The 52,885-nt window shown below is 61.6% G+C and carries 61 protein-coding genes and 4 pseudogenes; 34 read left to right on the forward strand and 31 right to left on the reverse strand.

The genetic code is table 11. The features are described 5' to 3' along the window. On the reverse strand, window positions 1-1,292 hold a 1,292-nt coding region (locus tag AB4Y87_RS10830), incomplete at its 3' end, for a DUF222 domain-containing protein (protein ID WP_442004350.1). Window positions 1,293-1,480: 188 nt separating this feature from the next. Between AB4Y87_RS10830 and AB4Y87_RS10835 the strand changes: the two are divergent. Next, window positions 1,481-2,290 (forward strand): annotated as a pseudogene (locus AB4Y87_RS10835) (polyprenol monophosphomannose synthase). A gap of 281 nt (window positions 2,291-2,571) precedes the next feature. On the opposite strand, the gene AB4Y87_RS10840 reads toward AB4Y87_RS10835, so the two are convergent. From AB4Y87_RS10840 to AB4Y87_RS10850, 3 genes are all read right to left on the reverse strand, one after another. Continuing rightward, window positions 2,572-3,078 (reverse strand): hypothetical protein, encoded by a 507-nt coding sequence (locus AB4Y87_RS10840; RefSeq protein WP_442004351.1) that lies wholly within the window; start codon window positions 3,076-3,078, stop codon window positions 2,572-2,574. Window positions 3,079-3,080: 2 nt separating this feature from the next. Next, window positions 3,081-3,641: a hypothetical protein gene (locus AB4Y87_RS10845; RefSeq protein WP_442004352.1), complete on the reverse strand. Its 561-nt coding sequence runs from the start codon at window positions 3,639-3,641 to the stop codon at window positions 3,081-3,083. Between the two features lie 124 nt (window positions 3,642-3,765). Further along, a complete protein-coding gene (locus tag AB4Y87_RS10850; protein ID WP_442004353.1) occupies window positions 3,766-4,230 on the reverse strand; it encodes a phage tail protein in 465 nt (154 codons plus the stop codon). A gap of 183 nt (window positions 4,231-4,413) precedes the next feature. Here AB4Y87_RS10850 and AB4Y87_RS10855 point away from each other — a divergent pair, with 183 nt between their 5' ends. After that, a complete protein-coding gene (locus AB4Y87_RS10855) occupies window positions 4,414-5,310 on the forward strand; it encodes a helix-turn-helix transcriptional regulator (RefSeq protein ID WP_442004354.1) in 897 nt (298 codons plus the stop codon). Here the strand turns inward: AB4Y87_RS10855 and AB4Y87_RS10860 are convergent. Both AB4Y87_RS10860 and AB4Y87_RS10865 read right to left on the reverse strand, forming a co-directional pair. Then, a complete protein-coding gene (locus AB4Y87_RS10860; protein ID WP_442004355.1) occupies window positions 5,274-6,494 on the reverse strand; it encodes an MFS transporter in 1,221 nt (406 codons plus the stop codon). The two genes, AB4Y87_RS10855 and AB4Y87_RS10860, sit on opposite strands and share 37 nt — an antisense overlap. 92 nt (window positions 6,495-6,586) lie before the next feature. After that, the gene (locus AB4Y87_RS10865) at window positions 6,587-7,024 is read right to left on the reverse strand and encodes a hypothetical protein (RefSeq protein WP_442004356.1); all 438 of its coding nucleotides are present in this window, start codon (window positions 7,022-7,024) and stop codon (window positions 6,587-6,589) included. Between AB4Y87_RS10865 and AB4Y87_RS10870 the strand changes: the two genes are divergently transcribed. Both AB4Y87_RS10870 and AB4Y87_RS10875 read left to right on the forward strand, forming a co-directional pair. Further along, window positions 7,023-7,226: a PH domain-containing protein gene (locus AB4Y87_RS10870; protein WP_442004357.1), complete on the forward strand. Its 204-nt coding sequence runs from the start codon at window positions 7,023-7,025 to the stop codon at window positions 7,224-7,226. The genes AB4Y87_RS10865 and AB4Y87_RS10870 overlap by 2 nt on opposite strands. Continuing rightward, window positions 7,216-7,437, forward strand: a complete 222-nt coding sequence (locus AB4Y87_RS10875) for a hypothetical protein (RefSeq protein WP_442004358.1) — start codon at window positions 7,216-7,218, stop codon at window positions 7,435-7,437. Before AB4Y87_RS10870 ends, AB4Y87_RS10875 begins: the two co-directional genes overlap by 11 nt. A gap of 12 nt (window positions 7,438-7,449) precedes the next feature. On the opposite strand, the gene AB4Y87_RS10880 is transcribed toward AB4Y87_RS10875, so the two are convergent. Both AB4Y87_RS10880 and AB4Y87_RS10885 read right to left on the reverse strand, forming a co-directional pair. Then, window positions 7,450-9,366 carry a glycoside hydrolase family 15 protein gene (locus AB4Y87_RS10880; protein ID WP_442004359.1) on the reverse strand — a complete coding sequence of 639 codons (1,917 nt, stop codon included), beginning with the start codon at window positions 9,364-9,366 and terminating at the stop codon, window positions 7,450-7,452. Between the two features lie 84 nt (window positions 9,367-9,450). Then, window positions 9,451-10,128 carry a TetR/AcrR family transcriptional regulator C-terminal domain-containing protein gene (locus tag AB4Y87_RS10885; protein ID WP_442004360.1) on the reverse strand — a complete coding sequence of 226 codons (678 nt, stop codon included), beginning with the start codon at window positions 10,126-10,128 and terminating at the stop codon, window positions 9,451-9,453. A 94-nt stretch (window positions 10,129-10,222) separates the two neighbouring features. On the opposite strand from AB4Y87_RS10885, the gene AB4Y87_RS10890 reads away from it, so the two are divergent. The 3 genes from AB4Y87_RS10890 to AB4Y87_RS10900 all read left to right on the forward strand — a co-directional run bounded on the left by AB4Y87_RS10890 (window position 10,223) and on the right by AB4Y87_RS10900 (window position 12,742). Further along, complete coding sequence (locus tag AB4Y87_RS10890; protein ID WP_442004361.1) at window positions 10,223-11,293, forward strand: NAD(P)-dependent alcohol dehydrogenase; 1,071 nt, start codon at window positions 10,223-10,225, stop codon at window positions 11,291-11,293. Window positions 11,294-11,447: 154 nt separating this feature from the next. After that, on the forward strand, window positions 11,448-12,353 hold the full coding sequence (locus AB4Y87_RS10895) for an SDR family oxidoreductase (RefSeq protein ID WP_442004362.1): 906 nt from the start codon (window positions 11,448-11,450) through the stop codon (window positions 12,351-12,353). Window positions 12,354-12,499: 146 nt separating this feature from the next. Then, window positions 12,500-12,742 carry a DUF6458 family protein gene (locus AB4Y87_RS10900; protein ID WP_431117140.1) on the forward strand — a complete coding sequence of 81 codons (243 nt, stop codon included), beginning with the start codon at window positions 12,500-12,502 and terminating at the stop codon, window positions 12,740-12,742. 109 nt (window positions 12,743-12,851) lie between these two features. Here AB4Y87_RS10900 and AB4Y87_RS10905 read toward each other — a convergent pair whose 3' ends face one another. Continuing rightward, on the reverse strand, window positions 12,852-13,463 hold the full coding sequence (locus AB4Y87_RS10905; protein ID WP_442004363.1) for a glyoxalase: 612 nt from the start codon (window positions 13,461-13,463) through the stop codon (window positions 12,852-12,854). 58 nt (window positions 13,464-13,521) lie between these two features. On the opposite strand from AB4Y87_RS10905, the gene AB4Y87_RS10910 reads away from it, so the two are divergent. Continuing rightward, complete coding sequence (locus AB4Y87_RS10910; RefSeq protein WP_442004364.1) at window positions 13,522-13,806, forward strand: hypothetical protein; 285 nt, start codon at window positions 13,522-13,524, stop codon at window positions 13,804-13,806. A 1-nt stretch (window position 13,807) separates the two neighbouring features. On the opposite strand, the gene AB4Y87_RS10915 is transcribed toward AB4Y87_RS10910, so the two are convergent. The 5 genes and pseudogenes from AB4Y87_RS10915 to AB4Y87_RS10935 form a co-directional block, all read right to left on the reverse strand. Further along, complete coding sequence (locus AB4Y87_RS10915) at window positions 13,808-13,999, reverse strand: hypothetical protein (protein WP_442004524.1); 192 nt, start codon at window positions 13,997-13,999, stop codon at window positions 13,808-13,810. 3 nt (window positions 14,000-14,002) lie between these two features. Further along, window positions 14,003-14,245, reverse strand: a pseudogene (locus AB4Y87_RS10920) (hypothetical protein); the annotation flags it as partial. Next, window positions 14,223-14,513 (reverse strand): hypothetical protein, encoded by a 291-nt coding sequence (locus tag AB4Y87_RS10925; protein WP_442004365.1) that lies wholly within the window; start codon window positions 14,511-14,513, stop codon window positions 14,223-14,225. The pseudogene AB4Y87_RS10920 and the gene AB4Y87_RS10925, both read right to left, overlap by 23 nt. A gap of 61 nt (window positions 14,514-14,574) precedes the next feature. Next, a complete protein-coding gene (locus tag AB4Y87_RS10930) occupies window positions 14,575-15,168 on the reverse strand; it encodes a histidine phosphatase family protein (protein ID WP_442004366.1) in 594 nt (197 codons plus the stop codon). Window positions 15,169-15,264: 96 nt separating this feature from the next. Then, window positions 15,265-15,633: a VOC family protein gene (locus AB4Y87_RS10935; RefSeq protein ID WP_442004367.1), complete on the reverse strand. Its 369-nt coding sequence runs from the start codon at window positions 15,631-15,633 to the stop codon at window positions 15,265-15,267. Window positions 15,634-15,692: 59 nt separating this feature from the next. On the opposite strand from AB4Y87_RS10935, the gene AB4Y87_RS10940 reads away from it, so the two are divergent. Both AB4Y87_RS10940 and AB4Y87_RS10945 read left to right on the forward strand, forming a co-directional pair. Continuing rightward, the gene (locus tag AB4Y87_RS10940) at window positions 15,693-16,139 is read left to right on the forward strand and encodes a MarR family winged helix-turn-helix transcriptional regulator (protein WP_442004368.1); all 447 of its coding nucleotides are present in this window, start codon (window positions 15,693-15,695) and stop codon (window positions 16,137-16,139) included. 237 nt (window positions 16,140-16,376) lie between these two features. Continuing rightward, window positions 16,377-17,780 (forward strand): protein kinase domain-containing protein, encoded by a 1,404-nt coding sequence (locus AB4Y87_RS10945; protein WP_442004369.1) that lies wholly within the window; start codon window positions 16,377-16,379, stop codon window positions 17,778-17,780. A 66-nt stretch (window positions 17,781-17,846) separates the two neighbouring features. Here AB4Y87_RS10945 and AB4Y87_RS10950 read toward each other — a convergent pair whose 3' ends face one another. After that, window positions 17,847-19,073, reverse strand: coding sequence for a GAF domain-containing sensor histidine kinase (locus AB4Y87_RS10950; RefSeq protein ID WP_442004370.1), 1,227 nt, complete (start codon window positions 19,071-19,073; stop codon window positions 17,847-17,849). A gap of 132 nt (window positions 19,074-19,205) precedes the next feature. On the opposite strand from AB4Y87_RS10950, the pseudogene AB4Y87_RS10955 reads away from it, so the two are divergent. Further along, window positions 19,206-20,583, forward strand: a pseudogene (locus tag AB4Y87_RS10955) (MFS transporter). On the opposite strand, the gene AB4Y87_RS10960 reads toward AB4Y87_RS10955, so the two are convergent. Further along, window positions 20,532-21,788 (reverse strand): FAD-dependent oxidoreductase, encoded by a 1,257-nt coding sequence (locus AB4Y87_RS10960; RefSeq protein ID WP_442004371.1) that lies wholly within the window; start codon window positions 21,786-21,788, stop codon window positions 20,532-20,534. The pseudogene AB4Y87_RS10955 and the gene AB4Y87_RS10960 sit on opposite strands and share 52 nt — an antisense overlap. A 106-nt stretch (window positions 21,789-21,894) precedes the next feature. Between AB4Y87_RS10960 and AB4Y87_RS10965 the strand changes: the two genes are divergently transcribed. Both AB4Y87_RS10965 and AB4Y87_RS10970 read left to right on the forward strand, forming a co-directional pair. Then, on the forward strand, window positions 21,895-22,359 hold the full coding sequence (locus AB4Y87_RS10965; RefSeq protein WP_442004372.1) for a MarR family transcriptional regulator: 465 nt from the start codon (window positions 21,895-21,897) through the stop codon (window positions 22,357-22,359). A gap of 148 nt (window positions 22,360-22,507) precedes the next feature. Then, the gene (locus AB4Y87_RS10970; protein ID WP_442004373.1) at window positions 22,508-23,023 is read left to right on the forward strand and encodes a cyclophilin-like fold protein; all 516 of its coding nucleotides are present in this window, start codon (window positions 22,508-22,510) and stop codon (window positions 23,021-23,023) included. Between the two features lie 76 nt (window positions 23,024-23,099). Here AB4Y87_RS10970 and AB4Y87_RS10975 read toward each other — a convergent pair whose 3' ends face one another. Together AB4Y87_RS10975 and AB4Y87_RS10980 are read right to left on the reverse strand one after the other, a co-directional pair. Then, window positions 23,100-23,600, reverse strand: coding sequence for a methyltransferase family protein (locus tag AB4Y87_RS10975; RefSeq protein WP_442004374.1), 501 nt, complete (start codon window positions 23,598-23,600; stop codon window positions 23,100-23,102). A gap of 56 nt (window positions 23,601-23,656) precedes the next feature. Beyond that, on the reverse strand, window positions 23,657-23,992 hold the full coding sequence (locus AB4Y87_RS10980; protein ID WP_442004375.1) for a hypothetical protein: 336 nt from the start codon (window positions 23,990-23,992) through the stop codon (window positions 23,657-23,659). 263 nt (window positions 23,993-24,255) lie between these two features. Between AB4Y87_RS10980 and AB4Y87_RS10985 the strand changes: the two genes are divergently transcribed. The 4 genes from AB4Y87_RS10985 (at window position 24,256) to AB4Y87_RS11000 (ending at window position 26,985) form a co-directional block, all read left to right on the forward strand. Further along, entirely contained in the window at window positions 24,256-24,459 is a 204-nt protein-coding gene (locus tag AB4Y87_RS10985; RefSeq protein ID WP_442004376.1) for a hypothetical protein, read from the forward strand. Between the two features lie 119 nt (window positions 24,460-24,578). Next, window positions 24,579-25,382 (forward strand): DUF1206 domain-containing protein, encoded by an 804-nt coding sequence (locus AB4Y87_RS10990; RefSeq protein ID WP_442004377.1) that lies wholly within the window; start codon window positions 24,579-24,581, stop codon window positions 25,380-25,382. A 92-nt stretch (window positions 25,383-25,474) separates the two neighbouring features. After that, complete coding sequence (locus tag AB4Y87_RS10995; RefSeq protein ID WP_442004378.1) at window positions 25,475-26,404, forward strand: SDR family oxidoreductase; 930 nt, start codon at window positions 25,475-25,477, stop codon at window positions 26,402-26,404. A gap of 26 nt (window positions 26,405-26,430) precedes the next feature. Further along, on the forward strand, window positions 26,431-26,985 hold the full coding sequence (locus tag AB4Y87_RS11000; protein ID WP_442004379.1) for a cysteine hydrolase family protein: 555 nt from the start codon (window positions 26,431-26,433) through the stop codon (window positions 26,983-26,985). On the opposite strand, the gene AB4Y87_RS11005 is transcribed toward AB4Y87_RS11000, so the two are convergent. From AB4Y87_RS11005 to AB4Y87_RS11020, 4 genes are all read right to left on the reverse strand, one after another. Further along, on the reverse strand, window positions 26,934-27,836 hold the full coding sequence (locus AB4Y87_RS11005) for an AraC family transcriptional regulator (protein ID WP_442004380.1): 903 nt from the start codon (window positions 27,834-27,836) through the stop codon (window positions 26,934-26,936). The genes AB4Y87_RS11000 and AB4Y87_RS11005 overlap by 52 nt on opposite strands. 218 nt (window positions 27,837-28,054) lie before the next feature. Next, entirely contained in the window at window positions 28,055-28,315 is a 261-nt protein-coding gene (locus AB4Y87_RS11010; RefSeq protein ID WP_442004381.1) for a hypothetical protein, read from the reverse strand. Next, entirely contained in the window at window positions 28,308-28,580 is a 273-nt protein-coding gene (locus tag AB4Y87_RS11015; RefSeq protein WP_442004382.1) for a GlsB/YeaQ/YmgE family stress response membrane protein, read from the reverse strand. The genes AB4Y87_RS11010 and AB4Y87_RS11015 overlap by 8 nt, the downstream gene beginning before the upstream one ends. A gap of 328 nt (window positions 28,581-28,908) precedes the next feature. Then, entirely contained in the window at window positions 28,909-29,097 is a 189-nt protein-coding gene (locus tag AB4Y87_RS11020) for a CsbD family protein (RefSeq protein ID WP_442004383.1), read from the reverse strand. Window positions 29,098-29,282: 185 nt separating this feature from the next. Between AB4Y87_RS11020 and AB4Y87_RS11025 the strand changes: the two genes are divergently transcribed. Further along, window positions 29,283-29,732: a hypothetical protein gene (locus tag AB4Y87_RS11025; RefSeq protein ID WP_442004384.1), complete on the forward strand. Its 450-nt coding sequence runs from the start codon at window positions 29,283-29,285 to the stop codon at window positions 29,730-29,732. Between the two features lie 97 nt (window positions 29,733-29,829). Here AB4Y87_RS11025 and AB4Y87_RS11030 read toward each other — a convergent pair. Next, window positions 29,830-30,534, reverse strand: a pseudogene (locus tag AB4Y87_RS11030) (alpha/beta fold hydrolase). Between the two features lie 72 nt (window positions 30,535-30,606). Further along, window positions 30,607-31,176 carry a YdeI/OmpD-associated family protein gene (locus AB4Y87_RS11035; protein WP_442004385.1) on the reverse strand — a complete coding sequence of 190 codons (570 nt, stop codon included), beginning with the start codon at window positions 31,174-31,176 and terminating at the stop codon, window positions 30,607-30,609. Window positions 31,177-31,325: 149 nt separating this feature from the next. On the opposite strand from AB4Y87_RS11035, the gene AB4Y87_RS11040 reads away from it, so the two are divergent. The 7 genes from AB4Y87_RS11040 (at window position 31,326) to AB4Y87_RS11070 (ending at window position 38,315) form a co-directional block, all read left to right on the forward strand. Continuing rightward, the gene (locus AB4Y87_RS11040; protein ID WP_442004386.1) at window positions 31,326-32,822 is read left to right on the forward strand and encodes a fumarylacetoacetate hydrolase family protein; all 1,497 of its coding nucleotides are present in this window, start codon (window positions 31,326-31,328) and stop codon (window positions 32,820-32,822) included. Continuing rightward, window positions 32,815-33,483: a GntR family transcriptional regulator gene (locus AB4Y87_RS11045; RefSeq protein ID WP_442004387.1), complete on the forward strand. Its 669-nt coding sequence runs from the start codon at window positions 32,815-32,817 to the stop codon at window positions 33,481-33,483. Before AB4Y87_RS11040 ends, AB4Y87_RS11045 begins: the two co-directional genes overlap by 8 nt. A gap of 85 nt (window positions 33,484-33,568) precedes the next feature. Next, window positions 33,569-35,113 carry a 5-carboxymethyl-2-hydroxymuconate semialdehyde dehydrogenase gene (hpaE, locus tag AB4Y87_RS11050; protein ID WP_442004388.1) on the forward strand — a complete coding sequence of 515 codons (1,545 nt, stop codon included), beginning with the start codon at window positions 33,569-33,571 and terminating at the stop codon, window positions 35,111-35,113. 30 nt (window positions 35,114-35,143) lie between these two features. Beyond that, complete coding sequence (hpaD, locus tag AB4Y87_RS11055; RefSeq protein WP_442004389.1) at window positions 35,144-36,241, forward strand: 3,4-dihydroxyphenylacetate 2,3-dioxygenase; 1,098 nt, start codon at window positions 35,144-35,146, stop codon at window positions 36,239-36,241. Window positions 36,242-36,244: 3 nt separating this feature from the next. After that, window positions 36,245-37,030, forward strand: a complete 786-nt coding sequence (hpaH, locus tag AB4Y87_RS11060; protein ID WP_442004390.1) for a 2-oxo-hept-4-ene-1,7-dioate hydratase — start codon at window positions 36,245-36,247, stop codon at window positions 37,028-37,030. Then, window positions 37,015-37,818: an HpcH/HpaI aldolase family protein gene (locus tag AB4Y87_RS11065; RefSeq protein WP_442004391.1), complete on the forward strand. Its 804-nt coding sequence runs from the start codon at window positions 37,015-37,017 to the stop codon at window positions 37,816-37,818. Before hpaH ends, AB4Y87_RS11065 begins: the two co-directional genes overlap by 16 nt. A gap of 50 nt (window positions 37,819-37,868) precedes the next feature. Continuing rightward, window positions 37,869-38,315, forward strand: coding sequence for a hypothetical protein (locus tag AB4Y87_RS11070; protein ID WP_442004392.1), 447 nt, complete (start codon window positions 37,869-37,871; stop codon window positions 38,313-38,315). A gap of 54 nt (window positions 38,316-38,369) precedes the next feature. Here AB4Y87_RS11070 and AB4Y87_RS11075 read toward each other — a convergent pair whose 3' ends face one another. Then, window positions 38,370-38,744: a nuclear transport factor 2 family protein gene (locus tag AB4Y87_RS11075; RefSeq protein WP_442004393.1), complete on the reverse strand. Its 375-nt coding sequence runs from the start codon at window positions 38,742-38,744 to the stop codon at window positions 38,370-38,372. Between the two features lie 200 nt (window positions 38,745-38,944). On the opposite strand from AB4Y87_RS11075, the gene AB4Y87_RS11080 reads away from it, so the two are divergent. After that, window positions 38,945-40,153, forward strand: a complete 1,209-nt coding sequence (locus tag AB4Y87_RS11080) for an aspartate transaminase (protein WP_442004394.1) — start codon at window positions 38,945-38,947, stop codon at window positions 40,151-40,153. Between the two features lie 21 nt (window positions 40,154-40,174). Then, the gene (locus tag AB4Y87_RS11085; protein ID WP_442004395.1) at window positions 40,175-40,849 is read left to right on the forward strand and encodes a 4-carboxy-4-hydroxy-2-oxoadipate aldolase/oxaloacetate decarboxylase; all 675 of its coding nucleotides are present in this window, start codon (window positions 40,175-40,177) and stop codon (window positions 40,847-40,849) included. 194 nt (window positions 40,850-41,043) lie between these two features. Here the strand turns inward: AB4Y87_RS11085 and AB4Y87_RS11090 are convergent, their stop codons facing one another. Both AB4Y87_RS11090 and AB4Y87_RS11095 read right to left on the reverse strand, forming a co-directional pair. Then, complete coding sequence (locus tag AB4Y87_RS11090; protein ID WP_442004396.1) at window positions 41,044-41,214, reverse strand: hypothetical protein; 171 nt, start codon at window positions 41,212-41,214, stop codon at window positions 41,044-41,046. A gap of 174 nt (window positions 41,215-41,388) precedes the next feature. Continuing rightward, window positions 41,389-42,333, reverse strand: a complete 945-nt coding sequence (locus AB4Y87_RS11095; protein WP_442004397.1) for a LysR substrate-binding domain-containing protein — start codon at window positions 42,331-42,333, stop codon at window positions 41,389-41,391. A gap of 297 nt (window positions 42,334-42,630) precedes the next feature. Here AB4Y87_RS11095 and AB4Y87_RS11100 point away from each other — a divergent pair, with 297 nt between their 5' ends. The 5 genes from AB4Y87_RS11100 (at window position 42,631) to AB4Y87_RS11120 (ending at window position 47,424) form a co-directional block, all read left to right on the forward strand. Next, window positions 42,631-43,419: a LamB/YcsF family protein gene (locus AB4Y87_RS11100; RefSeq protein WP_442004398.1), complete on the forward strand. Its 789-nt coding sequence runs from the start codon at window positions 42,631-42,633 to the stop codon at window positions 43,417-43,419. A gap of 1 nt (window position 43,420) precedes the next feature. Further along, window positions 43,421-44,188, forward strand: coding sequence for a 5-oxoprolinase subunit B family protein (locus AB4Y87_RS11105; protein ID WP_442004399.1), 768 nt, complete (start codon window positions 43,421-43,423; stop codon window positions 44,186-44,188). Further along, window positions 44,185-45,198, forward strand: a complete 1,014-nt coding sequence (locus AB4Y87_RS11110) for a biotin-dependent carboxyltransferase family protein (RefSeq protein WP_442004400.1) — start codon at window positions 44,185-44,187, stop codon at window positions 45,196-45,198. The genes AB4Y87_RS11105 and AB4Y87_RS11110 overlap by 4 nt, the downstream gene beginning before the upstream one ends. 55 nt (window positions 45,199-45,253) lie before the next feature. Then, the gene (locus AB4Y87_RS11115; protein WP_442004401.1) at window positions 45,254-46,594 is read left to right on the forward strand and encodes an MFS transporter; all 1,341 of its coding nucleotides are present in this window, start codon (window positions 45,254-45,256) and stop codon (window positions 46,592-46,594) included. Between the two features lie 80 nt (window positions 46,595-46,674). Next, window positions 46,675-47,424 carry an SDR family oxidoreductase gene (locus AB4Y87_RS11120; RefSeq protein WP_442004402.1) on the forward strand — a complete coding sequence of 250 codons (750 nt, stop codon included), beginning with the start codon at window positions 46,675-46,677 and terminating at the stop codon, window positions 47,422-47,424. Between the two features lie 126 nt (window positions 47,425-47,550). On the opposite strand, the gene AB4Y87_RS11125 is transcribed toward AB4Y87_RS11120, so the two are convergent. The 4 genes from AB4Y87_RS11125 to purB form a co-directional block, all read right to left on the reverse strand. After that, window positions 47,551-47,985, reverse strand: a complete 435-nt coding sequence (locus AB4Y87_RS11125) for an acyl-CoA thioesterase (protein ID WP_224093181.1) — start codon at window positions 47,983-47,985, stop codon at window positions 47,551-47,553. Between the two features lie 84 nt (window positions 47,986-48,069). Then, window positions 48,070-48,573: a GNAT family N-acetyltransferase gene (locus AB4Y87_RS11130; protein WP_442004403.1), complete on the reverse strand. Its 504-nt coding sequence runs from the start codon at window positions 48,571-48,573 to the stop codon at window positions 48,070-48,072. 170 nt (window positions 48,574-48,743) lie between these two features. Continuing rightward, a complete protein-coding gene (locus tag AB4Y87_RS11135; RefSeq protein ID WP_442004404.1) occupies window positions 48,744-49,400 on the reverse strand; it encodes a histidine phosphatase family protein in 657 nt (218 codons plus the stop codon). A gap of 236 nt (window positions 49,401-49,636) precedes the next feature. Beyond that, window positions 49,637-51,043, reverse strand: coding sequence for an adenylosuccinate lyase (purB, locus tag AB4Y87_RS11140; protein WP_442004405.1), 1,407 nt, complete (start codon window positions 51,041-51,043; stop codon window positions 49,637-49,639). 165 nt (window positions 51,044-51,208) lie between these two features. On the opposite strand from purB, the gene AB4Y87_RS11145 reads away from it, so the two are divergent. Both AB4Y87_RS11145 and AB4Y87_RS11150 read left to right on the forward strand, forming a co-directional pair. Beyond that, window positions 51,209-51,520, forward strand: coding sequence for a hypothetical protein (locus tag AB4Y87_RS11145; RefSeq protein ID WP_431117094.1), 312 nt, complete (start codon window positions 51,209-51,211; stop codon window positions 51,518-51,520). Beyond that, window positions 51,520-52,860 carry a hypothetical protein gene (locus AB4Y87_RS11150; RefSeq protein ID WP_442004406.1) on the forward strand — a complete coding sequence of 447 codons (1,341 nt, stop codon included), beginning with the start codon at window positions 51,520-51,522 and terminating at the stop codon, window positions 52,858-52,860. The genes AB4Y87_RS11145 and AB4Y87_RS11150 overlap by 1 nt, the downstream gene beginning before the upstream one ends. Window positions 52,861-52,885 lie beyond the last annotated feature (25 nt).

Below are 52,885 nucleotides of genomic sequence, written 5' to 3' on the forward strand. Positions count from 1 at the left end.
AGATCCGGTCCGGTGGGATTACTATCCGTGGTGAGTCGGGGGTTGGTGGCGACGTTCATGGCGGTGGTGAGGGTTTCGTATTGTTCGGCGGTGGCGAAGATTTCGATGTGGTGGAGCCCGTGGCGGCGTCGGCGACGGAAGAACGCGCCTTGGAGTTGGCGGAGAACTTCCTCGGACGGTTCGGGACCGTCTTGGTCGATCGAATCGACCCAGCGTTTGGCCATTTTGGTGACGAAGTCCGGGTCGGTTTCCACTGCTGTTGCGGTGAGGGCGTGTTCCATCCGGGTGAGGATGTCGTCGTCGGCGAGGAGGCGGACATTTTCCAGTGCGCTGCTGATGATGGTCGCGGACCGGGTGGGTATCTGTGTGGTTTCGAGGGCCTGGGCCAGGATTTCGCGGCGGGGCGGGATGTGTTGCCCGGCGATTCCGGTCCGCGGGAGGACCTCGCCGGCCAGGGCGAGCCGGCGGTTGGCTTCGCTTTTGCTGATCCGCAGGCTCGCGCGCAGGAATTCCGCGGCGTTCCGGTAGCCATCATCCGCCACCGCAGCAGCGTCTGCCGCAGTAACAACTACTGCCGAAGCCACAACACCTGGCCCCGCAGTAGTAGCGGATCCATCAGGAGCATCGGATCCAGCAACAGCCCCGGCTGAGTCCGAGCCGGTGGTTCCGGGGTTGGTCCAGCCTGTCTGCCATCCCGTGCCCGCCGCGGAGGAGGGCCGCGACTGCTGGGCTTGAGTGCGGGTCCGCTCCACGGCGTGTGCCGCGACAACCTGCAGGTACTCCACGGTCCGGGCAATCTCCTCCACCCGCCCGGCGAATCCCGCAGCCTCGGTAAACCCGAATGTCAGGGCACCGCCTACGGTGAAGGAACGCAGGGATTCCAACGCCTCAACGCTGTCAGCCAGCGCACCCTCAAGTCCCAGCGCACCGTCAAGCCCGTGGGAAACGCTAAACCTAGGGAAATCGTCAGTTCCCGGGGAAACAGAGGCGACTTCAGGAGCGATTTCAGGGTCCACTTCACCAATGGGGGCGAAGGATTGCGGTTCAACGCCGCGAACCAGCTCGACTTCACGGTCCACTTCATCAGGCTCAGAGACGGGCCCTGGTTCAATGCCGCGAAGCAGCCAAATGCCCCTGGGGTTGTCCGAATCGGTGACTACCGCTGTCGGGCTTTCATGGGCCGCCAGCTCGCTGGCAGGAACGGTGTGGCTTGCTCGGGGAACTCTTCGGGGGCGCAACGCGGCGCCAGGCATCGCTGCCCGACGCGCCAGAATCTCCCCAATGCTTGCCATGAATAAACCCTCTCATCAGGGTCTGACATTTTTAGGGCCCAGCGCCGCTGGCCCCGGTGCGCAAGATTTCCAACCGTCTCGATGGATCAACCATGTGTCCAGAGCCAGACATTTTTGCTCCACGGATTGGCGTGGGCCCGGTTTCAGATTGCCCCTGAGATATCAATAGACTGACGCGGCCCGGACATGTGCAGTTCAGCACGGACCGGGCGCTTTCTGAAACCGAATTGGGGACCCATATTTTGACCACTACAGCACCAAAAGTCACCGTTGTCGTACCGACTTACAATGAACGGGAGAATCTTCCGCTACTGACGTCCCAGCTTGATTCACTGGGCATTCCGAATCTCCACGTGCTCATTGTCGATGACAGTTCCCCAGATGGGACAGGGGAGGTCGCAGACAGGTTGGCAAAGTAATCGAACGGCGCCGTTTCCGTGCTGCATCGGGCTGAAAAGGATGGTTTGGGCCGAGCGTACGTGGCTGGGATGACCCGGGCGTTGGCACAAGATGCAGAAATTGTCATCCAAATGGACGCTGATTTATCCCATCCGGTGGCAGCAATCCCAGCCATGATTGACAAGATTCTGAAGGAGAATGCCGACGTTGTTATCGGCTCGCGTTATATTGCCGGGGGCTCTACGGCGTCGGAATGGCCCTGGCACCGAAAGGCCCTCTCCGCTTGGGCCAACTTCTACGTGAGTGTGATCCTGGGGTTGAAAGTGAAGGACTGCACGGCTGGGTATAAAGCCTGGAGCGCTTTAGCCCTCGGCCTTATTGACGTCTCAACGATCAAGAGCGATGGCTATTCCTTCCAAGTCGAGATGTACTACAGGGCCGCTCAGCGGGCCCTCGAGATCACCGAGGTGCCCATTCATTTTGAAGAACGCGTGGAGGGGGCTTCCAAAATGAATCTCCGGGAGCAGCTCGAATCTGCGCTGACACCATGGAAGCTTCGCCTGAAACGTGATAGTCGCGTTCTAGTGCCCAAGGGCTAGGAGACTGCTGAATAAGGTGGTTGGGGCGGGCGGAACGCCACCAATGGCCGTCTAGCGAAGTGTTCTGGTCAGCACCCTTGGGTGCGACAACGGGGTCGTTCCGCCCGCTTACACTTATTCTGCCTCAGATCCGGGGCGTCATCCAGCGATTTTTTGTCGATGGCCCATCGGACGGTGCCTGCGGTTGGATAGGAACAGTCATAGCAACCAGCCCCACGAGTCCAGCCGACGCACCCCACGGCGCGACTAATTCAGCAGCCTCCTGGCGGCCAGCTCCCGCGCTACTGTCCTCCGTACAACGCCGCCTCGAGCAGCCGGTCAAAGCTGGCGGTTCCACTGCTCACCGGAGCAACCGTGATGACTGCGAGGAGTTTCTCGGAGCCGTCTTCCTTGGCACTGGCGACCCTCTTCACGTGCAGCCGCAAACCGGGAACCCCGTTGATGAGCAGTGGAAGCTGTTCGCCGCTCTTGATCAATTTGCGTAGCTGCTTTGTGGAGACCTTGTCGTCGGAGCTTCCGGTTAGCTCCGCGAGGGTGTCGTTGATCCGTTTTGCCAAGCCGCGCATCAGGCTCCTCTGGGCGGCGATGGTCGGAATGGTAAGGATCGCAGCGAACACGGCTGTGAATATCGCCGCGGGGATGAAGCTTCTCAGGGCAGCCATGAAGATCATCAGGACCAGCCACAGGATCACAGCAAGGATGCTGAAAGTGACAAATTTGATGATGGGTTTGTCGCCGGGTTTCCTCATCCAGCGCACGATTTCAACAGCGTCGGGCGTGTTCTCCATCGTCAGGATTCCTTCACTTCCAGGAGTGCCTCGGCCAGAATTACTGCCTCGCGTGCTTCCTTAAGATCATTCCGCAATCCCAGATCGGGGACCTTCGCGGCGCCACCGCCGGTACCAGCAAGTTCATAGAGGGCCTTGCTCAGGTTTTCGCGGTCCTGTGACAACCTACGGGACGTATCCAGTTTGGCTCTGCTGACTTCAAGCTCCCGGACCGACCGGCCGATGGCGTCGAGTCGTCCTTGCATGAGTGACAGTTTCTCTGTGAGCCGCAGAACCTGTGCACTGTGCATTGACTCCATCTGAACAGCAGTTCGTTGGAGCTCATTGAGGGCCGCCGACGTCTGCGGCTCGCTGGAATGACGGGCTAGTTCCTCATTGACGCGGACCAATCTCCGTTCCCAACCACGAAGGGCCCGTTGATATCGTCCCAAGAGCAGCGAGACCGCAGTCAACGCCTTGTCCAAGGCCCTCGCCCGGGTGCTCAGGCTTGTGGTCGCCGCATCCAGCCGAGCAAGGAACGCGGCGTAATTGTCCGGGGGAGGGACCTTGTTGTGGGGATCCATGAGTCACCTGCGCCCGATGCCGTTGCAACCAGGTTTGGTTCGGTTCAACGCTCCCCAAACGCCCATGTCAAGAGAATAGAGGGTCCCCGCCCGTTGGCATAGGGCCCGTATTCACAGCCAGCGGTCAGTATTGACCCTTGATCACGAAGTACGAACCCCGGATCACCCCTGCCAGCTTGGATTTCTGGCGGGCGAACTTGAAGCGCGATTCCAGTTCTTCCGGAATGTCCATGCCGTCGGTGAGTTTGAAACCGACCGCCCGCTTCCCGCCGTCCTCGATGCTGTACATGACGTTGATGGACAGCCCTGACTCGTAGAACACGTAATCCATGCGCAAACCGTCCACTTCGAAGGCCGTCGCCTCCAAGGGGCGGGACTCGATGACGATGTCCCGCTCTTCCTTCAGGATCCGGCTTACCCGATCTACTACTTCAGGGACTTCACTGGCGGGGCTCACGGTGAAGTCGTGGTCGTATTTGTTCTTGTAGTAACGGGCCTCGTTGGCGCGCAACCCTGCGAGCGCCTCGGCAACCGGAGAAGACTCCAGGCCCTCGGTGGAAACGTTCTTGAAGTCAACGATGTACGGCAATTGCTCTCCTCGTCAGATGTCTTGGGACCAACCCTAACGTCCCACACTGACACCGCGCCGTACTTGGGCAAGGAATTTGGGTGAGGGAAACGCACGACGGCGGGAGGTCGCCGTCGTGCGTTTGTCGAAGCAGGTATCGGGAGGGACTCCCTCCTGATACCCCTTTGGCCTAGCGTGGAGCCTATGGATAATCGAGCGGAGGTCCGCGAATTTCTGATCTCTCGGCGTGCCCAGGTGGCCCCTCAGCAGGTTGGACTGCCCGCCGGCACGAACCGGCGTGTGAAGGGTTTGCGGCGAAGTGAAGTAGCCACACTTGCCGGTTTGAGCGTGGAGTATTACACGCGCCTCGAGCGGGGCGCGATCAGCGGAGCTTCCCCGCAGGTGCTTGAGAGCATCGCCAGGGCGTTGTGCCTGGACGACGCCGAGCGGGCCCACTTATTCGACCTCGCCCACGCGGCCAGTCCGGTGGCAAGGCCGCCACGGCGGCGCAACTCCAGGTCCTATGTTCCGCATCAGAGCCTGCAATGGGCGCTGGATGCTGTCACCGCTGGTCCGGCGTTCGTTCGCAATGGCCGGATGGATCTGCTGGCGGTCAATCCTTTGGCGCGGGCCTTCTATAAGGACTGCTATGACATGCCAGGCCAACCACCGAACATCGCGCGCTTCACGTTCTTGGATGAACGCGCTCATGATTTCTATCCTGATTGGGATGCGTTCGCCGAGGTGACCGTGTCAATCCTGCGGACCGAAGCCGGTCGCGATCCCCACAACAAGGAACTTCATGACCTCATCGGTGAGTTGGGTACTCGCAGCGATGAGTTCCGGAAACGCTGGGGTGCGCACAACGTCCGCCATCATGGGACGGGTTTCAAGACGTTCAATCACCCCGTTGTGGGCGAGCTGACGCTTGCTTTTGAAGGGTTGGAGATGGCCGCTGAGCCCGGCCTGACCCTCACGATCTACAGTGCGGAACCGGGGTCGCCTTCCGCGGAGCGCCTGCAGTTGCTCGCCTCGTGGGCTGCCAGCGAGTACGGCACCACAGCTCAAGCTGAGCCTGAGAGGGCTGCCTCGGACGGCTGAGGTGACCGTTCTTTCCGCCACAGAATGGTGAGCGGGAGAAAATACAGTGCCGCTATGCAGGTACCCACCAGCACCGGACCCGTGGCGCCGAGCGCCGACTCAAGTGCGAAGCCTGCGATCCACGATCCCACTGCGGTGCCGAGGTTGAACGAGGACGTGCTGAGGGCCGAGGCGAGCGTGGGCGCGTGGTGCGCATAACCGACGGCTTTGCCTATGAGGATGGGGTTGGTTGCCATGCCGAACAGGCCCAGCAAGAAGATCAGGATCACCGTCAGCACGGCGTTGCGAGAGAGCAAGCAGAGAGCGCCGAGCACTAGAAACGTCATCGCTGCCGATACAAACAGCGCCGTGAATGGGCGGTGCGCGCCAAAATGGCCACCGAGGTTGGAACCGACGAACGCTCCGACGCCGTAGCCCACGAGAACCAGCGGAACCGCTGCTGCCCCCATCCCCGTGTTCTGTGTCAGGAGCGGAGAGATGAAGCTGTATGCCGCAAGGGATGATCCACACACGATTGCGCAACCTGCAAGAACAAGCCAAATCCTGGCATCCCGCATGCTCGCGATCTCCGCCCGAACTGAGGGGACGGGACCGGAGGGAGGCTCGACGCCGACCAAACGGTAAACAACAATTGCCGCCGTGAGTGCCAGGACGGTGAGGATCCAGAATGGACCCCGCCAACCGATCGACTGGCCGGCAAACGCCCCCAACGGAACACCGATCACGTTGGCCAGCATGCCGCCGCTCAAAACCACGCCCAGGGCGCGGGAGGCTGAAGCGGCACCGGCCGCCTTCGCACCCACGACGGCGGCGACGGCCCAGAACGCGCCAGTGGCCAGAGCCGTCAGGAACCGGGCACCGAGTATCACTGCGAAGTCGGTGGTGAGCGCGACGATGACGTGCCCGACGGCGAAAACCACTAACGCGAGACTGAGCGTGACGCGTCGCGGCATCTTGAGGGTGAGGATCGACATGGTGGGCGTTCCAACGATCATGCCAACCGCGAAGACGGTAATCATCAGCCCGGCATTTCCTACCGTGATACCCAGATCCAGGGCGATCTCTGGAAGGATCCCTGCCACCACGAATTCTGTGGTGCCCATGAGGAACACGCCCGCAGCCAGCACGTAGGTAACAAGCGGCAGGCGACGGGTTCTTTGTGCGCCCCAAGTATCAGTGGTCATGGTTCCAGACCATCACAGGCGCCGGGCCTGAGGGAGTCCCGGTTGTTGGGGGTTCTCGGAGGGACTCTTTTCGGCAGCCAGGAAAATGTGCGCTAGTCCGGTATCTCCATCTGGAACCCACACTCATCGCAATGCAGCACCCGGGTATTCAAGTAGGTCTCAAGCTCCGGATCTGCCCGGCCTGTGGCGCCTGAGGAAATCAGGTGGAGTTTCCCGGGGCCCGTGTGCATAGGCACCCCACAGTGGAGACGGTGGCGTCCGAATTGCAGAACGCCCAGGGGTTCATCCGAGCGGATCAGGACATCGGCGACGTCGGCCACTTCCGCTGCGTGGGACCGCGAGAATCCGCAAGCTTGGCATCGGTACTCCACATGGATCAACCCTGCGGCAGATCCGGGGGCTTTACCGCCGGTTTGGATGAGTTCGATGGTTTCGATGAGGAGGTGCTCATCCGTTCCGCACTGATCGCAGAAGGGCTCGGAAGGCAAGGGGAAGAGGGGAAAAGGAGGGTGGGCTGACTGCGCAGGCATGATCAATCCTGTGACAAGAGGAGACCGGATACCTTGGGCACAAGTACGATTTCTCCGCTTTGAGCCTAGACGCCGCGGGCTCTGGATGACAAGGGTTCGGGTGAAAACGCCCGACGGCGGGAGGTCGCCGTCGGGCGTTTATCCAGCCACTGGTCCTACCGCAGAAGCCCACGCGATGGGACGATTTCCTTATGGGCGATGAAGAGAAGAAGAGCCCCGGCGTGCCCGAGGGCGCAGGGTCAGAGGAACGCGATCAGTGGCAGGATACCGACGCTGGATCTCCGACCACACAACAGATGAGGACTATCGGCCAGCGTCGGCGGGAGGCCGAGCGCAAGCTGGATCAACATTTGGAGGAAGCCAAGCACAAGGCTGAAGCCGCGGATCCGGACGATCAAAAGACGGAATCGTAACTGCAGCCTTTTTCAGCGGCTGGTTTCGGGGCGCTTTCTTGGCGCTGGATGATCAGTGCCCGGGCCGCTTTCGGAGATGGCCTGTTGTGGGAGCTGGTCGGTACCTTGTTCCGGGTGTTTCGGGCTGCGCAACGGCGTGTCACTGCCGTGGGCTTCGCCGTGATGGAGTTGCAGGGCGCAGTGGATCAGCGGAAAGTGGCTGAACGCCTGGGGAGTATTGCCGAGTTGGCGCTGGGTTCTGGGATCCCATTCCTCGCTGAGCAGCCCGACATCGTTGCGGAGCGTAAGCAGCCGCTCGAACAACGCCGTTGCCTGGCCGGTATGGCCAATGCCCAGTAGCGCATCCACCAGCCAGAACGAGCACGCAAGGAAGACTCCCTCTTCGCCGGGCAGGCCGTCGTGGCCTGACTCGGTTCGGTAGCGCAGTACCAGGCCGTCCTCGGTCAGGCCTTCCTGAATGGCTTTGACCGTTCCCGCGACGCGTGGGTGGCGGTGCCCCAGGAAGCCAACGCGGGGGATCAAGAGCAGGCTGGCGTCCAGTTCCTTGCTGCCGTAGGACTGTACAAAGCTGTTGAGCTCTTGATCGAAACCGCGGGTCATAACCTCCGAGTGGATTTGCCTGCGAAGCGCCGCCCAGCGGTCCGCGGGACCGGGCAACCCCGAGGTTCTTACGGCCTTGACCATGCGATCTGCAGCTACCCATGCCATGACTTTGGAATGCGTGAAATGCCTGCGGGGGCCTCGCATCTCCCACAGCCCGTTGTCCGGCTGGTCCCAAGCCCCTTCCAGGTACTCCATCAACGCCACTTGGATGTCCCAGGACGTGTCAACGGTGCCCGGCGGGGAAGCTGCCCTGGTCAGCGAGAGCCCGTCCAACACCTCACCCCAAACGTCTAATTGCAGCTGGGGAGCCGCAGCGTTGCCGGTGCGGACCGGCATGGAATTTTCGTAGCCCGAAAGCCACGGGATCTCGGCCTCCGGCAGTCTGCGGGCGCCGTCCAGGCCGTAAACGATCTGCAGCTCGGAAGGATCGCCCGCCACAGCACGGAGCAGCCATTCCCGCCAAGCTGCCGCTTCTTCCGTGTATCCGGCGGCAAGCAACGACTGCAGGGTCAGTGTTGCATCCCGTAGCCAGCAATAGCGGTAGTCCCAATTACGGGAACCGCCCAGTTGCTCGGGGAGGGACGTTGTAGCAGCCGCAACGATGCCTCCCGTCGGGGCATATGTCAGGGCCTTGAGGGTGATGAGGGATCGCTCCACCGGATCCTTGTACTTGCCCTCCATCTCGCTTCGGTCAATCCACTCGCGCCAGAAGGACTCCGTGGCGTGAAATGCTTTGGCGGCGTCGATACGCCGGGGCTCCGGCTCGTGGCTTGGTGCCCAGCGAAGCACGAACGGGATGCGTTCCCCGGCCCGCACTGTGAACTCACTGATCGTGCGCCTGTCCTGGCCCTTGAGCGGAGCGGGCGTGGTGAGATACGCGGAGTCGGGCCCCGCCACGGCGCTGATTCCGTGCTTGTTGCGCCGTACCCACGGCACCACGCGACCGTAGTCGAAACGGAGAATCAATTCCCCGCGCATGGCCACCTCGCCGGACAGGCCTTCCACGATCCGAACGAGATCTACAGCGTCATCCCGGACGGGCATGAAGTCGGTGACACGGACTGCGCCGCCGTCCACTTCCCATTCCGTTTCCAGGATCAGGGTGTCCGGACGGTAGCGGCGCCGGGTGCAGTTTCCACTGTTCCGGGCCCCTGCATCTGCCGGCGCGAGGAGCCATCGACCAGCTTCAGGGGTGTGCAACAAGGCGGCGAAACACGCGGGGGAGTCAAAACGGGGCAGGCACATCCAGTCGATGGATCCATCGCGGGCCACCAAGGCGGCCGTGTTCAAGTCCCCGATGATTGCATAGTCCTCAATTCTGGCCATGGCATCAGATCCTTAAATCGGACGGCGTCTCGAGTATGCCCTGACCGTACCCTTTTGCCTTACGCACCTCAACGGCTGCGGAGGTCATTCGCCTGCTGCGCCGGCATCGTCCATCAATCGGCCGAGGCCGTCAAGAATCAGGTTCAGTCCAAAGTCGAATTCGTCGCCGAAGTCGTAGCCGGGTTGGAGGACATGCTCGACGGCGATCTCCACCATCCGCGGGTACTCCCCGGTTGAGAATCGCTCCATGATGGGGGCGGTGATTTCGGCTGCGGTATCCCGGCCTTCAAACGGCAAGGCTGCCTCCTGGAGGGCGAAACCGTAGATGTAACTGTCCAGCGCTGCGTACGCGTGGGCGGTCAGTTGGATGGAGAATCCTGCTTCCCGCAAGGTGGCCAGCGTCGCTTCGTGGTGTCGGAGTGTTGCGGGGCCAGGGGAGGAGCGGCTTTCCAGCAGACCCACCGCCCACGGATGCCGGGTAAGGGCGCCGCGCATGGCGTGTGCCCGGTCGTGCATTTCCTCCCGCCAGTTACCGGACGGGGAGGGCAACTCAACTTCGCTGAACACCATGTCCACGATGCCGTCCAGGATCTCGTCCTTGTTGGCCACGTAGTAGTACAGGGACATCGGCTTGGTGCCCATGCTTTGCGCGAGTGAGCGGATGGTCAGCGCCGATATCCCCGACTCGTCCGCGAGTTCCACGGCGCATGCGAGAACCCTTTCGCGGCTGAGCGGAAGGCGCTCCGGGCTTGCGGTGGGCACTGGATCTCCTCTGGGTGTTCCGTTTTAGTACATTGTACGGTAGCGTTATTAGTACAGCGTACGAAAAGTAGCTGAAGCCCTGAAAGGAACGGCCATGACCACTGGTCAGCAAGCCAAGGAAACGCCAGCATCCAACGTAGCGCCCACTTCGGAAGACACCATGCAGGCCGTAGTGCAGGATGCCTACGGATCCGCCGACGTCCTTCGTTTGACGCGGATCCCCAAGCCGGAGATTGCGGGCAATGAGGTGCTGGTGCGTGTCCATTCTGCGGGTCTGGACCGTGGGACCTGGCACGTCATGCATGGGAAGCCTTACGCCCTGCGTCTGGCCTTTGGGTTCCGAGGACCCAAGAATCCGGTACCTGGGCTCGATCTCGCCGGGACGGTCGAGGCCGTGGGACCGGAGGTAACCCGCTACGCCGTTGGCAACCACGTCTTCGGCGTGGGCAAGGGTTCCTTCGCTCAGTACGCCGTAGCCGGGGAAGACCACCTCGCCCTCAAGCCTGCCGGCATCAGCTTCGAACAAGCAGCAGTGGTTCCCGTTTCAGCCTGTACCGCCCTCCAGGCGCTTCGTGCAGGTGGTATTGCAGGTGGGGTAGAAATGGGGACACCAGCAGGGCAAACCGCGACGGGCCTCAAAGTGCTGATCACCGGTGCGTCCGGCGGAGTTGGCGGATACGCGGTGCAGTTCGCCAAAGCCGCGGGTGCTGAAGTTACCGGGGTCTGCAGTGACGGCAAGATGGACCATGTGCTGTCCCTCGGTGCCGACCACGTGATCGATTACGCCAAACAGAACTTCGCCGACGGGTCTAGGCGTTATGACGTGATCATCGATCTCGCGGGAAACCCCAGCCTGAAACGCCTTCGCCGCGCGCTCACCCACAGCGGAACGGCAGTTCTTACTGGTGGTGAGGAGGGTGGACCGCTAACTGGTGGCATGGACAGGCAGTTCCGGGCATTGGCACTGTCCCCCTTCATCAGTCAAAAGCTGACCATGATTGTTGGCGCGGAGCGTTCGGAGGACCTTGAGTCCCTCGCCGAGCTCCTCCAGGCCGGAACCATCGTCCCGGCCATCGATCGAAGCTATCCCCTTCATCAGGTTCCCGAAGCCATGCGGTACTTCGACGCTGGTAAAACCCGCGGAAAGATTGCCATCACCATGTGACTTTCCGGTCAGCAACGAACGTTGTCCGTGAGCCGGTCACAACGCACGACGGCGGCAGGTCGACGTCGTGCGTTTGCGTGAAGTCTGGAATCAACGCGGCCCGCATGCTACGACTGTTCCGGGGAGCGAACCCGGCGAGCCCAAGGAGCAAATCATGGCTGAAGAAAAGCCTGTCCTCGTGGTCGGTGCCACCGGCTACCTTGGCAGTCAGGTGGTTGATGCACTGCTCAAACGCGGCAAGAGCGTCCGGGCGCTTGTCCGGGTAAAATCCAACGCGGGCAAGCTCGAAGCCAAGGGTGTCGAAATTGTCCGGGGCGACATGCTTGACGTTGCGTCCTTGATCCATGCGATGACAGGTGTAGCCGGCGTCATTTCGACGGCCGCCGGATATACGCGGAACGACAAGAACGCCAACGCGATCGATACCTTTGGGTACAGCAACCTGGCCGTCGCCGCCCAACAAACGGGCGTTCCCAGGTTCGTTCTCATCAGCATCCTCACCTGTCACCTGACACCCCAGGTGCCGCACTTTTGGCACAAGAAACAGGCCGAGGACACGTTCGAACAGCTGGGCGTTCCTTTCGTGGCGCTTCGTCCGGGTGCGTTCTTCGACCAGACCGCAGGGATGGGCGGTGATCCTCTGGCGAAGGGGCGCGTCATGTGGATCGGTTCGAAGGACACCCCGCTGACCTTCGTCCTCACGAGCGACCTCGCGGGTTACCTGGCGGATGCCGTGGATGTGGAGATAGTTAATGGCGAACGCATCGACATCGGCTGGACCCGGCCCGTCAGCATGTCAGAAGCGGCGGGTCTCCTGTCCAAGCATGGCGAGGCGGACGGCAAGGACATCAAGATCATGGCCGTTCCGACGCCGGTGCTCAAGGGCTTGGGCAAAGTCACCTCGCGCTTTGCCCCACTGGTAAGCGATATGGCCAGCATGTCGGCGTGGTTCGAGACGGGCCGATACGTTGCCAACACCAGCCGGCAAGCTGAAGTTTTTGGTCCGCCGCCCACTCCCGAGGACGCCATCGCGCGGTTCGCAGCGGGCTTCGGGCACTGACCAGCGGCCACTCCGAGCACGCGTGGTAGGCGAACAATGACGGGCACAATCTTTCGCGCCCCGCAAATTGGGAAGTATGCTTACGATATCGACGCAGTTCCGTGATCACCCGTTCGCGGCCCGGTCGGAAGTGAGAGGAGCACGACATGAGAATAGGTTCTTCCATAGCACTGATCGCCATTGGAGCGATTCTGGCCTTTGCGCTTGCCCCCGGACTCATCCCCTTCGTGGACCAAGTCCTGATCGGCTACATCCTCATGGCTGTAGGCGTATTGGGCCTGATTATTTCCATCATCATGGCAGGCCGCACGCGGCGTACTGACCATGTCGTGGAGCGGCGTGATGCTCCAGAGACCATCATCGACCGGCGCCCGCGTCCCGAAGTTTAGCTCTCTCTAAAGCAAGAAAAACGCACGACGGCGGGAGGTCGCCGTCGTGCGTTTTTCTTGCGTCCAGTCCGGGCCGAAAAGCTCTGACGGAGGGCCGCCGTCGTTCCCCTCAGGTCAGTGGTGTTTCCCAGGCGAATCCGTCAGGATCGGTAAAGGTGCCTGCATCACCGCTGATGAGGAGCCGGTGAGAGCCGGTGCCGTCAGGTGACACGCCGGCGGTCTTGGCCAGCGCCCCGCGTTTGTTGAGCGTCAGCTTGACGGGACCGGTATCAAACTCCACGTACCGGCTGCCGAAACTCTTGGCCATGGTGAGGCCTCGGTCGAGATAGAACTGTTTGCTGGCAGCCACATCCGCGACTCCCAGTTGGAGCACTATCGCATCGATCTGCAGATCGGCCGGGCCAGTGTCTTTCTTTGACGAGGATGCGACTGTCCAGATCGTGCCGTCCGGAGCTTGGACTGCTCCGCCGTACCCCCACAGGGATTTGGCGGCTGGCTTGATGACAGTCGCGCCGGCGTCGCGGGCGTTGCCGATAAGACTGTTTACGGTGGCCGGCTGGGAGACGACAAGCGACATCGTAAATCCGCGAAAGCCCGTGGTCGGCGCCTCGGATGAACGTACCTGAACCCTGCTGCCCATGCTGAAAACATCATTGTAGAAGGCCTCCGCCACCTGAATGGCGGGAGCGACCTCGATAATTACAGATTCGATGGCTGCCATGTCAGTCATCCTAGTGAAGAACCAGTGGTCACGGCTGAACACCACGTAGGCTGCTGACATGGAGAAGTCATTCGACGTAGAACTCGTAAATCAGGATGAGTACTTGGTGCGCTGGGCATCCGAAGGGCAGACCGGGGAATCCGTCTTCCGGATCACCCCTGAATTCCTGTCCGAGGCCGGGCTGGACGGCCAGGACGGGCAGTTCATTACTGAAGAGACGGCCAACTTTCTGGCCGAGCACCAACCCGTGATCGACTTCCCCCAGACCATGGACCTGGAGGAGATTGCCGCAGCTTACCCCGACTTCGCACAACAACTGCGGAGCCGGCTTGAGGCACGCTGACCTAACCCACTGACTCGTCCACGGGGAGGTCGTACTGCAGATGCCCGCGGTGCACCCTCACTCCGGCCGTAGGGACGTGGGGGACCAGCTTGGCTCCTGGCATGAGATGACTGACGGGCAGTGAGTCCAGCAGAACGCAATGATCTGCGATGAGACGGCGATGGCAGCGCCACCAGAGCGTTTCGCTGCACATGATGGCGGTCTTTTGGTCAGCCGCATCCGCCAAAAGCTGACTCAGGGCTGCGGTGAACTCAGCTGTGTTCTTCCGAAGTGAGGGTATTTCCGTCTTCCCGGGCCAATCCGAACGTCCACTAACGACGCCACGCCAGCCGCCTGCAAAAGGTCCACAAAGTCGGCCTGGGGTGTGGCGCCGTGCCCAACAGTCAGCAGTTTCTGCTCGTTCGGCATCGGCTTGCTCAGCATTGGAACTGGACGTCAAACTCTTCCGGCTTCCGTCCGCTCGAGGCCGTTGCGGCGTCGAGCACGGCCTGGGCCGCCTTTTCCAGCCGGGAAACGTGAAGCACCAGCCCGGGGATTTGCACCACGCGAAGTTCAAACCAGCCGTCCGTGGCCAGCGTTACTCTCGCGGTCAGGGTGATTGCGTTGGCCCGGCAGGCTTCGGTCGTCACTAGTCGGGAGCCAACAAGTGTGAGAGCCAAGCTGACCTCCAGGGCAGCGGAGCGAAAGGCGCCAGCTGCTTGACTCACTTGAGCATACAGAAACTGGCATGTGGAATATCAATAACATTCGCGGAGTTTCCGGGTTGTGTCAGCTGTCCACGTCGGCCGTCAGAAGCTCACCATTGAAGTACTCCAGCTTCCAGCCATCGGAGGCGTGGTGATGCGCGAGATTCAGTACGGCATTGTGGACGCTGTCCAGCGTGCGTCCAATCGCGCGGCTCAGTGACAGTCGGATCAACGTACCGTGGGTTACCACCAGGACGCGCTGCCCCGAAAATTCCTGTGCCAATTGTTCCAGGGCATCCATGCCGCGGCTGGCTGCGTCATCATCGCTCTCGCCCCCGCGGAAACCGCCTGGGATGCGAAGTGCCTCGAGTTCAGGCCCGGCTTGCAGCCCTTCTGCCGGTCCGAAGCTTCGCTCAATAAGCTCCGGAACCCGCCGGGCGACCCGAAGGCCCAGGCCTTCTGCAATCAGGTCGGCGGTTTCTGCGGCACGGCTCAAAGGTGAGGAAACGATTGCGTCCCATTGGTAATTGGCCAAAGTGGCAACGGCGTCACGCGCCTGTTGGCGTCCGACGTCGTTCAGAGGAATGTCAGTGGCCCCCTGCAGCCGACGCTCCGCGTTCCAGTTGGTCTGGCCATGGCGGACGAGGGCGAAGGTAGTAAGGGTCATGCCTTCCATTGTGCCTTCCGGCCGTCCAGGCCGCAGTTCCGTGCGTCACGTAAGGAAAACGTCCGACGGCGGGAGGTCGCCGTCGGACGCTTGTTGCCGTTGGTGTCAGGCGGCGTCGTGGATAGTGATCCGGTAGCCGTCCGGATCTGCAAAGGTGAAGGTGCGCCCGAATGGCCCATCGATGGGTGCTGCCGTGATCTGCGTGCCATGGGCGGAGAGCGCGTCGTGGAGTTCCTGGGCGTCCGTTGCCCGCAGCCACAAGGCAATTCCTTCGCCGGGTTGCGGGAGCGAATCCAGCTCGGTTTCCGGCAGTGGCTCCCGCACCGCAAAGGCGACCGGCTTGGTATCGAAAACAACTGCATGCGGCGGACCGGCCACCGAGCGCGTCAGCCCGAGTTGCTGCTCGTAGAACAGTGCCGAACGTTCAAGGTCGCGGACCTGCAGCGAAATGAAATCTGGACCGATTGTTGCCATGCTTGCTCTCCTAGTTATGTCAGTATGTTGACATGAACAAGCTATGTCAGAATATTGACATGAGTCAAGACGGCAGTGGCGTGGACCTGGACACCTCCCTGGGCTATCTCCTGAAGCAAGTGCACAGCGCTTTGCGGAGCGCAATGGACACTGCCCTCCGGCCCCTCGGGATGACAGTGGCGCAGTACGCATGCCTTGAACTCCTGGCGCAACGGCCCGGCCTCTCCAATTCCGAGCTTGCCCGCGGCGCCTTCGTGTCGCGGCAGTCAATGAACGTGCTTCTCCAGGCGCTCGAGCGGGACGGGTTGGTTTCCCGGTCGGAGCAGCCTGTTGCCGGGCGGGCACTCCCCGTGAAGCTAACTCCGCTCGGAAGCAAGCGATTGAAGGCAGCCAGTGCGGCCGCGAATGAAGTGGAGGGCCGATTGCGGCAGGGCCTGACGGCGGACGAGCAGCAGCATTTGCGGGCCCTGCTCGGCTCGCGGCTGGCGGAACTCGGAGGAGACTGAGCGAGGTCCTCATGGATGGCCCGTTTCCCTTCCGAGCCAATACTAAGTATCCTGATGACTTATCTGGTGAATCCCGGATGATGCTGTTTGACGCAGGACTGCTCAAGCCGTAGCGGTTACGCCGAACAGGGCGGCCGCGCGGCTCTCGTGAAAGTTTGATCGGCGGCGTTGCCTGGTAGCAACGGACACTGTTAGGGTCCGATGCACACAAGGTGGGCCTGAAGGGCGTGACAATTCGTGGGCAACAATGACGAGGCCGTGGAGTTCCACGTGACCGATTCCAGTGCGGCTGCCACCATCATCGATGGCCGCTACCAGCTGGGACCTGTTTTGGGCCGGGGAGCCATGTCCACGGTGTACCGCGCCGCGGACTTGCTCCTTGGCCGGGACGTAGCAATCAAGATCTTTCTGCCTGGCTCTGGCGACGACTCGTTCAGGGCCCGTCAGGAAACCGAGATGCGGCTGCTCGCCGGCTTTGACCATCCTGGCCTGGTGGCCGCCTTCGATGCGGGCGTTGATACCCGCAATGACGAAGAGCGCGCCTACCTCGTCATGGAACTCGCAGGGGGCCGTGACCTGAAGGCCGTATTGTCCGACGGGCCCCTGACGCATCCCGAAACCACGCGCATTGGCGAGCGACTGGCTGGCGCCCTTGCCCAGGTGCATGCCCAAGGAGTTATTCACCGCGACATCAAGCCGGCAAACATCCTGGTTTCCGAGGGGCCCGATGGCACCGAATCTGTGAAACTGGCTGATTTCGGAGTCGCCTTGGTCATGGAGGACAACCGCCTCACCGCCACTGGGTTCACTGTCGGCACAGCCCAGTACCTCAGCCCGGAGCAGGCACAAGGCCTGCACCTGACGCCGGCCAGCGACATCTACTCTTTGGGTTTGGTGCTCCTGGAGTGCCTCACAGGCAAGCCCGAATACCCTGGAACTCCGGTAGAGACGGCCTCGGCCCGCCTTCACCGGGCACCCGAGATCCCGGAAGACCTCCCCAACGGGCTGCGCGGACTCCTCCAGGCGATGACGGACATGGACCCTGAACGACGCCCGACGGCCTCGGAGGTCGAGGAAGTCTTGGCAGGCCGACGTCGGAAGCTGCCGCCTATGGCAACGGCAATCTTGCCGTCGGTGCCAGCAGCCCCATCGCTGGCACCGGTGCCGGCTGTGCCGTCACGGCCGCCGCATGTCCAGGTTTCGAGTCGCGGTCCGGCAGCTACGGCACCGGGAAGGCGTGCTTCCGCTACTGGTTCAAAGACTCTCGGAAAGAGGCCGAAGATCCTCGCCGGGCTGGTTGCGGCGGCCCTCGCCGTTCCTGTCGGGCTCGCGTTGGTCACTAATGGCGTCTTTTCGGCAGAGACTTCAGCCGAGCCCACACGACAGGTGGATCCTGGTGTCTCCGTCATTGAGTCCCAGCCGAGTGGGCCGGCTCCCGTGGAGACTGCACCGCCAGCGGTTGCACCTGCCGTCGAAGTCGTGGATGTTCCAGATCAGCCAGCGGTTCCGGTGCCAGCCGTTAAAGCCCCTGAGCCTGCCCAAGATGGTGCAAATACCGAGCCCCAAGACGTCGCGGATGCCAAGAGCGGCGGAAAGAGCGGCGCCAGGTCCGAAAAGGGCAAGGGGAACGGTCGGGGGTAACGCCTTTGGTGGGAAACGCGCGACGGCGGCAGGTCGCCGTCGTACGTTTTCTTGCGTTGCGTGCCGCTATAGTTCGGCTGGGAAGCTCACTGCCACCGTGGTTCCGCCGCCGGCTGTCTCGGAGAGTGTGAGTTCGCCGCCGTGGGCCTTGGCGATGCTGCTGCAGGTGGCGAGTCCCAGGCCGGAGCCAGGTCCGTCACCTTCGCGGCGCAGGCGCACCAATGGTTCCAGGACCTTGGCCCGGTCCGCCGCGTGGATGCCCTTTCCGTTGTCGGCCACGAAGATGGTGGCGCCATGGTAATTGGAGACGCCGCTGATCCGGACGTGCAAATCCCTTTCGGGGCTGCGATAGTTCATGGCGTTGGACAGCAGATTCTGTAGCAATGTGCGCAGTTGGCCCTTGTCTGCCTGGAGATTCAGGTCCCGCACTTCAAGGATGTCGTCCTCGATGCCCAGGTCCCGGGCCACCTCGCCTGCTGCCTCTTTAAGTGAGACCCGCTGTGGCTGGATGCCGCCGCCCACCCTCGAATAACTCAGGACGTCTTCCAGCATCCCCAGCATTCGGCGGCCACTCGCCCCGATCCGGCTCAGGTATTTAGCTGCCACGCTGTCTGCTTGGACGTCGGGATCATCCTCCACCAACTCCACGTAACCCAGGATGGTGGTGAGCGGAATGCGAAGATCATGGCTGACACGGCCCGCGAACCCAGCCAACTTGGCATTGCTCTCCCGCAGCTCGGCATAGGTGCGATCCAGCTGGATGGTGCGGTGCTGCAGCTCCAACAGTTCCACCACCTGCTTGGCGAGGACCTCCAGCATGCTGACTTGCTCGGGTCGTATCTCCATGGCCTTATCGGAAAAGACGCACAAGGTACCGGGAACGAATCCTGATTCTGTTTGCAGTGGAACCGAAGCGTAGAACCGAACCCTGCCCAATTCACCGGTGACGAATGGGTTGTCGGCGGATCGTGGATCCAGCGAAGCGTCGGGGATAACGGTGATCTCGCGGGAGAGAAACACCTTGGCACACATGGAATCTTCTCGTGAGCACATGCCCGGTTCCACGCCCCACGCACCAATTTGGTATTGGTACTCGGCGCTGATGATGTTGACTACCCCGAAAGGGGCGCCGCAAAGCTCAGTGGCAAGGCGCACGAGGTTCTGCAGCGCGCTCATTATGGCGGCGTTGGGAAGCAGGGTGGAATCCTCGCCGGGGTCCAGGCCGTACTCCCGCAACTCCAGATCCCGGCTAAAGTCTCCGGTGAAGGCCAGTTGGCCTTTTACACCTTTCATCAAGAATTTCCCCCAGGCTTCTTTAGGATTCCTTGCCGATCCTACCGGGAGGTTAGTGCGGTTGGATTGTCACACGGTTTGGGTCGGCGCCGGCCCTTATCTGCGGCAATTGGTGTAAGTACACTGGAACGCATGACCGAGCAGGAACCGGCTGGGGTTACTGAAGTTATCGACCTCTCCCTGCGCACTCCGGCCCAGCGATCCCGTACTTTCATGGGGATCCTGGTGAACACCGCCCTGGCAAATATCACCACAAGCTATCTCTGGTTCGCCCTGACGTTCTGGGTTTATCTGGAAACGCGCAATGTGATTGCCACGGGGGTAGTCGGAGGAGCCTACATGCTGCTGATTGCGCTCTCCAGCATCAGCTTCGGGACGTTCGTGGACAGGTATCGCAAGCTTGCCATAATGCGCTTCGCCGCGGGGTTCACCCTGGTGATGTTCGTGCTGTCAGGAGTGTTGTTTCTCCTCATCCCCACGAGTCTTCTGCTGGACCTGACACAGCCGTGGTTCTGGGTCTTCACTCTGATCACCCTCGTGGGTGCCGTCGTGGAAAACCTTCGCAACATTGCCCTCTCCACCACCGTCACCATCCTTATCGAGCCTGATCGCCGGGCCAATGCCAATGGCATGGTGGGGATGGTGCAAGGGCTTATGTTCATTGTTACTTCGGTCCTGTCCGGATTGTCAGTGGGCCTGCTGGGCATGGGCTGGACCATTGTGGCTTCACTGGTTTTCACCGCGTTGGCGTTCGCACACCTACTCACTTTGCGAATGCCCGAAGAGGTGCAAGCGGCAGCCACTGACGCAAAGGGCGGTTTCGACTTCCGGGGGGTCGCTTGCCGCTGTGCTGGCTATCTCCGGGCTGTTTGCATTGATCATATTTTCCACGTTCAACAACTTCGTGGGCGGTGTGTACATGGCTTTGATGGATCCGTACGGATTGGAAATGTTCTCCGTTGAGATGTGGGGAACGTTCTTCGCCGTCGGCTCCACCGGATTCCTGGTGGGCGGTGCACTGGTAGGAAAGTTTGGGCTGGGCTCCAATCCCTTGCGGACCATGCTCATCGTTGTCGCCGCCATGGGGTTCCTTGGTGCAGTGTTCACCCTGCGCGAATGGGCGTGGCTCTACGTGGCTGGCATCTGGCTGTATCTGACCTTGGTTCCCATCGTGGAAGCCGCCGAGCAGACGGTCATCCAACAGGTGGTTCCCCTCAACCGGCAGGGCAGGGTATTCGGATTTGCCATGGCCTTCGAGTCCGCCGCAGCGCCGATCACAGCGTTCCTCATCGCCCCGCTCGCCCAGTTCTGGATCATCCCGTACGCCCGCTCCGCAGAGGGCGCCGCGCAACTGGAACCGCTGCTGGGTCAAGGTACGTCGCGCGGGATCGCCCTCGTGTTCCTGGTCTCCGGCATCATTCTCATTCTCGCGGCACTGATCGCGTTCCTGACGCCTGTTTACCGCAAGGTCTCGGCGTCATACGTGGAGACGGCATCCCAGTCGATGTGATGGCCGTAGAGCCAATCGAAGTTGTCGGCCGCCTTCCGGGCAAGTCCCCGGAAAATAGCGCGCATGGCCAGGTCCTGAAATACCCGGGTGAACTGATTCCTGACCTTGGGTTCTGAATTCCGGCGGCCCCATGCCACCACCGTCTCGGCACGCGGCCGGCGCTCCGCTTCGTACGCCGCAAACCTGGCAGGGAGGCTTCCCTCTGTGTCGTCCCTTGTGGCTCCCCGGAGGGCCCGACCAAGCGTAACGGCGTCCTCGATTGCCATGGACGCGCCCTGCCCCGAGGACGGGGAGGCGGCGTGAGCGGCATCGCCGACCAAGACCATCCTGCCGCGGTGCCAGCGGGGGACGCTGGGGAAGTCGAAGGTTGAATAGGGCTTGATGATGTCTTCCGTGGCGCGAATGAGGGCCGCCATCGGTGTCCGATCTCCGGCCACCAGCCCGGTCAGCCAATCCCTGAGTTCTTCCTGGCCCAGCAATGACGGATCGGAGCTGGAGCGCTGCAGAGGATTTGCGAACCACCAGATCCGGCCGTCCGGGCTGGGCATGTAACAGTAGAAGCAGCGCTTGCCGAACACCATCTTCATGCGCCCCGGAGGCACGCCCAGATCCACATCCTTGAGCGACAAGGCGGCAGTGTTGGCAGGAATGATGCCGCCCGTGTTGAGCAGCGGGATGGTGCGGGGTGCGGGCGAGGCGGGGTCGATCAGCGGCCGCACCGCCGAGCGCAGCCCGTCAGCCCCCACCAGCAGTTCGCCGCGCGCGGAGGTGCCGTCGTCGAAAACGGCCGTGACGCCGTCGGGCAGTTCCTCCACCGCTGTCAGCCGTCTGCCGTGCTCGATCCGGATCCCGCGGCGGACTGCCTCCTCGTGCAAGAGGGCGTATAGCTCCGAGCGGGTCATGGTCCGGGCCGTGGTGCCATCCGGGAGGGTGCCGCCGAAATCGAAATCGATCAGGTGGCGGCCCGTGCTGCCCAGGTACATGGACATGAGCGGGGTGCTGAAGCCCAGTTGCGAAGCTTCCTCCTTGAGGCCCAGAGTGTCCAGGGCGTCGAAACCGTTGACGGCGAGGGTGAGGAAGGCGCCGACACCCTCAGAAGGCCCCCTGTGCGCTTCAAAAACGGTGGCGGAGTGGCCGGCTTTCTGGAGTGACAGAGCGGTAGAAAGGCCGGCTACGCCGGATCCGATGACAAGACAATTCAACATGGGAGCTCCTGGGTAATTTATTTCGTTCGGTTAAAAGAAATATAATCCTGAGTGGTGGGCAGGTCAATCGTTTCGGTCAAGCGAAAGACTTTGCTAGCCTCGGAGGATGACGAATCAGGGGCAACGCGAAGCTCTGCTGGAAGCTGTTTATGCCTCGGGCAGGGAGCTGTCCACGGCCGCCATCATGTTCCACACCACACTGTCTGAACTGCGGGGCCTGTCGGCGACTGAGGGCAAGGCGATCGACATCCTGCTGCGCCACGGCCCAATGACGGCGGGTGAATTCGGTGAACACTCCGGGCTGGCCCCAGCATCGGTCACCGGACTCATGCAGCGACTCGAAAGCAAAGGCGTGGCCCGGCGAGTCAAGCACGGCGAGGACAAGCGGAAGGTCCTGATCGAGCTCGTCGGTGACCAGGTTGCCGCCGCTGCACCCTACTTCACCGATTTCATGGCCGGGATGGCCGCGCTGCTGGAAGGCTACAGCGACGACGAACTCCGGATCATCGCCGACTACTCAAGCAAGGCTGCCCGCGTCCAGCAGGAGGCGGCCGTTCGGCTGAGCCAGTGAGTTGGCCGGGGGACTTCCCCACCATGACCGTCGCCTTCTCAGAGGGTCCCTTTCAGTACCTGTAACGGCAGGGGCTCCCGCTCGCCGTCGTCAGCTGTTTTGCTGGAATGAATCGAACTTTGCCGCCGAGGAGACATTCTGCATGCGAATGAGGACGCAAACTCTGGTCGTGATCACGGCGCTGACCCTCGCCCTTACCGGGTGCACGACGGCTTCGGGCAGTCCAGCCACGACAAACACAGCGACGACGCCGCAGGAAACTGCCCGCACGGAGGAAACCCAAACGATGACAGCCAAAGAGACCCCCGAAGACACTCCAATCACCATCCAGATTGACGGACGGACCGTGAACGGAAGTCTGTCAGGGAACGCGACCGCCCGCTCACTGATTGACCAGTTTCCCCTGACGCTGTCCTTCACTGACTTTGGCGGGCAGGAGAAGCATGCTGAACTACCGGCGCCCTTGTCCCTCGACGGCGTTCCGGCCGGCGATGACGCTGATCCGCTGACGATCGGTTACTACGCGCCGGGCCAGACCCTGGTCCTCTACTACGAACCTGTGGGGCATTTCACCGGAATTGTACGGATTGGACACTTCGAGGACCTTGCGGCAATCCGTGATCGCAGCGGACGTTTCGAAGCCACCCTGAGCCTGAGGGACTGAACGCCAGCCGCCTATGGGACTGGCTCATGGCATCCGTGGAGGGGCGAAGCACAGAAGCCCGATGCCCGTCCCGCCGTTATCCGCGCCAAGGCGTCAGCCGCGGCCACCACCCCGGAACGTTGCGCCGGTACTCGAGGTACTGCTCGCCGTACGTCTCAGTGAGGGTGGGTTCCTCGTAACCCTTCACGAAAGTGACGACGGCGATGAGAAGCACCCCGGCGTAGACCACCAGCCACCAACTGCCGAAGAGCAGGGCTTGTCCGAGGATAATTGAGAGCACCGCGAGGTACATGGGATTGCGCACGAATCGATAAACCCCGGTCACGACCAGCGTCTGGGTCGGCGCAACCGGTGCGGGTGTTCCCCGGTGAAGGGCGAACAGCACGAAGGCGTGAAGCAGGAAAGCCACACCTAGGGTGATCGCGATCCAGGCGACGGGCACCACCAGCCACGCCACGCCGTCCCAGTCGTAAAGCCGCCATCCAGAGATGAGCCACGGGATGAGACCTGCCACGATGCCGGGCGCGAGGAAAAGGAAGACGATGGTCCCAATCCAGGCGCGCGTTGACTGACTCATGGCAGTCAGGTTAGTCCTCGGCTTGAGGGCCGGCGCAAGTTGCACCCCAGCGCAAGTCACGCCGCCAGCCAAGCCCCCGCCATTTTCGATCCTGCCAGGGCCGGCAGGGCGGGCAGGGACACCAGATCCGGATCCGCTGGGCCGGGATCAACACGAACCGGCAACTCGTGGAGCATCGCGTAGCCCTGGAGTTGTTCAAGTGCATCCGGCTCAATCATGGCCCCGGTAAGGTCCATCTCGACGTCCCTGCCGTCTGCCAGGCTGTTGGTGCGTTGGACGATTGGATAAAGCGCGTGGAGATTGGACGTGGTCACGTGACCGGTTGCTGCGATCTGGATCTGTGCTCCGTCAAGGTCGACTCGAACAACTACAGAGAGCTTCTCGCTGGTCAATATGCTGCCTTTCATCCGTTCGCTGCCACGCTGCAGCCACCCCAGCGTAGGCAGCAAATGTGATCTGCGCAACATCACGACGTGACCTTCCTCCCGAGCAGGCAGCAACTCCAGGTCATTTTCGCCTTCTGAACGTGCTTTCCCTGCGCTGTGGAATCTTGACTGAATCTTGAGATGACCCGGCGTCCTTCTTGAGGGCCCCGTCCCATGGTTGAACTATCAGCCAATGGAGTTGATGGGAACTTTCAGGAAGGACCACCGAAATGCCTGACCAGATCGCAGCCACGTCCCTGAATACCGGAGCTGCCCACGTGACGTCCGACCCCTTCCCGCACACAGCAGAGGCTGGCGGCCATGGCGGCGAAGTCCCCGGCCAGGCCCGTGCGGTCACGTCCATCCGCGAGCACTTCAACCCTCTGGGTATGGGGCTTCGGAGCATCTGGCCGCAGTCGGTGTGTGGTTTCTAGGAACATTTGAACTTTGACGGGTGGGCACCAAAGGTGCCCGCCCGTGGTCTTGTACTCATTCGAGTGGCACCATGGTGACAAGTCACAAAATAATAAGGAGGCTTGTCATCAAAGAGGAGATGAAGAAGGCCGCTGATGCGGCCGAGGAAGCCTCAAACTCACGTGGCCTGGAGACTGTTGCCAGGGCTGGTTATGCCGTCAGCGGACTCCTGCACTTACTCATAGGAGTTATTGCGTTTCAGCTCGCCTTTGGGCGCGGCGGTGAAGCGGACGTCAGTGGCGCCGTTGCCCAACTGGCCGCGCAACCGGTGGGTCCCATCCTGCTCTGGGCGTGCTTCGGCGCCTGCGCTGCCTTGGCCTTGTGGCAATTGGGCAACGCAACCCTCGGCTACCGCAGGAAGTCAGACAACAAGCCTTCCAAGCGGCTTTCCGCAGTTGGCCAGGCGATAGTCTTTGCGGGACTGGCGGCCACTATCCTCTCGTTCACCATGGGCAAGGGAAAAAACAGTCGGGAGTCGGCCAGCGATGTGACTGTGACCCTCATGAAAGCGCCATTCGGGATAGTCCTGCTTGTCGCAATTGGCGCCGGGATCATGATCACCGGCATCGTGTTCGCAGTGCGCGGCTTCATGAGGACTTTCGAGAAGGACCTGGCGCTGTCCTACAAAGAGCCGGCCCGAAAGTTCCAGTCGGGTGTTGGCGTTGTGGGCTACGTCGCCAAAGGCATAGCCCTGTTGCTCGTTGGCCTGCTGGTGGTCATTGCAGCAGTGCGCGTTCAGCCCGAGCAATCCACAGGACTTGATGGAAGCCTGCGGGCGTTAAGGGAGCAACCGTATGGCCCGTACCTCTTGGCAGCGGTTGCCGTTGGCCTGATCGCCTATGGGCTGTTCCTCATGGTGAAGGCCAAAACGCTGCGGACCTAGCCCTCACAGCGCGTTTAGAGTCGATAGTGCCTGGGTACAGCCAACGGTAGCGTCGAATGCCGGGAATCAGACATCTGAGAAAGGCCAGAACCATGACTCAAGCCGACCCAAGCGGACAGCAAGCAAACGGGGATCATCGCCTTACTTCGGCGCCCAAGGATCCCCGGAGCGGATATCACTCCGAGGAATTTCCCCAGCAGGAACAGGAACAGCCTGGCCTGACCAAGCCCTTGAACCCCCAGCCCGATCACGGTGAATCCAGCTATGTTGGGCACGGTCGCCTCCAAGGCAAGAAAGCCCTGATCACTGGGGGTGACTCAGGCATCGGCGCTGCTGTGGCCATAGCATATGCCCGCGAAGGTGCCGACGTCGCCATCAGCTACCTTCCGGAGGAAGAGGAAGACGCGAAGTCGACGGCGGAATGGATCCGTGAGTGCGGAGCGCAGGCTTTGTTATTGCCAGGAGACGCGCGCGACGAAAAGTTTGCGGCCGAGATTGTGGAGCGCACAGTACAGGAGCTTGGCGGGCTCAACGTCGTGGTCCTGAACGCTGCGTACCAAAAGAACCGTGAGGGCTTGGAAACCATCCCCACCGAGGAATTTGATCGGGTCTTCAAAACCAACCTGTACTCACTGATCTGGACTGCACAAGCTGCGATTCCCCATCTCCGCCCGGGAGCTTCGATCATCGTCACGGCGTCCATTCAGGCCTTTAATCCTTCCGTCCAGCTGGTGGACTATGCCATGACCAAGGCCGCCCAGGTAGCCTTCACCAAAGCCATGGCCGAGGAACTCGGTCCCAAAGGAATCCGCGTCAACGCCGTGGCCCCGGGACCGATTTGGACGCCGTTGATTCCCGCTACCGAGTGGCCGGACAAGCTTCCAACGTTTGGTCAGGACACGCCACTGGGTCGCGCCGGACAACCGGCTGAGCTGGCGCCGGCCTATGTGCTCCTTGCATCTGACGAAGGCTCCTATATTTCTGGAGCTGTGCTGCCGGTGACCGGCGGCAAGGGTCTCTGACCCAGGACAGGAAAGGGTATGCGCGCATGATTGCTGTACTGGTAATCGACATGCAGAACGCCTTTTTTGAGGAACCGGCCCTGAAGCGGCGTCAGGAAGAAGTTGTTGCCGCCTGCAACTCGTTGACCAGCGCAGCGCGCGAGGCAGGGGCAAACGTCCTCTTGGTTGGCACCCAGCACGAGCGGGACAAATCCACATGGAGCCTGAACATGCTGGACGATGACCAAGGATTCATCTTCAGGGGAAGTGAGCAGGCCAGCTTCGTACCTGGCCTGGTGACCGCCGAATTCCCGCAGATGGTCAAAACCCGCGACAGCGCGTTCGTTGGTACGGACTTAGGGATGCGCCTCAGGAACTGGGGTGTGGAAACCGTCATTCTGGCTGGGGTTTCGGCCCACAACTGCATCGCGCAGACCGCTGCTGACGCTTTCGCCCATAACATCCGGGTGATTTACGCGGCTGAAGCCGTGGCAACAGAGAACCCGGAGGCCGCCGAGGCAGTCCTCCGGGTTCTTACCCGTGAATATCGTCAGAAGGTTTTGCCACTCGACGAGGTGCTGAAACTCTTGAAGGGCCCCTGACTGGACTCGATGGGAATCCACAGTTGCCCGCTCCCGCGGGTGCCATCCGGATCCGGCCTAACACTGAGCAGTTCGGGGCCGCGTGCCCAAAAGTAAGGGTTGGCCGGGAACCACTCAGTAGCAGCGTCCGCCCACATGCGCTGCAGGACATCCGGGAATCTTCCTTCCGTTTCGAACACCACCCATTGGCCAGCGGGGATGTCCAAGCGCTCGAAACCTTCCGGAGCGGGTTTGGTTGAAGCCACCGCGTGCCAATAGTCCAGCTCACTGCCTTCGCGGCGCCCTTCGTCAATCTTGTCCGTTACGGACAGGGGCCCCGATGGCTCGACGTCGGCCAGCGCCATCAGTCGCTTTGTCGCATCCGGGTCAATGCTGCGTTGAAATTCGATGATTGCAGCGTTAGGACCTTCGTGGACCAGCGGAACCCGGGCTCTGAGGCCGATCAGATGAAAGGCCTCCTTGTTGACTATTCGGTGCTTCATGACAGTATTCCCTTCAATGCGGAGGTGGAACCTCAACTGAGGCTGGGAATGGAGGACTGCGCCAGGTTGCCGTGCTTCTGAGGGAGTCAGCCCATGCATGGCCTTAAAGGCACGTGTGAATGCCTCGGGCGATCCATATCCGTAGCGGAGGGCAACATCCAATACCGTTCCGCCGGCGATGATCTCTGCGGTGGCGGACGTAAGGCGGCGTCGACGAATGTACTCCGAAATCGGAATGCCAGCCAAGGAGGCAAACATCCTCCTGAAGTGATATTCAGACGTCAATGCCGTTTGCGCCAACATGCTGACCTCCACCGATTCGGTAAGGTCCTGCTCGATGAGCTCAAGCGCCCTCGTCCATTCCTGCACTGTCCCTCCATTCCTGACCATCACGCTACGGTGGCGGCTCAGTCGCTGCCCCGACTATCCATGCCCGAAAATATCAGGCTCCGATATCAACCCCACGAGGATCAGGACCAGGTCAACGGATTTCGCAATGCCAGGACCCCGGCAAAGCAAGAACCCGGAGGCTGCAACTGCAGTCTCCGGGTTCTTGTGGTTATCAGGACCTTGCGGATGCCTGAATATTAGGGATGTCCTGAGCCGGAAGCTTCGTCATCCGGCTCGGACGAGAACGGCCTGTCCTCGGGGGTGTCTTCCGTGTTGCGCTCGTCGAGCTCCGCATCCGCGGAAGGGACGGTCTTCTCGGCGTAGTCGCCTGCGGTGTAGTCCCCGCCAGCGTCTTCCTTCAGGGCCTCAGGAGATGCACCGGCAGCGCCGTAATCACCTTCTGCATACTGACCCTCAAGGTCGTCCTGGTTGGTGTTGGGCGTGGTTTCTTCAGCCATGGTGGGCGCGACGTCCCCCTGTGGCCAGGCCGTAAATCAGCAGAACGACAATGGATCCGCCAATGGCCAGTAGCCACGTCCGAATGGCGAAGAATTGTGTCAGTCCCTCGCCGAAGATCAGGCCACCGATCCAGCCGCCCAACAGGGCGCCAACGACGCCGAGCAGCAAGGTAACGAACCAGCCTCCTCCTTGGCGTCCGGGAAGAATAAGCTTTGCGATAGCCCCAGCCAAAAGGCCGAGCAAAAGAAAACCAAAGAAACCCATTTTTGCTCCTACTTTCTTGTTGATGGAAATTCCATGAACTCGGTGAAGCGGTTCCGTTCATCGGTTGTCAGTTCCAGCGGATAAGTGCTGTAACAGGGCCATATGAGGCCCAGTGGAATATGGGGCGGGACGTTATTTTGCAAACGCCTGTTTCAAACGTCGTTGAATTTATCAAGTGCAGCCAAAAGCACTCATGTCCAAGGGGCCGGACCGTAGTACTACAACAGCAACGCTAGCTGGTCCCGGGAACAACAGCAAGTAACCTTGCTATTTTGCCGGTCTAGGATTCCTGCCCCTCGGACGGGGGTGGTGTGGCCTTGAAATCCGGCTACTTATCGCCGAAGGCGTCCTTCGCGGCGTCCTTGACGTGCTCGCCAGCCTGCTTCACATTGGCCGACGCTTGGTCGCCCGCGCCCTCGGCCTGGAGGTCCCTGTCGCCAGTGGCTTCGCCGGTCTTTTCCTTGACCTTGCCCGTTGCTTCTTCCGTGGCATTCTTGATCTTGTCATCCAGTCCCATGGTTTTCACTCCTCGGGTTGCCATGTGGTTGTGGCCTGCGGGTTTTCCGCTGGTTGGCATTAAAGTTTAGTCCTCTTTTCGAATTCAGCAAATGAACGTTAACCCACCATCCTGAATGTGCGCGTGACAGCAGGTGAAGGCCGGACTAGTGTCGTAGGAAAAGCACCTCGAAAGGAGTGGGTCCTGTGAAAGGGAAAGCATTGTTCGCCGCCGGCATTGCTGTTGGCTACGTATGGGGGTCCAAGTCCTGGCCGGAGGTGTACCGGCGGGTTCGTGGAGGCGCCCAAAAGGTTTGGAAGAACCCGGAGGTTCAGGAGAACGTCCATCAGGCCACTGAAACCGTCCAGGAATCAGTCCCTGACATCCTGGACAATCTGTACGCAGCGGGCAAGAAGCTCCTGGAGAAGGCGGAGACGATGTTTCCGGGCATCTTGGAGTCGAAGTCCGGGCCGCACGCCAACTCCAGCACCGGCTCCTCTGCTTCTGCTTCCGCTCCGGCTTCTACCTCGACGCCTCCAGTCAGGCCGGACGTAGTATCCGATCCTGCCCTCGATGACAACACAGGAAGCGATTGGACCGACGAAGGCGGTGCAGCGCCGGAAGGGCCGGCGACCAATACGCCGGCCAAGCCCTGACCCCCTGGCGACAAGCCTCAGGGTTCGCGTGCCCGCGGGTTCCTCTTGCCCGCAAGGCCCATCCCGCCGTCGAGCGTTGCTTGTTGAGCGTCGAGCGTTATTTGGTGCGCTCGACGGCTTTCAGGATGGCTTCGCCAAGTTCGCGTGGCTTGGTGAACTGTGGCCAGTGACCGGTGGGTAGGTCGATGTAGTCCACGTCCCGAATCCGCGCGAGTTCGGCCGTGAACGGGTGCCCGGCGTCCATCCATTCCTGAAGCAGTGATGACGGGAACTGTCAGGCGATGATGGTGGCCGGCACATCGTAGCGCCGAACGTCGTGAAGGTGTTGTTGGTCGAAGGCGACGCCCTTGGGTTCCGGAATGGCCCGTGCGCGGAAGGCTTCCTTGAGCTCATCGGTCAGGTCGATGAGGTCCGCGTCTTCAAAGCCTTCCCAAGGTGGGAGCGGGATTTCGTCGCCGTCCTCGGGCAGTTCGTCATTGATCACGCCGCCCTCGCCGAGCGGGCCGCTGTCCACATAGACGGCCCTGTCTACGCGGTCCGGGCGGGCGTCAACCGCGCCGTGGATGATGGCGCCGCCGCCTGAATGGCCCACCAGGACCACATTGCCGCCAAGGGAGTCCACCTTGTCCACCACGGCGTCGATGTGTGTCCGAAGGCCAATCCCGGCGCGAGGGGCATCAGCGGACTCCAGTCCGGGAAGCGTGAGGGGGTGAACCGTGTGTCCAGCTGCCACAAGCGGCGGCGTGACCTCCGCCCACGATGACGCGTCCAACCAGAAACCAGGTACAAGGATGATGTCCATGCCGGTACCCTACGGGAGTCCACGGGAAGGATGCACTCATTTTTGCTGGATCATCCGATGATCCAGCAGAATTTACGCCTTCCCTGTCAGCTTCCCAAGGCAACGTGCCATTGCCCTCGCCCGCGAGTCCGGAGTACGGGCCTTGAGTAACTGCAGGATGATGAGGTACCGCTCTGTCTTCCCGAGACGCTCGAAGGCCTCGCCGGCCGCTGGGTTACCGGCCAACGCCGCTGCAAGGTCTTCCGGGACCTCCGCGTTGGCCTGCGAAACATAGGCGGCTTCCCAGCGGCCATCAGCCTTTGCAGCGTTGATCTCAGCCAACCCGGCGGGATGCATTCGCCCGGATTCGATCAGCGCCTCCGCCTTCCCAACGTTCACCTGCGACCACGAGCTCCGAGCCCGGCGGCGAGAGTAGCGCTGCAGGAAAGTCGCTTCGTCATTTCCTTTGCGCTGTCCGTCGATCCAGCCGAAACATAGGGCACCGTCCAGGGCCTCCCGGATGCTGAGTAGTTCGGCACCGGCGTTCTTCTTGCCGATCACGAGCCAGGCTTCGGCGCTTGTTTGGTGGTGCGCGGCGAGCCACGACTCCCATTCGGAACCGTTGGCAAACCTGAGCAGCTGGAGCTCGTTCTTTTCCGGCACGTACTTCCTTCCAGTGCTTTGGGGCTAAGAACAACCACTATGGCCGGACGAATGTGTTTGGGGAAAGGGGTTGACGGCTTGCTCTTCAAGGGCAATAGTTATCGTATACGATTTCGTACTCGATAGATGTTCGATCAGGAGGAGGCGCCGTGACATTGGAGTTTCGGACCGAGGAAGTCAGCCAAGACATGCTGGCCCGTACGCGCAAAGTCATTGCCGTCCATATCAATTACCCTAGCCGTGCTGCCCAGCGCGGACGCACCCCTGGGCAGCCGTCGTACTTCTTGAAGCCACCATCTTCCCTGGCGCTTGGTTCCGCGGACGCTCCGGGCATCGTTGAGCGCCCGGCCGGCTGCGAACTTCTTGGATATGAAGGCGAAATCGCCCTCGTCATTGGTAAGTCAGCCCGCCGCGTTGGCCTCGAGGACGCGTGGAGCCACGTCGAGTGGGTGACCGCTTCCAACGATCTGGGTGTATACGACCTCCGCTACGCAGACAAGGGCTCCAACGTCCGGTCCAAGGGCGGCGATGGGTTCACGCCTGTGGGGCCCTTGCTGATCCCTGCCGACGCCGTTGATCCCACAGAGTTGCGGATTCGCACCTGGCACAACAGCGACATCGTCCAGGATGACACCACCGAGGACCTGCTGTTCCCGTTTACGCAACTCGTCGCGGACCTCTCCCAGTTGCTCACGCTCGAAGAGGGCGACATTATCCTCACCGGCACCCCTGCCGGCGCGTCGGTCGCCAAGCCGGGTGACGTCGTCGAAATTGAGGTCAGTGGCGGCGGTTTCAGCAGCGGCCGCCTGACCACCAAAGTAACGGAAGGTACGACGCCGTTCGCGGACTTTGGTGCCAAGCCCAAGACTGATGACACCCAGCGGGAAGAGGCGTTCGGATCGCGTGAAGCGGCGGGCCTGCCTGCTGACGTCTCCGTCCTGACGCCCGAGCTGAAGGCGAAGCTGGAAAGCGTCGCAACAGCCACGCTTTCTTCCCAGCTCCGCAAGCGCGGACTGAACAACGTGAGCATCGACGGCCTGCAGGCCACGCGCCCGGACCGCAAGGTGGTTGGACTGGCTCGGACCCTGCGCTATGTGCCCAACCGCGAGGATCTGTTCAAGACCCACGGCGGGGGATTCAATGCACAGAAACGCGCGATCGACTCCGTGAATGAAGGCGAAATCCTCGTGATGGAGGCCCGCGGTGAGAAGGGCACCGGCACTGTTGGCGACATCCTCGCCCTCCGGGCCCAGGTCCGCGGAGCCGCTGCGATCATCACCGACGGTGGCGTCCGCGACTACTCCGCAGTGGCCGATCTGGAGATGCCAACGTATTTCGCGAATCCGCACCCGGCAGTCCTGGGACGCCGGCACATTCCTTGGGATACAGACATCACCATTGCCTGCGGTGGTGCAACAGTTCAGCCGGGAGACATCATCGTTGCCGATTCGGACGGCATCCTGGTGATCCCGCCGGCCATCGCGGAAGAACTGGTGGATGACTGCATCCAGCAGGAAAAGGAAGAAGCGTTCATCTTCCAGATGGTCAAGGAAGGCAACAGTGTTGATGGTTTGTACCCCATGAACAAGGAGTGGCAGGCCAGGTTTACTGATTGGCAGAGCCGGCAAGGAGCCCAAAGTGACTGAAACCGCCGTCGAAAGCGCCGCTGCACAAAGCAAGTCCCAACAGGCGTATACCGCCGTCAAGGCCAGGATCGTGGAAGGCATCTACACGCCGGGTTACCGGCTGGTGCTCGCAAAGATCGCCGAGGACCTGGGCTTCAGCGTGGTCCCCGTGCGGGAAGCGATCCGCCGCTTGGAGGCCGAAGGCCTGGTGAAGTTCGAGCGGAACGTTGGTGCCACCGTCTCCGGAATTGATCCCACCGAGTATTTGTACACGATGCAGACGCTGAGCATTGTGGAGGGTGCCGCCACTGCGTTGTCCGCGCCGTTGATTGATTCCGTTGCGATTGCGCGGGCCCGCGCCGTGAACGAGGAAATGCGGGAATGCCTGGAGCACTTCGATCCCGTTCGTTTCACAGCATTGAACCAGGACTTCCACAGCGTCCTCTTTGAACACTGCCCGAATCCGCACATTCTTGATCTGGTCCACCGCGGATGGAACCGGCTCGCGTCGCTCCGCTCCTCGACGTTCCGCTTCGTTCCCGGCCGCGCGCAGGAATCGGTGCGGGAACACGAGGCGTTGCTGCAGCTCATCGAGTCTGGAGCGGACGCCGACACCATCGAACACGCCGCCCGCCGGCACCGCGCCGCAACACTGGACGCGTACCTCGCCACTACCAACTAAAGCAACGCGGGGTCACTTATGGCCCCCAAACGCACTCAACATGGGCCATAAGTGACCCCGCGTTGGATGAAAAAGGAAGACAACGATGACGACCCCTGTAGAAACATCAGCAAAGCATCACGTGCCGGAGAACCTCCCCACGCACATCCAGCACTTCATCAACGGCGAGTTCGTTGACTCCGTTTCCGGGAAGACTTTTGACGTCCTGGACCCGGTATCCAACGGAAATTACGCCACAGCAGCCGCTGGCCAGAAGGAAGACATCGACCTCGCCGTGGCCGCCGCCCGTGAAGCGTTCGTCAATGGCCCGTGGCCGAGGATGAAGCCGCGCGAACGCGCCCGTGTGCTGAACAAAATCGCCGACGCCGTGGAGGCCCAGGAAGAGCGCCTGGCCGAACTGGAGACCTTTGATACCGGCCTGCCGATCACCCAATCCAAGGGTCAGGCGTTGCGTTCAGCCGAGAACTTCCGCTTCTTCGCGGACCTGATCGTGGCACAGTTCGATGACGCCATGAAGGTCCCCGGCTCACAGATCAACTACGTGAACCGCAAGCCAATCGGCGTCGCGGGCTTGATCACGCCGTGGAACACCCCGTTCATGCTGGAGTCCTGGAAGCTCGCTCCCGCACTGGCCACCGGCAACACCGTGGTCCTCAAGCCTGCCGAGTTCACGCCTTTGTCCGCGTCACTATGGGCGCAGATCTTCAAGGATGCTGGCCTTCCCGACGGCGTGTTCAACCTGGTCAACGGCCTGGGCGAAGAAGCCGGTGACGCACTGGTGAAGCACCCTGACGTGCCGCTGATCTCCTTCACCGGTGAGACCACCACGGGCCAGACGATTTTCCGCAATGCGGCAGCCAACCTCAAAGGCCTGTCCATGGAGCTCGGCGGGAAGTCCCCGTGCGTCGTGTTCGCCGATGCCGATCTGGACGCCGCCATCGACTCCGCGCTGTTCGGTGTCTTTTCCCTCAACGGCGAACGCTGCACCGCCGGCTCACGCATCCTGGTCGAACGGGCCATCTACGATGAATTCTGTGAAAAGTACGCTGCCCGTGCCAAGAACATCGTGGTCGGGGACCCGCACGATCCCAAGACCCAAGTAGGTGCGCTGGTCCACCCCGAGCACTACGAGAAAGTGGCGTCGTACGTGGAGATCGGCAAGTCGGAAGGCCGGCTGCTTGCCGGTGGCGGCCGACCCGACCACCTGCCCGAAGGCAACTACATCGCACCCACGGTGTTTGCCGACGTCGCGCCTGATGCGCGGATCTTCCAGGAGGAAATCTTCGGTCCCGTTGTGGCCATCACGCCGTTCGAGAACGACGACGAAGCCCTCGCCTTGGCGAACAACACCAAGTACGGCCTGGCGGCCTACATCTGGACGCAGAACCTGACCCGTGCCCACAACTTCTCACAGAACGTCGAAGCCGGCATGGTGTGGCTCAACAGCCACAACGTCCGCGACCTCCGCACCCCGTTTGGTGGTGTCAAAGCTTCCGGTTTGGGCCACGAAGGCGGCTACCGCTCGATCGATTTCTACACCGATCAGCAGGCCGTCCACATCACCCTCGGCTCCGTGCACACCCCCAAGTTCGGCAGCATCGACGACTCCGCTTCCGCGGGCGACAGCTAACACCTCCCCTTTCAACGAAGAGAGACCATCATGAGCAACCCCTTCACTGGCCCCATCCCCACCCCCACGGTCCCGGCCCCGGATATCGTCCGCTGCGCCTACCTTGAACTCGTGGTCACGGATCTCGCCAAGTCCCGTGCGTTCTACGTTGACCTTCTGGGACTGCATGTCACAGAGGAGGACGAGAACACCATCTACCTGCGCTCCTTCGAGGAGTTCATCCACCACAACCTGGTCCTCCGCAAGGGACCGGTCGCCGCCGCCGCTGCCTTCGCCTACCGCGTGAAGTCCCCGGCCGAGGTGGACGCTGCCGAGGCCTATTACCGCGAACTCGGGTGCCGGGTGGAGCGCCGCAAGGAAGGCTTCACCAAGGGAGTGGGCGACTCCGTCCGGGTGGAGGACCCGCTGGGCTTCCCGTACGAGTTCTTCTACGACGTGGAGCACGTGGAGCGCCTCACCCAGCGCTACGACCTCTACTCCGCCGGCGAACTGGTCCGCCTTGACCATTTCAACCAGGTCACCCCGGACGTGCCGCGCGGCCGTAAGTACCTGGAGGACCTCGGCTTCCGCGTCTCCGAAGACATCAAGGACTCCGACGGCGTCACGTACGCCGCCTGGATGCACCGCAAACAGACCGTGCACGACACCGCCCTGACCGGCGGCAACGGACCCCGCCTGCACCACATCGCTTTCTCGACCCACGAGAAGCACAACATCATCCAAATCTGCGACAAAATGGGCGCCCTGCGCATCTCCGACCGCATAGAACGCGGCCCAGGACGCCACGGCGTGTCCAACGCGTTCTACCTCTACATCCTGGACCCGGATGGCCACCGCGTGGAGATCTACACCCAGGACTACTACACCGGCGATCCGGACAACCCCACCGTCACGTGGGACGTCCATGACAACCAGCGCCGCGACTGGTGGGGCAACCCCGTGGTCCCGTCCTGGTACACCGAGGCCTCCCTGGTCCTGGACCTCGACGGCAACCCCCAGCCCGTCATCGAACGCGAAGAGAAGTCCGAAATGGCCGTCACCGTAGGCGCTGACGGATTCTCCTACACTCGTCCCTCCGGATCATCCGCCGAGGCTGCTGAAGGTTTCAAACTGGGGGCGCAGGTCTAAACCATGATGGACGCGAAGACGATCGAAGCCATTGCCGACGAGCTGCTTGAGGCCGGCCGGAACCGCAAGCCGGTCCCGCGCCTCACCGCCCGCTACCCTGACATGACGGTGGAGGATTCCTATGCCGTCCAGCAGTTGTGGCGGCGACGGAACGAAGAAGCCGGGCGAACGTTGGTGGGGCGCAAGATCGGCCTCACGTCCAAAGCAATGCAGGCCGCTACCGGGATTACCGAGCCGGACTACGGGGCGATCTTCGATGACATGGTCCTGGAAACCGGCTGCTCCGTGCAATGGGACCAGTACACGCACCCTCGCGTCGAGGTGGAGCTCGCATTCGTGCTGAAGGACGGCCTCAAGGGCCCTGGCTGCACGATTTTCGACGTCCTCAATGCCACCGACTACGTGGTTCCGGCCCTCGAAATCCTGGACTCCAGGATCGAAATGGAGGGCCGGACCATCGTGGACACCATTTCGGACAATGCCGCCATGGGGGCCATGGTGATAGGTGGCCGACCAGTGCGTCCTGACGCCGTCGACCTCCGCTGGGTCTCCGCGATTCTGTACAAAAACCAGACTGTGGAAGAGACCGGGGTGGCAGCCGGAGTGCTTGATCACCCGGCCAACGGCGTGCACTGGCTGGCCAATAAAATCGCCGCGCACGGGGACTCGATGAAGGCCGGAGATATTATCCTTGCGGGCTCGTTTACCCGCCCCATGTGGGTGTACAAAGGTGATACCGTACACGCGGACTACGGACCTTTGGGAGTCGTGACATGCAATTTCGACTGAGCCCCACCTTCTATTCAGCACTCTCAGAGGCCGGCCGTCCGTTGGCTGGCATGTGGGTCTGTTCGGGTAGTCCGTTGGTGGCTGAGGTCTGTGCGGGATCCGGGCTGGACTGGCTTCTGATCGACGCCGAGCATAGCCCCAACGGTCTGGAATCGATCCTCGCCCAACTCCATGCCGTGAGTGGCTACCCCGTCCAGGCCATGGTCCGGCCGCCGGTCAACGACACCGTAGTCATCAAGCAATACCTTGACCTCGGCGTGCAGAACCTCCTAATTCCCATGGTGAATTCTGCCTTCGAAGCGGCGTCCGCGGTTTCCGCCGTCCGCTATCCGCCGCTGGGCGTTCGCGGTGTGGGTTCGGCATTGGCCAGGGCTTCGCGCTGGAACCGCGTTCCTGACTACCTTGCTGCGGCTTCAGAATCGATCAGCCTCACGGTTCAGATTGAATCAGAGGCAGCGGCTTCGGCCGTGGAGGAAATCCTGGCAGTCGACGGCGTGGACGGCATCTTCCTTGGCCCCTCGGACCTCGCAGCTTCCATGGGTTTGCTGGGACAGCAGGAAAATCCCTTGGTGAGGGCCGTCGTCGAGCATTGCCTCGAGGCCGCCAAAGCGGCCGGCAAGCCAGCAGGCGTGAACGCCTTCAACGAGTCCACCGCCCGCGCCTATCTCGACGCCGGTGCCTCCTTTGTACTGGTAGGCGCCGATGTTTCTGTCCTGGCCCGGGCGTCCGAAGGTTTCGCTTCGACGTTCATTCCCGTGTCCGAAACGGCGGATCGCGACAGCTACTGACCTCCCGGATGGGTTAGGCTCGACGAACCAGAGCCTGAGGGGGCAGCGCTATGAATCGTCGTGCGATAGCTGTGTTTTCCGTGGTCGCCGCGCTTGCGTTTACTGGCTGCTCGGCTCCGGCCGGGTTGAAAGTTCTGAACCGGGAAGCGACGGCGGAGGACAAGCTCCCGGAGTCCGTGAGCCTTACCGGCGTGGATCTGAACGTCGAGGCCGGGACAGCCCGATTGCTGGCAACCTTCGATGACGTGAAGTACTTCGGGGCTAAAAGTTCCACGTCCGGGGCCGTCTGCTTGATTGCGGTACCTGTAGGACTGCCGGAGCGGTGGAGGGCGGGTTGCTCAGCGGTCGCGAGAAGCGAGCAGATTGTCACCATCTCTGGCGGGGACGGTACAGAGGCAAAGCTCATCAACGACGGCGTCGACACAAACCGACCGGAATATCAGGGCTGGACCCTGGTCCACGAGAATGTGCTGATCAGCAAGCCATCCCGCTACTGAACCAAGTAGCGGGTGAGCGGCGCCGCCGTATATCTGGCCCGCCCTACTTTCGTATTAGTTGGGTTCGGCGGGGGTGTCTTTGCGCTCCATATACCACTCGGTGAATTCGCGCGCACGGCCGTCCTCGGCAAAGCGGATGACCCAAAGGTTGTCGTACGTGGGCTGATCGTTGAGGTACGTAGTGACGGCCTGGACGAAAGCCGTGTCTCCGTCCTGGCCAAGGAGCGTCCATTCGAAAGTCCAGTCATCGGGCTTATCCCCGGCCTCCAACCATGCTGTAACGATTTCTTCATGGCCGTTCCACGGGGATTCAGTGTTCGGCCTGTCGTAATAGATGGCGTCCTCAGTGAACAATGCCCGGATGTCGTCGGGATCGTTCGAGGTCCACGCGCTTATGTATTGGCTCATCCACGAGTTCACGTCGGTCATGCTTCCGTTCTACCCGTTATAGACCGGACCCTCAACGGTTGAGCTGCGCGGGAGCTCGGGCTCGGCGGGGCCGCGAGTCATAAGAGTCCCTTATAGATCCACGCACATTAGGTCTTATCCACAGCGCTCGCGAATCCCTAGTCTCGAAAAAGGGGACGCGTGAATCCGCGCGTCCTGGGTTCCACATTCCTGGAGGAGACATGTCCGACTACCTGCCGGCGTCGAGGGTCACCCGCATCAAGTCCTCAGCCAGCGTTGCGGCCGCCGCCCGCGTCCGCGAATTGAAAGCTGAAGGCATCCGGATCATCGACCTGACCGTCGGCGAGCCGGACTTCGACACTCCTGACCACATCAAGGCCGCAGCCATCGAGGCGATCAAGGCCGGCGAGACCAAGTACACCTCGGTGACCGGGACGCCGGAACTGCAGACCGCCATCCTGCGCAAGATCGAAAATCACACTGGCCACCACTACGAACCGAACCAGTTGACCGTGGGTGGGGGTGCCAAGCAGGTCCTCTACGTTGCGCTCATGGCCTCGCTCAATGCAGGCGACGAAGTGATCGTCCCGGCGCCGTACTGGGTTTCCTATCCAGACATGGTCCTGGCCAACGACGGCACCCCGGTGATCGTCCCGTGCGGGGAAGATGCAGGCTTCAAACTGACCCCGGCCGCCCTGGAAAAAGCCATCACCCCCAAAACAAAGTGGCTCATCCTCAACGCTCCGTCCAACCCGACCGGCGCCGTGTATTCCCGCGAGGAACTGCAGGCACTCGGAGCCGTCCTCGAGGAGCACCCGCACGTCCTTGTCCTCACTGACGAGATCTACGACGAAATTCACTTCGGCGATGGCCGCGTCACGAGCCTGGTTGCCGCTGTGCCGGCGCTCAAGGACCGGATCCTCCTGGTCAACGGCGTCTCCAAGGCCTATGCAATGACCGGCTGGCGCCTTGGCTACGGCGTCGGCCCGGCCCCCTTGATCGCGGCCATGAACAAACTGCAATCGCAGACCTCCTCGTGCCCGTCGTCCATCAGCCAGGCCGCGGCTGTAGCGGCGCTCAACGGAGATCAATCCTTCGTCCGCGACAGTGTGGAGGTGTACCGCAAACGCCGGGACGCCGCCGTCGAGGGTTTGAACGCTATCAATGGGCTTTCCGTTGCGCCAGCGGAAGGCGCCTTCTACGCGTACGTGAACTGCTCGGGCGTCATCGGCAAGACCGCGCCCGACGGCACGGTCATCCAGAACGACCAGGACTTCACGATTTACCTGCTGGACGCTGCACGCGTCGCTGTCATTCAAGGCTCGGCTTACGGGCTGGGACCCTACTTCCGGATCTCCTTCGCCACATCGCTGGAGACCATCAACGCCGGCGTGGATTCGATCCGCGACGCCATCAACGCACTTTCCTAAGCCCACAGAAAGATTTTGAAAATGATCCACGTTAAGACCAAGTTCGAGCGACCCGATGCCGACGTCGTCAGCCGCCTCGCTGCCTTTTCCTCGGCGACCATTCACGAGGCACAGGGGCGCCGCGGGGCTTTGAGCTCCAGGATCAAGCCGATCGACCGCTCCATGTCCTTCTGCGGCCCGGCCGTCACGGTCGCTTGTGCACCGCAGGACAACCTGATGCTCCAGGTCGCCATCCACTACGCACAGGCCGGCGATGTGGTCCTTGTTAGTGCCAAGGAAATGGCCGAGGCCGGCACCTTCGGCGACGTCCTGGGCAACGCCATGAAGGCCAAGGGCATCGCCGCGATGGTCACCGATTCCGGTGTGCGGGATACGCAGGACCTGATCGAGCTGGGCCTGCCCGTCTTTTCGGGCAGCATCAGCATCAAGGGCACAGTCAAGGAAACGCTCGGCCCGATCAATCATCCACTCGTCTTCGGCGACGAAATCATCTATCCCGGCGACATCCTGCGCGGTGACGCTGACGGCGTGGTGGTTGTCCGCCGTGAGGAGGCCGAGGAAGTCATCGCTTTGTCCCAGGCCCGCGACGACCATGAGCGTGAACTCATCAAGCTGTACCACGATGGCGGCAACACCATTGAGCTCTGCGGCCTGGCGGAGAAGCTCAAGGAGAAGGGCCTCCTGGTCGAGGACTAACCGTCGGCAATGGGCCGGTCGCGCGTCGTAAGAGGCGTTGCGGCCGGCCCTTCTTGACGCCGCAATCGGGCATGGGAAAGGCGCCTTGCCAGTGGCAGGGCGCCTTGGGGTGCTGCAGATTTGGTTGATGTACGACTTTGTTGACGTACGACGGCGGCTGGCCGGGTTTCGCGGGAGGCTTGGGCCTGAGGGGCTCAGTCGAGTCCGGCGTGTCCGGGGCGGGTGTCCACCAAGTGCCATTCGATGCTGTTGCCGGCGTGGGCGGGCATCAAGCTTCCCTCAAAGACGAACAGTGGTTCACCAATGCCGCCGGTCGGACGCCAAAAGCCATTTCGTGGGCAGTGAAATCCTGTTCGTGCGCTCATCGTTCCGCGGGTTGGATTCGAAACCCATCCGGTTGTGCTGATCCTTTTCACCGTTGTTTCCTTTGAACTTGCCCGCGGAATCCGTGAGCTGCTTCGAATTTCTTGCTAATTCGATACTAGGAAATTAAGACGCTGCTGAATAAGACCAAAGCTGTCTGTCCGGATAAGTGTTTGTTATGGATGGGCCGGCAACTGCACGGGGTCGGCGCCGTACTTGCTGATGAGTTGTTGATGCAGCATCTCCTTGACCACCAAGAGCACCGCCGAGGCGGCTTCGGACAGTGGCTCGTGGTCCGGAGTGCAGAGGGCGATTTTGCTTTGCAGCCCGGGCTCAACGATCCGCAGCACCTTGAAGTCCTGGTCCGGGAAGAGGGCATCGGCCGCAGACTTGGGCAGGACCGTGCCGCCAAGGTTTGCCTGGATGAGTCTGGTCAAGGAGGGTACGGACTCCACTTCGCCCACCAGGCGGAGCGGTAGCTCGTGATCTGCCAGGCCCTTCTCGATGATTTGGCGCAAAGTGTGGTTCTTCTCCGGAAGGAACAGGCCCACCTTGCTCGCTTCCGCAAGAGTGACTGTGTCCTTGCCGTGGTTGACATCCACATCAGGGTGGACCACCAGGTGGAGGTCTTCGACGATCATGGTGGTAAATTGCACGCCCCGGATCTTTCCCGGCTCATAGATCAGTGCCATGTCGAGGCGTCCGTTCTTGATGGCCTCGCTCAGGACGCCGCCGAAAATTTCGGTCAGGTGGAGCACGATGTCCGGGTAGCGTCGGCCGACTTCGCTGATGATCCTGGGCGTGAGGCTCGACGCCATACTGTAGGGCGCGATCGCGATGGAAACCCTGCCGGAGGGTGCGGCGCCTGAGGTGGCCACGTCCTGCCGGGCCTGTTCAACCAGGCGCAGAATCGACTGGGCGTGGCGGTAGAGGGTGTGTCCCGCTGCGGTGGGTTCAACGCCTTGCTTGCTGCGGATCAGCAGGCGCTGCTTGAGGTCGTTTTCCAGCGCAGACACCTGCTGACTAAGGGCCGGCTGGGCAACATGGAGGGCAGCAGCTGCCTTGGTGATGCTCCCGGAGTCAACGATTTGCACGAAGTATGCGAGTTTGCGCGTATCCATGTCTGCCTTCCTGGAGGGGCCACGTCCCCGGGTGGCATGCCATAAGGAAATTCTATCCGGCAGCACTGGGACCCACGCCACAGTACAGGGTGGTGCACGTCATAACGGAGAGCTATTACGGGATAGCTATTAGGTCTTTGTGCAACGTCGTGGGGCGGTGCGAGACTTTTGGAAGAACTTCAGGCCACGATGCGGATTGTAGAAATCGCAGGGTATTCCCTGGAATTTATTTATCCCCTGCGGAGACAGTTGCCCGCTTTTCTCCCTACGAAATAACAATCACGGAAAGAGAATCACGTGAACCCGACAATTGACCTTGTAGCGGATCTCGGAGAGGGATTTGGCGCCTACACCATTGGCGACGACTCCGACCTCCTGGAGATCGTCACAAGTGCCAATATTGCGTGCGGGTTCCACGCCGGTGATCCGGACATTATGGCGACCACTGTTGCTGAATGTGTTCGCCGTGGCGTTGGCATCGGTGCGCATCCGAGCTTCCCGGACCTGCGAGGTTTCGGCCGGCGCGATATGGCCCTCTCCGCCAGCGAGGTTCAGAACGATCTGCTCTACCAGTTGGGTGCGCTCAACGGTTTCGCCGCGTTCCACGGCACCAAGGTCACCCATCTCGCGCCGCACGGCCGGCTCGGCAACCTGGTGGCAGTGCGGGCCGACTACGCCCAGGCTGTTGCGGAGGCGGCAGCGCGGGTGGATAGCGAACTCATCGTCGTGGCGCAGGAAGGTGAACTGGCCACCGCCGCCCGTGCCGCCGGACTTGGCGTTGCAATCGTAGGTATCGTGGATCGCGCCTACCAGGAGAACGGCACGTTGGTTCCCCGCAGCCAGCCCGGTGCCGTATTGCATGATCCCGCAGAGATCCTGGAGCGGACCCTGCGCATGGTGGTCGACGGGAAGATCCGCTGCGCCAACGGCGCGGACATGGATATCGACGTCGACACCGTCCTCCTGCACGGGGACAACCCCGGTGCCGTCAAACTCGCCCGCTTGATCCGCTCGGAGCTCGTCTCAGCGGGTGTCCGCCTCGCCCCGCTCGCCGAGGTCATGGATGCCAAGAGGAAGGTGGCCTGACATGTCCGTGCTTACAGCGGTCCCCACCGAAGTCTACGAATCCGGAGACTCCGCACTGCGTGTAGTCGCGATCTCGGAGGCAAGCGAAGAGAACTGGCTTACAGTGCATGGACTGGCCCAGTGGCTGGAAAACTGCGGAGCCGAAGGCCTTCACGGCGCGGTTCCCACATACGATTCGGTACTCGTTGAATTCGATCCCATTCTGGTTTCCTCCCGGCAGGTACGGGCATTCGTGAAACTCGGACTGCTTGAAATTGGACGTACGGGAGAACCGGCAACGGCTCCCCGCGAGTTCGATGTTCCCGTGGTCTATGGCGGCCATTACGGGCCGGACCTGGAGCGCGTTGCGCTGTATCAGGGGATTGATACCGAGGAAGTCATCCGGCTCCACACGGAGAAAACGTACACGGTTCGTTGCCTGGGTGCGCCTGCAGGTTCGCCCATGATGGACGGGCCCGCGTTCCCCAAGCCCGTACCCCGCCTCAAAGATCCCAGGCTGAGTGTTCCGGCAGGTGCTGTTGCAGTCGCCGGCCGCCAAGCCGTCATCGCTCCGGCTGTGGCCCCCGGTGGCTGGTGTGTCATTGGCCAAACCCCCTTGTCAGTCCTGAACATCCGCCGGGAACCGTTGGTCCCGTACAAGCCGGGCGACATCCTGCGTTTCCGGGAGATCCATCCCGAGGACTTCAACAATTACGCAGGCCTGGAATTGGAGCCGCTGGAACTGGCTCCGCTGGAGCTGGCTCCCTCGGCATCTGGAGTGCGGCCATGAACGGCGGAATCCTGATCCAGCAGCCCGGCAACTCGGTCGTCACGGACCTCGGACGTACACGCGGCCCCCGTTTCGGGTTGCCGGTCAACGGAGCTTTGGACCAGTACTCAGCCCGAGCGGCAAACATTTTGGTGGGCAATTTGGACAACGATCCGTTGGTGGAGATCACGGCCCTCGACTTTCGGATGAAAGCCACCACTGACATCCTGATCGCAGTCACCGGAACCCCTCTCACGCTCACCGTCGCCGGTCGCCCATCGAGCCAATGGGAACCGGTGTCAGTGAGGGCGGGAGAATCAGTGTCCATTCGTCGACTTCATAGCGGACTGCGCGCCTACCTCGCTATCCATGGTTCCATCGAGGCAGACACGCTGCTTGGCAGTGTAGCCCCGGACACCGTGGTGGGCTTTGGACTCCAGCTCAAGGAAGGTACCAGCCTTCCCATCCGTCGGAGCGTGGGGCCGGTACGCCAGCCTTACTTCGACCTCCCCCTTTTCCGGTTGGGCCTTGAACGGCCAACCATGGGATCAGACCTGTCGGTCGATGTGACCGACGGACCGGACATCGCCGAGTTTGGCGAATCCGGTGAACTGCTCTTCACTTCGGAGTACACCGTCAGCGGCCGCAGCAACCACATCGGCCTGCGGCTTGGCGGAGACCTTCCGGAAAGAACCTCCAGCGGCGAGGTGCTTTCCCGCGGCGTGCCAGTGGGCGCCGTCGAGGTTCCTTCAAGGGAAGAGTTGCTGGTACTGCACCGGGGACGCGGCGTCACCGCCGGGTATCCGGTACTCGCAGTAGTAACCAGCGCCGGACTGGATGTCCTGGCCCAAGCACGGCCAGGGGACAAAGTCCGTTTTCGGAAAACCACAGTGGCAGAAGCAACTGCCGCCCATCGGCGCTCGCGGGCGCAGCTTGAAACCCTCCGCGAATCCGTCAAGACCGTCTTCGGACTCCTCGGCATCGGATGCCGTCCCCAGTGGCAGGACCTACCAGTTGCGGCATGCAGCTAAAGACCCTGTCGTCATACCAGTAGGCGTTGCTACGCTCATCTAGTAAGGAAAAGTCATGACCGCAAGCACCAACGCTGCGCCCACGCAGCATGAGCGGCTCACGGGCCGCCAAACCCGCAAAGTTGTCACCGCAGGTTGCGTCGGCATCTTCGTGGAACTGTACGACAACGGCATTTTCGCCTTCATGGCGGGCACGCTGGCGCTCGTCTTCCTGGCACCGGGTAACCCGGACAACGCCCTGCTCTTCGTGTTCGCTGGATACGCGGTTTCGTTCTTCGTGCGACCCCTCGGCGCTGTTGTTTGTGGCTACCTTGGAGACCGGATCGGCAGGCAAAAGCTACTGGTCTTCGTCATTCTCCTGATCAGTGTTGCCACCGCTGGCATCGGCCTCTTGCCGCCATTCGCGGCCATTGGTGTTGCGGCTCCAATTCTGCTGGTTCTCCTGCGTCTGCTTCAGGGCTTCTCGGTGGGCGGCGAGGCTGCCGGTGCCATGACCTTCCTCGCTGAGCACGCCCCTGAGGGTAAGCGCGGCATCATCACCTCTTATGCGCAGATTGCCTCCTTCGCAGCACTGCTCACCGGTACGCTTGTGGCGTTCTCCATGTCGCCCTGGCTCACGCAGGCGGCCATTGACGCGGGCGGCTTCGGTTCCTTCGCCTGGCGCATCCCGTTCCTGGTCGCCATCCCCATGGGCATCATTGGTTGGTACATTCGCAAGGCCATCGCCGATACCCCCAACTTCGTAAAGCTCAAGGAAGAGGGCGGACTCTCCAAGAACCCGCTGAAGGAAGCCTTCAAATCCGCCGAGCACCGCCGTGCCATGCTCCTGGCCCTCTTCATCCCGCTCATGAATGGCTCCGGCTACTACGTCCTGTTCTCCTACATGCCCACGTTCCTCAAGGGCAAGCAGCTGAATTTCACCATCGGCGAGGCGCTCCTGGTGACTGCCTGCAGCCTGGTTGTCATCTGCATCGCGATCCCGTTCATGGGTGCGCTGTCGGATCGCGTGGGGCGCAAGAAGGTTATCGCCGGCTCCGCCATCGCCATGGCAGCCCTCGGCATCCCCTCGTACGCCCTCATTGCAACCGGCCAAATGGGCCTGGCAATCCTCGGTGCCTGCATCATGGCAGTCGTCTTCGCTGGACATACCGCAGTCATCCACATTCTGATCGTCGAACTGTTCCCCACACGGGTCCGGTACTCGGCATACGGGCTGGGCTACAACATCTCGTCAGCACTCTTTGGCGGCACGGCTCCGCTACTCATGACCTGGCTTATCAGCAGCACGGGCAACATCTACATGCCCGCCTTCTACGCAGTAATCACGGCACTCGGCACGCTCATCGCCGTCAGCACGGTCAAGGACCGGGCCCACGAGCCGCTGCGCGACGCATAGCAACTACCGACCTTTGGGCTTCTGCGTCCGGCCCAGCCGGACGCAGAAGCGCCACCGATTCCCCACGTTTGGAGAACCCAATGACTTTTTCCGACTACACCACGGCTCTCGTCACCGGAGCGTCAACCGGAATGGGTGCAGCCATTTCCGAACGACTCGCCAAGCGCGGCCTGACGGTTCACGCCGTGGCCCGCAACGAGGAACGCCTTGCCGAATTGGCCGACCGCACCGGGGCGATCCCGCACGTAGTGGACCTGACCAACACAGCCGCGCTGGCCGCCGTCGTGAATGACCTCAACGTGGACGTCCTGGTGAACTGCGCCGGGGTTTCCCGGCCGGGGAACATTCTGGACTCGTCCGAAGAGGACATCGACGAGCTCGTGGACGTGAATCTCCGCGGTCTGCTTCAGCTCACCCGCCTGGTGCTGCCGGGCATGGTGGAGCGGGACCTTGGCCACGTCATCAACATCAGTTCGATCGCCGGCACCTACAACTTCTATGGCCACACCGTTTATCACGCCACCAAGGCTGCCGTGCACCAGATCTCCCGCCAGCTTCGCAACGACACCGTCGGCAAGCGGATCCGCGTCACCGAGATCTGCCCGGGACGCGTGGAGACAGAAATTTTCGGCCGGAATATGGGCGGCACACCCGAGGCCATGGAAGAAGCTTGGAAGACGTACTACGAGGGCTACGAGTCATTGACCACGGACGACATCGTGAACGCCCTGGACTACGCTATCGAAACGCCCCGCCACGTCAACGTGGGCATGCTTGAGCTCATGCCGACGTTCCAGGTACCCGGCGGCCTGACGTTCGACCGGCGCTAAGGCGCCCCTCAGATTCCGGTGATTCACTCCCTCACCGGAAATACAAGCTGGCGGCCGCGTTTTCGCGGCCGCCAGCACCCGTTTAACCAGCTCTCGTTTAGCCAGTAACGCCCGACGGCGCGTGGTTCAGTCCTCGTGCAGCGTTTCTGTCAGGTGATGGGTGGGGATGCGGTCCCGGTCATAGGTGATTTCCGTGTAGCCGTGGGGCTGCGGGCGGCCATCGGCGCCCATGTTCACGAACACGATTTCCTCGATGGTCAGGATGCTCTGCCGGGTGATCATGTTCCGGACCTCGGCGCGCATGGTCAAGGAGGTGCGGCCGAAGCGTTTGGCCGTCAACCCCATCTCTATGAGGTCGCCCTGAACTGCTGAGCTCACGAAGTTGATTTCGGAGATGTACTTGGTGACCGCGCGGCCATTGCCCAACTGGAGGATGGCGTAGATCGCTGCCTCTTCATCGATCCACTTCAGCAGGCTTCCACCGAAGAGCGTGCCGTTGGCGTTGAGGTCCTCGGGCCGCACCCATTTGCGGGTGCGGAAGGTGATGTCTGCTTTTTCCATTTTCCGAGATTATCTGACTACCGCAGGGTGTGCTTGATGTTGCGCGACGCTTGGTTGCTTCTGTCAACGCTTCTTGTCGGTTGGCTATGCCATCGCCGTGCGGGAGGCGCTGTGGGAGTTGATCCGCTTGGAGTAGCAGTAAGACCCGTTTACGCCGACGTAAGGGCCAAAATTGGGAACTTCGGCGAATCCAGCACTCACGTAGAAGCTCCGTCCATCAGACTGGGCTGATCCTGCCTCAGCTGCTATCACGCTGAAACCGTGTGAGTGGGCCTGTGCTTCGAGCGCGGCCAGGATGGAGCTCGCGACTCCTGAACCCCGCGCATAGGGAACCACGTATAGACGCTTGATCTCAGCTGTGTTCTCGTCCAACATCCTCAGGCCGCCGCATCCGAGCGGTTGTCCGGAGGATTTCTCGTAAGCCACAACGAAAACCGCAGTGTCAGCTTCGGTGGGCGGGGGACCGGGCTCGTGATCCGTTGTTCCGAACCGGGCATCCAGTTCAGCCTGTTGCGCGGCGCGGAGGTCAGCGCCTACCGGGTTCGCCCAGGTGACCTGCCGGATGTTGAGCCGGGGGTTGGTCTGCATCAATGCCTCATTTCGCTTGGTTTCGCTGAGGTGTTTATGCGTCTTAAGCCTAGGAAGCTGTGGTTACCGCCGTGTTTCCTGCGCGTAAGCTTCGGGAGAATTGCTGAATTTCCTGCATTGCGGGGCATGCTCTGCGCACTTTCGGGTGGGTTTGGCGCGCAGAGCGGGCCTCACAACGCCTCGCCTGTTGGGTCCTCGGCCGTCTGGTCTGCCAAGGCGAGCCCACCCACGGGAATCTGGTCCCAGTGCAGCACGCGCCAGCCTGATTCCGGATCGCCTTCCAGCGCCACGATTCCCGTATTGGGCAATTGATGGGTCTCAGCGAAGAGAGTGTCGATATCCTCTGCCCTGCGGCCTGCCCAGCAGCGGATTGCGGCTCCATGGCTGACGATGGCCGCCGTCGAATGGCCCGCGGCCGCGACCTTTTCCACCGAGGCATCGAAGCGGGCAAAGAAGTCGTGGCCGTTGAAGGCGCCCGGCATGCGAACGTCGAGGTCGCCGTCGGACCAGGCGAACACCGTGCTCATGTACCGCAAATGCGATTCATGATCCGTCTTCTTCTCCAACGAACCAGCTTCGATCTCATGGACGCCGTTCAGGATTTCCGGTTCCAGTCCCGTGGCCTTGGCGAGCGGTATCACCGTCCGCTGGGTCCGGAGCAGCGTGGAGGTGTAGAGGGCCTGCATGGACTCGTCTGCAAGAGCCTCCGGGAGCGCGGCCGCTTGCCGTTCGCCGAGTTCCGTCAATCCGGGGCCAGGAAAGGCTGTATCCAATTGGCCAGCAACGTTGCCGGGGGTCTGTCCGTGCCTGATCAGTAGGAGCTTCATGGGTGCTCCGCTCCTTACGTTGTTGCCTTATCTGTCCTGGCCGTGCGTTCCCGCCCAGTTGGTTCCAGCCAATCAGCGGTGAACGCGAGCGAACGCCCCGACACGCCGGTTCTCCGCATCTGGAAGGGCATGGCTCGGTGACGAAGTGGGCAGGACTGAGCCAGGGATCTACTAATTAAACGCCGACGGCGGGCCGAGGCACCAAGCCCCGGCCCGCCGTCGTCGAGCGTTGACTGCTACTTCAGGTGGTCCACCAATTTCTCGGCGATGCCGGTGTACTTGCCCGGGGTGAGGGCGAGCAGGCGGGCTTCGGCGTCGGCGGAGAGGCCGAGCCCCTGCACGAACTCCTGCATCCGGGCACCATCTACGCGCTGGCCCCGGGTGAGATCCTTCAGGCGCTCGTAGGGGTTCTCCATGCCTTCCACGCCGGCGATGGCTTCAGCTCGCATGACCATCTGGATGGCTTCGCCCAGGACTTCCCAGTTGGTGTCGAGGTCGCCAGCAAGGACTTCCTCGGCGACGTCGAGGGCCTTAAGGCCCTTGGCAACGTTGGAGATTGCCAACAGGGAGTGACCAAAGGCGACGCCGATGTTGCGCTGTGAGGAGGAGTCCGTGAGGTCGCGCTGCCAGCGGGAAGTAACCAGCGTTGCGCCCAGGGTGTCCAGCAGGCCGTTGGAGATCTCCAGGTTGGCCTCGGCGTTTTCGAACCGGATCGGGTTGACCTTGTGCGGCATGGTGGAGGATCCGGTGGCGCCAGCAACGGGAATCTGGCGGAAGTAGCCGATGGAGATGTAGCTCCAGATGTCCGTGCAGACGTTGTGCAGGATGCGGTTGAAGCGGGCAATATCGGCGTAGAGCTCTGCCTGCCAATCGTGGCTTTCGATCTGCGTGGTGAGCGGGTTCCAGGTGAGGCCCAGTCCTTCGACGAAGGTCTTGGCAACGGCTTCCCAGTCGGCACTCGGGACGGAAGCAACGTGTGCGGCGTATGTGCCCGTGGCACCGTTGATCTTGCCGAGGTATTCAGTCTTGGCGATCCGTGCCAGCTGGCGGTTCAGGCGGTGCGCGATGACCGCCAGTTCCTTGCCGAGTGTGGTGGGCGTGGCGGGCTGGCCGTGGGTACGGGACAGCATGGGCACAGAACGGTTGGCTTCTGCCATGGCCTCGATCTGCTGGACCAGTGCGGTGGCGTTGGGGAGCCACACATCCTCTACGGCGCCCTTGATACCAACGGCGTAAGAGAGGTTGTTGATGTCCTCTGACGTGCAGCCGAAGTGGACCATGGCCGTCAGGTTTTCGATGCCAATCGCAGGCAGGCGGCGGCCGATGTAGTACTCCACTGCCTTGACGTCGTGGACCGTGACGGCCTCGATCTCGGCGAGTTCGTTGACCGATGCGGCGTTGAATTCGGTGACGATGGCACGGAGCTGCGAAACCTGCTCGTCCGTCAGGGGACCTGCTCCGGGCAGCACCGACTGGCTGGTCAGGTGGATAAGCCACTCAACCTCAACGTGAACGCGATCGCGGTTCAATGCGGCCTCGGACAAGTAGTCAACGAGGGGCGCGACGGCGGCACGGTAGCGGCCATCGAGGGCGCCAAGGGCGAGGGGTTCGGAAGCGAGGGACACGCGAGGGGATTCAGCCATGGGCCTATTCTTTCATGTTCCGTGGAGGCGCCCGAGTTGGTGACTTGGCTATGTGGACAGCCGCCCGCGTTATCCACATAGCCGACGGCGGCGCTTCCGCCCGGTTCCCCGGATCCGTAGCGTCGTACCTACCGATCAGCAGAACAATCAATGGAGTACACGGACATGAGCGTCGGCTTGATGCCTGCAGCCAACCCACCCACCTTCGATCCCCTGGAGTGCGCCTCGCGCAGCCACGAAGTCCAGAGGCTCGCTTGGCGAATTAAGGCTTCCGTGGATCAGACGGATGCTGTGCTGGCATCCTTGCGGCGGACCCAGTTGGAAGAGTGGCAGTCGCCGGCCGGAAGTGCTTACAGGACAACTATTGCTCTTCACGCCTCAGCACTGATGCGGGCACGGGAATCACTGGAAGATGCGGCCGCGTCGGTTCTCCGTCATTCACAGAACGTCGCCGTCTCCGATGGGAGGGGGCACTGATGGCTGATGTTGCTCCTGTTGGTGGGGGTTCAGCCCCTCAACCTATGGCCCCGGCCCCGGATGGGATCCTCAGCATCCGTGGGGGAGTGGGCGGAATGTCCTGCCAGTTGGAAGAGCTCCTGCGTGGAGCCGCACTCCTTGATGACTTGGTTCAGCAGTTGATTGGTGTGGAAGAAGAAACCGGCAGGGTGCAGGCTGATTTGGGGCCTTACCTCTTCGACTCGTACGCCTCGGGGTGTGCCGCAATCGATGCGGTGGCTGAAAGCGGTCAAGACGTAGGCAGGGTGCGTCAGGAATTGGTTGGTGTCAGCGCCAGTGTGCGTTCCAGTCATCACGATTACGTCCAAACCGAGGTCAAGAACCTGTTCCCGCGGATGTTGAGGCTTGATGAGATGAAGATGTCAGGTGCACCCTGGATGCCTGGCCGGGACATCGCGCACAACGTGGTCACAACCATCATTCCACCGGGGATGGCGGCGCGGGACATCATGCATGGACTGCTGCAGTCCCCCCTCGTTCCCGGACTGAGGCCGCGCCCGGTGAGCATCGAGAAGATGGACGAGTCGGTCGAGCAACTCGATCCATCCATGGCACAGAGCATCCGGCGACTCGAGAAACTCCATGCCCGGGGCGATGGAGAAATTGAGATCATCCAGCTGGGCCACGATGGCTCGTCCTCCTGGATGGTGTTGATTCCGGGAACGCAATCCGAAGCACCAGATACCAATCCCTTCGACAAAGCGGGTGTAGGTGAAGCACTCGGGTACGACTCTGAAGAAGTGGTTCCGGCCATTGGTCAGGCATTGAGAGAAGCCGGCGCTGAAGCCGGAGACCAGGTGGTAGCAGTCGGGCACAGTCAAGGAGGCGCACACGCCATGAACCTCGGCCAGAACAAGGCATTCCTGAGCGAATTCGACCTCAAATATGTACTGACGGCTGGAGCCCCTGCTGGCGGTCTTAGCGCGGAACCCGGCATTGCTTCATTGCACCTGGAGCACGCCCAGGACTGGGTCCCTGGTTCGGACGGCAGGGTGAACCCTGATACCAAGGACAGGGTGACGGTAACGCTGAACAATGAAGTCAAAACTCCAGAGGGAGAAGACCCGGGCCTGGGTCCCGGTCACCGACTCGACAACTACGCCGAAGGCGCGGAATTGGTCACGGCGAGTAAGGATGCCTCCCTTGCAGCTTCTACGGCAGCGTTCGCGGGTGTTGTTGGTGTGGGAGGCGCGGCAAAGGTGACGCACTTCAAGCTGGAACGGTCACCCTTGCCGGACAAGAGGCCGAGCCTGCGGAACCCCGACCTTCCCGAGACGCGATCCGTGGCCGGGGCTCGGTAAGTACAGCGCAATGGTGACTGCAGTG

The sequence above is a fragment of the Paenarthrobacter sp. RAF54_2 genome (genome assembly GCF_052113945.1).
Classification (GTDB): Bacteria; Actinomycetota; Actinomycetes; order Actinomycetales; family Micrococcaceae; genus Arthrobacter.

What these genes read in the sequence shown, in the direction of transcription:
- AB4Y87_RS10985 (WP_442004376.1), top strand. Translation starts at nt 24,256, where the DNA reads ATGCCTGACCAGATCGCAGCCACGTCCCTGAATACCGGAGCTGCCCAC.
- AB4Y87_RS11145 (WP_431117094.1), top strand. Translation starts at nt 51,209, where the DNA reads ATGAGCGTCGGCTTGATGCCTGCAGCCAACCCACCCACCTTCGATCCC.
- hpaE (WP_442004388.1), top strand. Translation starts at nt 33,569, where the DNA reads ATGACGACCCCTGTAGAAACATCAGCAAAGCATCACGTGCCGGAGAAC.
- AB4Y87_RS10900 (WP_431117140.1), top strand. Translation starts at nt 12,500, where the DNA reads ATGAGAATAGGTTCTTCCATAGCACTGATCGCCATTGGAGCGATTCTG.
- AB4Y87_RS10905 (WP_442004363.1), bottom strand. Translation starts at nt 13,463, where the DNA reads ATGGCAGCCATCGAATCTGTAATTATCGAGGTCGCTCCCGCCATTCAG.
- AB4Y87_RS11095 (WP_442004397.1), bottom strand. Translation starts at nt 42,333, where the DNA reads ATGGATACGCGCAAACTCGCATACTTCGTGCAAATCGTTGACTCCGGG.
- AB4Y87_RS10915 (WP_442004524.1), bottom strand. Translation starts at nt 13,999, where the DNA reads ATGTGCAGCGAAACGCTCTGGTGGCGCTGCCATCGCCGTCTCATCGCA.
- AB4Y87_RS10895 (WP_442004362.1), top strand. Translation starts at nt 11,448, where the DNA reads ATGGCTGAAGAAAAGCCTGTCCTCGTGGTCGGTGCCACCGGCTACCTT.
- AB4Y87_RS11120 (WP_442004402.1), top strand. Translation starts at nt 46,675, where the DNA reads ATGACTTTTTCCGACTACACCACGGCTCTCGTCACCGGAGCGTCAACC.
- AB4Y87_RS10875 (WP_442004358.1), top strand. Translation starts at nt 7,216, where the DNA reads ATGGGCGATGAAGAGAAGAAGAGCCCCGGCGTGCCCGAGGGCGCAGGG.
- AB4Y87_RS11020 (WP_442004383.1), bottom strand. Translation starts at nt 29,097, where the DNA reads ATGGGACTGGATGACAAGATCAAGAATGCCACGGAAGAAGCAACGGGC.
- AB4Y87_RS11130 (WP_442004403.1), bottom strand. Translation starts at nt 48,573, where the DNA reads ATGCAGACCAACCCCCGGCTCAACATCCGGCAGGTCACCTGGGCGAAC.
- AB4Y87_RS11115 (WP_442004401.1), top strand. Translation starts at nt 45,254, where the DNA reads ATGACCGCAAGCACCAACGCTGCGCCCACGCAGCATGAGCGGCTCACG.
- AB4Y87_RS11015 (WP_442004382.1), bottom strand. Translation starts at nt 28,580, where the DNA reads ATGGGTTTCTTTGGTTTTCTTTTGCTCGGCCTTTTGGCTGGGGCTATC.
- AB4Y87_RS11105 (WP_442004399.1), top strand. Translation starts at nt 43,421, where the DNA reads ATGTCCGTGCTTACAGCGGTCCCCACCGAAGTCTACGAATCCGGAGAC.
- AB4Y87_RS10940 (WP_442004368.1), top strand. Translation starts at nt 15,693, where the DNA reads ATGAGTCAAGACGGCAGTGGCGTGGACCTGGACACCTCCCTGGGCTAT.
- AB4Y87_RS10890 (WP_442004361.1), top strand. Translation starts at nt 10,223, where the DNA reads ATGACCACTGGTCAGCAAGCCAAGGAAACGCCAGCATCCAACGTAGCG.
- AB4Y87_RS10995 (WP_442004378.1), top strand. Translation starts at nt 25,475, where the DNA reads ATGACTCAAGCCGACCCAAGCGGACAGCAAGCAAACGGGGATCATCGC.
- AB4Y87_RS10965 (WP_442004372.1), top strand. Translation starts at nt 21,895, where the DNA reads ATGACGAATCAGGGGCAACGCGAAGCTCTGCTGGAAGCTGTTTATGCC.
- AB4Y87_RS11135 (WP_442004404.1), bottom strand. Translation starts at nt 49,400, where the DNA reads ATGAAGCTCCTACTGATCAGGCACGGACAGACCCCCGGCAACGTTGCT.
- AB4Y87_RS10845 (WP_442004352.1), bottom strand. Translation starts at nt 3,641, where the DNA reads ATGGATCCCCACAACAAGGTCCCTCCCCCGGACAATTACGCCGCGTTC.
- AB4Y87_RS10855 (WP_442004354.1), top strand. Translation starts at nt 4,414, where the DNA reads ATGGATAATCGAGCGGAGGTCCGCGAATTTCTGATCTCTCGGCGTGCC.
- AB4Y87_RS11075 (WP_442004393.1), bottom strand. Translation starts at nt 38,744, where the DNA reads ATGACCGACGTGAACTCGTGGATGAGCCAATACATAAGCGCGTGGACC.
- AB4Y87_RS10860 (WP_442004355.1), bottom strand. Translation starts at nt 6,494, where the DNA reads ATGACCACTGATACTTGGGGCGCACAAAGAACCCGTCGCCTGCCGCTT.
- AB4Y87_RS11065 (WP_442004391.1), top strand. Translation starts at nt 37,015, where the DNA reads ATGCAATTTCGACTGAGCCCCACCTTCTATTCAGCACTCTCAGAGGCC.
- AB4Y87_RS11000 (WP_442004379.1), top strand. Translation starts at nt 26,431, where the DNA reads ATGATTGCTGTACTGGTAATCGACATGCAGAACGCCTTTTTTGAGGAA.
- AB4Y87_RS11070 (WP_442004392.1), top strand. Translation starts at nt 37,869, where the DNA reads ATGAATCGTCGTGCGATAGCTGTGTTTTCCGTGGTCGCCGCGCTTGCG.
- AB4Y87_RS10865 (WP_442004356.1), bottom strand. Translation starts at nt 7,024, where the DNA reads ATGCCTGCGCAGTCAGCCCACCCTCCTTTTCCCCTCTTCCCCTTGCCT.
- AB4Y87_RS11010 (WP_442004381.1), bottom strand. Translation starts at nt 28,315, where the DNA reads ATGGCTGAAGAAACCACGCCCAACACCAACCAGGACGACCTTGAGGGT.
- AB4Y87_RS10870 (WP_442004357.1), top strand. Translation starts at nt 7,023, where the DNA reads ATGATCAATCCTGTGACAAGAGGAGACCGGATACCTTGGGCACAAGTA.
- hpaD (WP_442004389.1), top strand. Translation starts at nt 35,144, where the DNA reads ATGAGCAACCCCTTCACTGGCCCCATCCCCACCCCCACGGTCCCGGCC.
- AB4Y87_RS10950 (WP_442004370.1), bottom strand. Translation starts at nt 19,073, where the DNA reads ATGAAAGGTGTAAAAGGCCAACTGGCCTTCACCGGAGACTTTAGCCGG.
- AB4Y87_RS11080 (WP_442004394.1), top strand. Translation starts at nt 38,945, where the DNA reads ATGTCCGACTACCTGCCGGCGTCGAGGGTCACCCGCATCAAGTCCTCA.
- purB (WP_442004405.1), bottom strand. Translation starts at nt 51,043, where the DNA reads ATGGCTGAATCCCCTCGCGTGTCCCTCGCTTCCGAACCCCTCGCCCTT.
- AB4Y87_RS10990 (WP_442004377.1), top strand. Translation starts at nt 24,579, where the DNA reads ATGAAGAAGGCCGCTGATGCGGCCGAGGAAGCCTCAAACTCACGTGGC.
- AB4Y87_RS10975 (WP_442004374.1), bottom strand. Translation starts at nt 23,600, where the DNA reads ATGAGTCAGTCAACGCGCGCCTGGATTGGGACCATCGTCTTCCTTTTC.
- AB4Y87_RS11125 (WP_224093181.1), bottom strand. Translation starts at nt 47,985, where the DNA reads ATGGAAAAAGCAGACATCACCTTCCGCACCCGCAAATGGGTGCGGCCC.
- AB4Y87_RS11090 (WP_442004396.1), bottom strand. Translation starts at nt 41,214, where the DNA reads ATGAGCGCACGAACAGGATTTCACTGCCCACGAAATGGCTTTTGGCGT.
- AB4Y87_RS11085 (WP_442004395.1), top strand. Translation starts at nt 40,175, where the DNA reads ATGATCCACGTTAAGACCAAGTTCGAGCGACCCGATGCCGACGTCGTC.
- AB4Y87_RS10930 (WP_442004366.1), bottom strand. Translation starts at nt 15,168, where the DNA reads ATGGAAGGCATGACCCTTACTACCTTCGCCCTCGTCCGCCATGGCCAG.
- AB4Y87_RS10935 (WP_442004367.1), bottom strand. Translation starts at nt 15,633, where the DNA reads ATGGCAACAATCGGTCCAGATTTCATTTCGCTGCAGGTCCGCGACCTT.
- AB4Y87_RS11150 (WP_442004406.1), top strand. Translation starts at nt 51,520, where the DNA reads ATGGCTGATGTTGCTCCTGTTGGTGGGGGTTCAGCCCCTCAACCTATG.
- AB4Y87_RS10840 (WP_442004351.1), bottom strand. Translation starts at nt 3,078, where the DNA reads ATGGAGAACACGCCCGACGCTGTTGAAATCGTGCGCTGGATGAGGAAA.
- AB4Y87_RS10880 (WP_442004359.1), bottom strand. Translation starts at nt 9,366, where the DNA reads ATGGCCAGAATTGAGGACTATGCAATCATCGGGGACTTGAACACGGCC.
- AB4Y87_RS10970 (WP_442004373.1), top strand. Translation starts at nt 22,508, where the DNA reads ATGAGGACGCAAACTCTGGTCGTGATCACGGCGCTGACCCTCGCCCTT.
- AB4Y87_RS10910 (WP_442004364.1), top strand. Translation starts at nt 13,522, where the DNA reads ATGGAGAAGTCATTCGACGTAGAACTCGTAAATCAGGATGAGTACTTG.
- AB4Y87_RS10960 (WP_442004371.1), bottom strand. Translation starts at nt 21,788, where the DNA reads ATGTTGAATTGTCTTGTCATCGGATCCGGCGTAGCCGGCCTTTCTACC.
- AB4Y87_RS11110 (WP_442004400.1), top strand. Translation starts at nt 44,185, where the DNA reads ATGAACGGCGGAATCCTGATCCAGCAGCCCGGCAACTCGGTCGTCACG.
- hpaH (WP_442004390.1), top strand. Translation starts at nt 36,245, where the DNA reads ATGATGGACGCGAAGACGATCGAAGCCATTGCCGACGAGCTGCTTGAG.